Below are 57,671 nucleotides of genomic sequence, written 5' to 3'. Positions count from 1 at the left end.
CGTCACTCGATACCACGGAGCACGCGCGGCCTTCCTCGCGCGCCTCGATGCAGAGCTTTTGTACCACGGTATCGGCCGATACGCCCGTCGGCGAAAACTCGATGCGCACGCCGCGAGCCGGCAAGTTGGGACGCTCGCTAGAGATATTGCCAGCGCCGTCAAACACAATTACGGCCTCGTAGCGGCCCTGGGCAAAGGCGGCGACGTCGTTGATAAGGGCGGTGCGCGCCATATCGTGAACGTCGCTGGAATACGGATCGTCGGAATGGTCGTACACGAGCTTTTCGTAGCGCGGCGTGCAGTGGATCACGTTGTAGCCGTCGACCACCAGCAGCTCGGGCTTATTGGAGTGCACCGTGGAGACCGGGTCGGCGATAGCCTGCGCAAACGCATTGCCGCCCACGCCGTAGGTCGCGGCCGAGACAATCGGCTTGGCCGAGCCTTCGCCAAAGCGCTTGGCCTTAGACTTGGCGCGGTTCTTCTTGGACATGCGCTACTCCTCCCCCATGAGCTCGCCGGCGTTGCGACGTAGCCACTCAAAGCACAGTGCCGTCGTTGCCTGGGCAACGTTGAGGCTCTCGGTCATGCCACGCTGAGGAAGCTTGGTCAAAAAGTCGCATTTCTCGAGCACCAGGCGCGAGATGCCGTCGCCCTCGGAACCCATGACGAGCGCCACGCGGCCCTCGAAGGGAGCATCCCAGCAACTGCCCTCGGCGTGCTCGGAGGCGCCGCCCACCCAAAAGCCAGCGGCCTTAAGATCGTCGAGCGCACGGGCAATGTTAGGGACCTGCGCGATAGGCAAATGCATGACGGCGCCGGCGGAGGTCTTGTAGCTACCAACGGTCACGCCGGCAGCGCGCTTGTTGGCAATAATGACGCCCGCGGCGCCTACAACCTCGGCAGAGCGCACGATAGCGCCAAAGTTACCGTCGTCGGTCACGTGGTCGAGCACCACGACAAGTGCCGGACCCTCGCCCGCACGGTCGAGGATATCGGCGACATCCGCATAAGGGAAGTTACCCACCTCGAGCGCAATACCCTGGTGAGCGCCATGGCTCGACAGCGCATCGAGCTGCGCGCGTGGCACGTACTTAATGCGGACACCCGCGGCGTTGAGGTCATCGACCAGACGAGACAGGGCGGCATCGCGCTCCCCGCCCTCGGCAATGAGCGCGCACTTGATGGGAAAACCGGTGCGCAGCGCCTCGGCGGCAGCGCGACGGCCTTCGATAAACTCGCCCTTGGGAGCCTGGACAGCGTCGCGGCTGCGATCGCGCTGCGGACGCGCAGCTTGGGTGCGATCGCGCTGGCCCTTGGAAGCGGCAGCGCGGTCATTTCGGCGAATCGGACGCGAGCCAGAAGCGGCCTGCTTGCCGCCACGAGGCGCACGCTTGCGATTGTCGGCCATAGGACGGCCTCCTAAATACAACTACCAAACGAAACAAATAGACCGACCGCCCGAGGTGCGGCAGATTGCCTTGAAAGAAGAGGGCATAGACCTTGGGGCCATGCCCGACGATTGAAAGGCAGGTGCCGTGGCTCGGGCGGTCGGGTGCTTGGGAAACCCGCAGGGGTTAGAGGGATTTGATACGGGTGCCGGCAGCGGTATCTTCAATCGTCAGGCCCAAGTCCTTGAGTTGATCGCGGATGGCATCTGCCAAGTCCCAGTTCTTGGCGGCACGGGCCTCGGCGCGAGCCTCGAGAATCTTGGCAGCGGCCTCGTCCACGTCGTCACCAGTGTAGGCAACCAAGCCGGCAGCAACGCCCAAAAGGCCCAGCGGCAGCTCGACCTTGGGCTCGGGAAGCTCAACGCCAAACGTATCGAGCAGCTCGACCAGCGTATCGGCGGCAGCAAGAGCCGCGGCCTTGTCGGCAGCGTCGCCCGCCTGCTCCAGATACTGATTGCACTCGGTGACAAAACCAAAGACGGCGCCCATGGCACCGGCGGTGTTAAAGTCGTCGTCCATGCACTCCTTAAAGGCGGCACGGGTCTCGGCAGCCTTGGCGGCAAACGCCTCAGATGCTGCCTCATCGGCATCGGCCGTCGCATGGTTCGCGGCCCAGCGCAGGTTCTCGACCGTACCGGCGATACGCGTGAGCGAATTCTCGGCACCCTCCAGGCGCTCCCAGGAAAAGTCGAGCGGCGAGCGATAGCTCGTCTGCAGCATCAGCAGGCGCAGGGCGGCAGCGGAGTGCTGCTCGAGCACCTCGGCCAGCGTAAAGAAGTTACCAAGCGACTTGGACATCTTCTCGCCGTCGACCAGCAGCATGCCCGTGTGCATCCAGGTGTTGGAGAAGCCCTGGTGCCAGGCGCAGGCAGCCTGGGCGCACTCGTTCTCGTGATGCGGGAAGGCAAGGTCGGAACCACCGCCGTGAATGTCGATCGGGGTACCCAGGTAGCGGTGCACCATGGCGGCGCACTCGGTGTGCCAACCGGGACGGCCCTCGCCCCAGGGGCTCGGCCAGCTGGGCTCGCCGGGCTTGGCGGCCTTCCACAGCGCAAAGTCGAGCGGGTCGTTCTTGTCCTCGTTCTCCTCGATGCGCGCACCCACCATAAGGTCGTCGATGTTGCGGCCCGAGACCTGACCGTAGTTGGGATCGCTGCGCACGGAAAAGTACACGTCGCCGTTATCGGCGGCGTAAGCGTGGCCCTGCTCGATGAGCGCCTTGATCATGGCAATCATGGGGCCGATCTCCTTGGTGGCGCGGGGGCGCACATCGGGATCGAGCACGTTGGCAGCGCGCATGACGCCAATAAACTTATCCGAGAACTCCGTCGCGACCTCGGCGGCCGTACGGCCCTGCTCGTTGGCACGCTTGATGATCTTGTCGTCGACATCGGTGAGGTTCTGGGCGAACGTGACCTCGTAGCCGCTCGCGATGAGCCAGCGTCGAATCACATCGAAGCTGATGAACGTGCGTGCGTTGCCGATGTGGATGTTGTCGTAAACCGTGGGGCCGCACACGTACATGCGGACCTTGCCGGGCTCGATGGGCTGGAACTCTTCCTTTTTATGGGTAGCGCTGTTGTAGATACGCATTCGTTACTCCTTAACGGTTTTCTGTAGCAGGCAGACGGCCCAGGCGCCAATTCCCTCGCCTTGACCTTCCCAACCGAGCTTTTCGGTCGTGGTGGCGGCGACGCCCACGTTTTCGACGTCAACGCCCAGGGCATGGGCCAAGTTGGCACGCATGGCATCGCGGTGCGGGGTGATCTTAGGCTGCTGACAGGCAATGGTGCAGTCGGCATCGACAAACTCAAAGCCCAGCTCGCGCGCATAGTCCATTACGCGGGCAAGCAACACCATCGAGTCGGCACCCTCGTAGGCGGAGTCGGTGTCGGGGAACAGCTTGCCAATGTCTCCCCCGCGGCAGGCGCCCAGAATAGCGTCGGCCAGCGCGTGCGCGAGCACATCGGCATCCGAGTGGCCCAGCAGGCCGCGCTCGTAGGGAATGTCGACCCCGCCGATGATACATCGACGCCCCTCCACCAAACGGTGGACGTCGTAGCCGTGGCCAATGCGCAGGTTACTGAACATGGGGAAGGTCCTCTCTCTCGGCCATCCGCCCGAGCAAAATCGCGGTTACGGGACGCAAGTCCTCGGGCACCGTCACCTTAAGGTTGTCGCGCGGGCTCTGGACGCAGCGGACGCGCCCACCCATGCGCTCGACCAGTGACGAATCGTCCGTACCGATAAAGCCCTCGGCAATCGCCGCGGCATGGGCGCGTTTCATGGCGTCGACACTAAAAATCTGCGGCGTCTGCGCGGCCCAATAGAGTTCGCGTGGCGGCGTCTCGACGATGTTGTCCCCATCGACGATCTTGAGCGTGTCGATCGCGGGCTGGCCACACACGACACCGTCGAGCGAGCGGTCACTCACGAGCACGTCGATAGCGTGATCGATGGCCTCGGTAGTAATGAGCGGACGAGCGCCGTCGTGAATGGCGACGTATTCAAAGCCTGCCGGCACCGCATGCACGCCGGCACGAGTGGAGTCCTGGCGAGTATCGCCGGCATCGGCGAAGCTGATGGGCGTGTTATACGAATACGGGCTGATGGCCAGGCGGCGCATCTCGGCACGACGCTCGGCAGGGCAAACCACGACGATATGGCCGACCTTATCGCTACGGTCAAACGCGCGGATGGACCAGCTCATAAGCGGACGGCCCGCTACATTGACGAGCTGCTTGCCACCGGGATTACCAAAGCGCTGGCCGCTGCCACCGGCAACGACCACGGCGCATACGGGCGCCATTATGCGTTCCCCTGTTTGGTGCCCTTCATGCGGTACAGGGAGTCCGCAAGAATGGCAGGGTTGTTAACGCCAAAGTCGCCCAGGCGCTCCGGATCCTTGCTGATGTCGTCCATGAGCTCCTGCAGCGAGCCATACTCGTCGACGATCTTCTCGGCCACGCCGTCGCGCACAACGGACACGCGCGAAAGCGTGCGCAGGCCCAGCGGCGTCATGACGGAGTCCTCGTCCAGGTCGTCGTAACCCAGAACCGCCGCCACATGCTGCGGGTCGGACAAGTCCTTGGGCGTCATACGGCTAAGCTCGGCACGGATCTTCTCGGCGTTTGCCTCGGAGGAATCGCTTGCGTAGTCGCGAATCATCAAGTCGTATTCGGTATCCATGCTGGAGCCGGCGAGCTGCTCGAGCTGCATCTGCACGAGCTTGCCCTGGTTGCCCAGCTTGACAATGCAATCCTTAAGCTCGGTCTTTGCCTGCTGCATAATCTCGAAACTCGAGAAAATGCCGGTGATGTCGGCGAGCGTGACGTAGTCGTCCAGCTCGAGGGCCGTCAGACGCAGCAGGGAGCGGTCGAGCGACTGACGGGTGGTCTGAAGCGTAGCGACGAGCTGGTTGACCGAGCTCATGATGGTGGTGACGGGCTGAATCTCATAGCTCTTGCCGTGCACATACACGTTGACGACGGCACGACGGGCCGAGACCGAGATCACGATGGCGTCGGTGAGCACCGACATGCGAGCGGCAGTACGGTGACGCATGCCCGTCTCGCTCGTGGCGAGCGAGGGGTCGGGATTGAGGTGGAAATTGGCGCGCAGGATCTGGGTAAGGTCGCCGTCGATGACGATAGCGCCGTCCATCTTGGAAAGCTCGAACAGGCGGTTCGAGGTAAACGAGATGTTGAGCGGGAAGCCGTCGTTACCGGCAGCGAGCACGTTTTCGGTGTCGCCGACGCAGATAAGGGCACCCAGGTGACCGGCGATGATCATGTCAAGGGCGGTGCGGATCGGCTGACCAGGTGCCGTCAGGCGGATGGCCTGTTCCATACGCTTTTGCAGCTCGTTCTTATCCAAGGCATCGCTCCCATCGTATACGCTCCATAAACGTCAATAAGTTTCTCACGGTTTGCCCCTGTGACGCCCGCAAATTCCGATGCTTACAGAATGAGCGAACACCGCTTAGGTAGCTCATTTGGGACGGGGCTCTTTTGGCTGCTCATGTGGTAGCATCGGGTCTCATATAAATGAGGGAGTGGTCGTGTAATCGGGTTCGCCCGCAGAGAGGGGGCCAGACTATGGGACTCGCAGAGCTCGTGTTGCTCGCCGTTGGCCTTTCGATGGACGCCTTTGCCGTTTCTATCTGCAAGGGTCTCGGCATGAAAAAGATCAACCTTAAAGTCGCCGTTGTGCTCGGCCTGTTCTTTGGCGGCTTTCAGGCCGGCATGCCCGTAATCGGTTGGGCACTCGGCAGCCAGTTCATGGGCATCATCGGTCCCATAGACCATTGGATCGCCTTTATCCTTTTGGCCTTTATCGGCGGCAAGATGCTGTGGGAAGCCTTTACCGAAGACGAGGATGAGGACGAAGGCGACGGCAAGGATGCCGAAAAGATCGACCTGGGCGAGTACCTAATCCTTGCCATCGCCACCTCGATTGACGCGCTCGCCGTGGGCATCTCGTTTGCCGCGCTCTCAGTCGATATCGTGCCCTCTGTATCGCTTATCGGCGTCACAACGTTTATCTTCTCCGTCGCCGGCGTAGCGATCGGCCACACCTTTGGCGCGCGCTACGAAAAACCCGCCACCATCGTGGGTGGCGTCGTACTCGTCCTCATCGGGCTTAAGATCCTGCTTGAGCACCTTGGGATCCTCGCACTGTAACGAATAACGGCCGCCCGGCATTACGCCAGGCGGCCGTTTTCATAGCCAGCCGTTTTAGAGCGGCTTAACCAAGGCGACCTTTACGCGGCAAGGCGCTTGAGGACGTCGATGAGCAGCTCGTAGAAGCGCTCGGCAGAAGCGAGCTCCATGCTCTCGTCCGGGGTGTGGACATCGGAGAGCGTCGGGCCCACGGCGATGGCGTCCAGGCCGTGCAGGGCCTCGGCAAACAGGCCGCACTCAAGGCCGGCGTGAATGGACTCGATGCGCAGCTCGGAGCCAAAGAGCTCGCGATAGCTCTCGACAAAGACGTCGCGGACCGGCGAATGCTCGGCATAGCTCCAGCCGGGATACTCGAACTCAAACTTGGCGTCGAAGCCCAGGACATCGGCCAGCGTCTGCAGGCGGTCCTTGAACTCGTTCTGCAGCGAGGTGATCGAGGAGCGCGGGGACAGCATGATCTTGACCTCGTCGTCAGAAGTGGCAACCACACCGATGTTGGAGGAAACCTCGACGGAGCCGTCGGTAGCAACGTTGCGGCGGATCACGCCGTTGGGGGCAAGACGCAGGGCGCGGATGAGGGCAAGCGCGGACTTCTCGTCCATGGCCTCGACCTCGGCGTCGTCGGCAATCTCGACAGTGCAGGTAAAGCCGGGGTCGAAGACCTCGAGCTCGGCAGTGACGTCGGCGATAATGCCCTTTGCGATCTGGGCCGCGGCCTCGGCGGCAGCGTGGTCGGCGTAGACCAGAACAGCCTTGCACTCACGGTTGATGGCGTTGTCCTTGGTGCCGCCGTTAAAGCTAACGATGGCGGGCTCGCCGGCAACCATCAGGCGGTCGATGATGCGGGCCATGATGAGGTTGCCGTTGCCGCGCTCCAGGTGGATATCGCTGCCGGAGTGACCGCCCAGCAGGCCGGAGATGTCGAACGTGAGGGTACTACCGGTCTTGTGCTCGCGCGCGATCGGGCAGGTGTAGGTAACGACGACGCCGCCGGCGCAGCTGACGGTGGCAACGCCCTCTTCCTCGGAGTCAAGGTTGATCATGGTGCGGGCGCTAATCTGAGACTTATCGAGCGTCTCGGCGCCGACCAGGCCAGTCTCCTCGTCGGTGGTGAATACGCACTCGAGGGCGGGGTGAACGATCGAATCGTCATCGAGAACAGTGAGCATCAGAGCGACGGCGATACCGTTGTCGGCGCCCAGCGTGGTGCCGTTAGCGGTGAGAACGCCGTCCTTGACGAGCAGGTCGATACCATCGGTCGTAAAGTCGTGCTCAACGGAGCCCAATTTGTCGCACACCATATCGATGTGGCCCTGCAGCATCACGGTCGGGGCATTCTCGGCACCGGCAGATGCGGGCTTGCGAATGATGACGTTGTAGACCTCGTCCTGATACACATCGAGGCCGCGCTCCTTGGCAAACGCAACCAGGAAATCGCTGATGCCCTTCTCGTTGCCAGACCCACGGGGGATCGCGCTGACCTCCTCAAAGAAATGGAACAGCTGGGCGGGCTCATAGCCGGTGATCTTGTAGTCCATGGTGCCTCCTTGGCGCAACTGGTTAGACAATAAGACATGCGCCTTGTATATTCCCAGACTTCGTTTGCATAAACCAGTCGAAAACGCCGAGCGCTCTCGCATCATCGGCTAACGGCGGAGAAACGCCACTTTATTAAGATAAAGCAGGTAGACGGACCGCGTCGAAGGGACGTTGGACCCTTCAACCAACCTCAACGCTTGATCAACGCTTATGCATACGCCGTTGGTATGTTTAATGAGATTTACTTTGAACGAGGGGCCTTTCCAACAGAAAAAAGGGCGCTCCTTTGGAACGCCCTCGTGGACACAAGGTTTTGTTACGCCCTACAGCGCGCCGGAACCGGCTTGCATCATGCCGCCGGGGCCCGAGCTTACGCCACTGCTCACAGGCGCGGCGTTTCCGGTGTGCGGCGCTTCCGGAGCGGTATCGCCCCCAAGCGCACCTGCCGGACGCGGCGCTGGGATCTCGCCCGTACCGTGGCTAAAGACGAACTTGCCGTCGGCCACGTCGCACATGACGGTATCGCCGCTGCCCCACTCGCCGGCCAGCAGCTCCTCGGATAGCGGATCCTCGATGAGCTTTTGGATGGCGCGGCGCAGCGGACGTGCGCCGTTGGTGAGGTCGGTACCCTCGGCTACGATCTTGTCGTAGGCCGCATCGGTGAGTTTGATGTTCATGCCGTTGGCAATCAGGCGCTGGCGCAGGTCGTCCACCAGCAGGTGAGCGATCTTGGTCAGGTTCTCGCCCGAAAGCTTCTGAAACACCACGATGTCATCGATACGGTTGAGCAGCTCGGGGCGGAACAGGCGCTTGAGTTCGCCCATCGCACGGCCCTTAATCTCGCTCGAGGTAAGACCCTGCTCACCGGTGGTGCCAAAGCCAACGCTCGCATCCTGCGCAATCTCGCGGGCGCCCACGTTGGACGTCATGATGATCACGGTGTTGCGGAAATCGACCGTCTTGCCCTGGCTATCGGTCAGGCGACCCTCCTCAAGCACCTGCAGCAAGATGTTGAAGATATCGGGGTGCGCCTTCTCGATCTCGTCGAACAGCACGACCGAGTACGGGTGACGGCGAACGGCCTTGGTGAGCTGACCGCCCTCGTCGTGGCCCACGTAGCCCGGGGGGCTACCGATAAGCTTGGAGACCTCGAACTCGCTGCCAAACTCCGACATGTCGAAGCTGATGAGCGCGTCCTTGCTGCCAAAGAGGTACTCGGCGAGCGTCTTGGCGAGCTCGGTCTTGCCTGTGCCGGTAGGACCCAAGAAGATGAAGCTGCCGCCGGGACGACGCGGGTCCTTGAGCGGCGAGCGGCTGCGGCGCACTGCCTTGGCCACGGCCTCGACAGCTTCATCCTGGCCGATAATGCGGGTCTTGAGCACGCTTTCGGTCTGCAACAGACGACGGCTTTCGCTCTCGGTGAGCGAAGACACCGGCACGCCCGAGGTCACGGACACGATGTCGGCAACCTGGGCGACATCGATGGTGAGCGGGCTGGCGTCGAGCTCGGCCGTCCAAGCTGCCTTGGCCTCGGCGAGCTCAATCTCGGCAGCCTTCTGCTGCTCGGTAATCTCGGCGGCCTTGTTCATGTCGTCGCCCTCGGTGGCCTCCTGCGCGGCAGCCTTGAGCTCCTCCACGCGATGCTCGGCCTCGCGCACCGGCTCAGGCGCACGGTTGGCGGCAATGCGGGCGCGGGCGCCGGCCTCGTCGATGAGGTCGATGGCCTTATCGGGCAGGAAGCGATCCTGGATGTAGCGGTTGGAGAGGTTCGCGGCGGCCTCGATGGCACCCTGCGTATAGCGCACGTGGTGGTGCTCCTCGTAGCGCGGCTTGAGCGCGGTCAGGATCTTGACCGTGTCCTCGACGCTTGGCTCCTCAACATCGATGGTCTGGAAGCGGCGCTCGAAGGCCGGGTCCTTGGTGAGGTACTTGCGGAACTCCTCGGCCGTGGTGGCACCGATGATCTGGAAAGCGCCGCGCGCGAGCACGGGCTTGAGCATGGAGCTTGCATCGATGGATCCCTCGGCAGAACCGGCACCGATGATGGTGTGCATCTCGTCGATAAACAGGATGACGTCGTCGGCTTCGGTTGCCTCCTGGATTACGTTCTTGAGGCGCTCCTCAAACTCACCGCGATACTTGGCGCCCGCGACAAGACCCGGCAGGTCGAGCGTCCAGATGTTCTGGTTCATAAGGTTCTCGGGCACGTTGCCGGCAGCGATCTGCTGCGCCAGACCCTCGACGATGGCCGTCTTGCCCACGCCGGGGTCACCCAAGATAAGCGGGTTGTTCTTGGTGCGGCGCGAAAGGATCTCCATCATGCGCTGGACTTCCTTTTCGCGACCGATCACCGGGTCGAGCTTGCCGTCACGCGCCTTCTGCGTAAGGTTGGTGGCGAACTGCTTGAGCGTGTCGGTGCCGCTCCCCTTTTGCTGTGAGGCGTCCGAGCCGCTAAAGAACGGCAGGCCTGTACCGGGACGCCCGGCACCGGCACCGGCGAGCGGGCGCTTCTTGTCTTGATCTTTGGCGGTAAGCTTCTCGATGGCTTTTTTAATGGAAGCGGACGAAACACCCAGGCGCATGAGAATGTCCATGGCCATGCCGTTGCCCTCTTCGACGATACCGATGAGCAGGTGCTCGGTCGACACATAGGTCTGGTTGTTCTCGCGCGCCACGCGGAAGGAACGCTCCATCACGCTGATGACGAGCGGCGTAAAAGCGAGCTTAGCGGCCTCGGTCTCCTCGCTGGGCTCGGGAACGGTGGTCTGGACCTCCTTGAGCGTGTCCATGATGTCATCGTAGGAGATATCGAGTGCGCGCAGTGCCTCGGCGGCAATGCCCTCGTCCTCCTTGGCGAGCGCGAGCAGCAGATGCTCGGTGCCCACCTTATTTGAGTGAAGATCGAGCGCCTCCTGCTTGGCCATGGACATGACCTTGCGCGCGCGATCGGTAAAACGGTCCAACATGCTAGTTCCTCTTAGACGAGCTAGTTTTTCAAACGCAAAGCGCCACTCGTGGCGGCGCTTTGGTCTCTTTACCCATATGGAGTATATGTTAACCGCTGTGGCCTTTTCCGCGTGCAGCCATACGACAACGTCTACAAAAAAGGAATCGCCGGGTGCGGCGGGCGCTCTAGGTTAGAGGCTCTTGCCTAGCAGGCGGGCTCGGCGTCCATACTCTCGGCAACGTCATCGACGACATCGGCAACGGGAGCGCCCGGCATACGTACGAGCTCCATATGCTGCTCTTCGAAGACGGTTCCCATGGGGAAGGCATGGCGGAAGATATAGCGAGCAACCGGACCAGCCACCAGCAGGTTCCAGGGCAGGGCCATGATAAAGTTGCGCGGAATGTTGACGAGCCACATCATCGGCAGCACCTGCAGATTGGCAAGCGGGCCGCCGGGCATATGGAGCAGGCCTTCGCACGCGCCGTAGAGCGACATGATGATAACCATGGGAACGACCATGCAGGAGCTGACGGCGAGCGTCATGGCAAGCGGCGAGCTCTTACCCGGCGTGACCAGGAATTTAAAAGCGAAACCCTTGGCAAGAGGGCTGGCAACAAACCAGTCGCAGCACATGGCAAAAATGTAGGCAACGGGGAAGCCGAGCCACGCGGCGGCAATGACCTCGCCGTTGATGGCCCCATGCTGCAGGGCAACGTTGTAGATGCTCATCCAGAGCACCATGCAAAAGCACATGATAAAGGTAAACAGCAGGCTCTCTCGTTTATTGATAGGCATAAAGGGCAAAATCCTTTCTGTGTTACGCCGCGGTGCACAACAAAAACGGGCGGGCGAGATGGAGCTACTGGGACTTCATCTCGCCCGCCCGTGGTACGTGCGTCTGCGACTACTTATGTGGTGGAACTACCCTAACACGAACGGCGCGCGCTTCGTAAGCGTTGAGTTTATGAAGATGCAGGGCACCGATAATCCCCCGACCCCATAAGTTGCAGTGGAATACGAAGTGCCAACCAGAGCAACGCCGCAGGTAGAGGACGGACAGCGACAGCTAAAGGAAACATAAAAGAGACAACTGTCATGCGAGACATGTGCACAATAGCCGTTGGGTAGTCGTTTAAGAACGTCCCCAACGACTACTCCGGCAACGCCGATGTTTTGGCAACGACAGCGAGCGACGTCCAGGGCGAACAAGTTGGCATGAAAAAGGCAAGGCATAGACCTTCTGGTCATGCCTTGCCTTTTGAATGACAAATTGTCGCCCTGGGCGGCGCGCAGCGTCGGCTGATCCGCCGTTCGGTAGAACGGCGGAACCAATTAGTACATCTTTGCGCCGGCGGGAATGGAGGCGTCGAGCTGGATCAGGTTGAGGCGCTCCTCGCCCTCCTCCTCGTGGATGGCACTGATGAGCATGCCGCAGCTGGGGATGCCCATCATCTTGCGCGGAGGCAGGTTGGTGATGGCAAGCAGGGTCTTGCCGACCAGGTCCTCGGGCTCATAGTATTCGTGGATGCCGGAGAGGATGGTGCGGTCGGCACCGGTACCGTCGTCGAGCGTAAAGTTCAGCAGCTTCTTGGACTTCTTGACGGCCTCGCATGCCTTGACCTTCACAGCGCGGAAATCGCTCTTGGAGAAGGTATCGAAATCGACGAACTCCTCAAACAGCGGCTCAACGGCGATCTTGGAGTAATCGAGCGTGGGCTTGAGCGACTTAACGAACGGGCTCGCGGCGTTGCCGGCCTCTGCAGCCTTGGCGGCAGCGGCACCGGACTGGAAACCCTTCTCGGGCTTCATGTGCGGGAACAGCAGGACATCGCGGATGGAAGCCTGGTTGGTGAGCAGCATGACCACGCGGTCGATACCGATGCCAATGCCGCCCGCGGGAGGCATACCGTACTCGAGGGCGCGCACGTAGTCCTCGTCATACTCCATGGCCTCATCGTCGCCGCCGGCCTTCTCGGCCATCTGGGCGGCAAAGCGCTCAGCCTGGTCGACCGGGTCGTTGAGCTCGGAGAATGCGTTGGCGTACTCGTGGCCGGCGATGACCAGCTCAAAGCGGTGGGTCAGACGCGGATCGTCCTCAAAACGCTTGGCGAGCGGGCTGACCTCGATGGGGTAATCGCACACGAAGGTCGGGTTGACGATGGTGTCCTCGCCCAGCTCATCGTAAATCTCGGCGATGATCTTGCCTGCAGTCCACTCGGGCTTGATCTCCAGGCCCTTCTCGCGCGCGGCGGCAGCAAGCTCCTCGACAGGCGTGTCGATGGTGACCTTCTTGCCGAGCACGTCAGAGACAATATCAGTCATGGGGCGGCTTGCCCACTCACCGGAAAGATCGATGGTCTGGCCCTGGTACTCGATGACCTCGGGGTTGCCGATGGCCTTGTTGGCAGCCTTGATGACGCCCTGGGCGAGCGCCTTCATACCCTCGAGATCGGAGAAGGCACGGTAGGCCTCCATCGTGGTGAACTCGGGGTTGTGGGTGAGGTCCATGCCCTCGTTACGGAAGATACGACCGATCTCGAAGACGCGCTCAAAGCCACCGACGATGCAGCGCTTGAGGTGCAGCTCGGTAGCAATGCGCAGGTAGCACTCCTGATCGAGAGCGTTAAAGTGCGTGATGAACGGCTTAGCCGTAGCGCCACCCTGAATGGTCTGCAGAATGGGAGTCTCGACCTCCATGTAGCCGTCGGACTCCATAAAGCGACGGAAGGTGGAGAGGATCTGCGAGCGCTTGCGGAAGGTCTCGCGGACATCGTCGTTGGCGATCAGGTCGACATAGCGCTGACGATAGCGGGTCTCCTTGTCGGAGAGACCGTGGAACTTCTCGGGCAGCGGGCGAACGGCCTTGGAGAGCAGGGTCGCGCTCTTTGGGGCGACGGAGAGCTGGCCGCGCTGAGTACGCACAACCACACCGGTCACACCCAGGATATCGCCAAGGTCGAGGGCCTTGAGCGTATTCCAGGCTGCCTCATCCATGTCGTTGATGCGGCAGAACAGCTGAATCTCGGCCGTTGCGTCGCGCACGACGATGAACATGATCTTGCCCTGACCACGCTTGGCGACCACGCGGCCGCCGATCTTCACGACGTCCTCGGTGTCCTCGCCATCGGCAAGATCGGCATACTTAGCCTCGATGTCGGCAACGTAGTCCTCGATCTCGGAGTGCTCGGGATAGGGGTTCTGGCCCGCCTCGAACAGGGCGGCGCGCTTGGCCAGGCGCGTGGCGCGCTCGTCGTTGAGCGTCGATGCCTGCTCGGCGGCGTTCTGGTTCTCTGCCATAAGTTAGCTCCTCAAACTAAAACGCTCCCCAGGATTCGGTCCCAGGGAGCGAAAACAAACCTTTACGCGGGACCGTGGTCTAGCGTGCGATCTTGGCGATGGTGTAGACGCGAGTCTTGCCGGAAGGCGTAACGACCTCGACGGAGTCGCCCTCGCCGTGGCCGATGATGGCGTGGCCGACCGGGGACTCGTTGGAGATCTTGTGCTCGAGCGAGTTGGTCTCGGTGGTACCGACGAGCGTGACTTCCATGACCTCACCGTTGGGATCAATCAGCGAAACGGTGGAACCGATGGAGACGGTCAGATCGCCCGTGGTGGCAGCAACCTGAGCGTTGGCGAGAATAGCCTGAATCTCGGCAATGCGAGCAGCATTCTGAGCCTGCTTGTCCTTGGCGGCATCGTACTCGGAGTTCTCCGAAAGGTCGCCAAACGCGCGGGCTTCCTTGATGTCCTCGACGATCTCCTTGGCGTAATCGCCCTCACGCCAAGCGAGCTCCTCGACGAGCTTCTGGCGGCCCTCAGCGGTCAGTACGATCTGGCTTGCGTCCATACGGATATCTCCCCAACTATGATGTAACAATCAACTGTCAACATAACGAAAAAGACCGGCTAGCCTGCGGGCAAGCCGGTCAGGTGCTCACCCCAAAGGGATGGGACTACTCTGCGTCCGCGTCGCCGTCCTCTGCCTTCTTTTTCTTGGCGGCGGCGAGCTGGGCCTCGAGCTCTGCGATCTTCTTGTCCTCCTCGGACTCCTCGACCACAACGTCCTCGGCCTGCTTGGTCTCGTCCTTATCGTCGCCCTCCATACCCTCGCGGATATTCTTGACGGTAGAGCCGAGGGACTTGCCGAGCTTCGGCAGGTTCTTGGGCCCGAAGATAATCAGGACAACGACGAGAATGATGATGAGCTCAGGAGCCCTCAGTCCAAACATGTAGACCTCCACAAAACAGCGAGACAAGCTCGAATGAGTATACCGCGGGTATCGCGGTATCACAACAATAGCTAAAAAAAGGGACCGCAAGAAGCGGTCCCTTCTCATGCTCTGGTCGGGTTGACTGGATTTGAACCAGCGACCCCTGCGTCCCGAACGCAGTGCTCTACCAAACTGAGCCACAACCCGTTAGCTCGACTATAGTAACAAAGTTTTTCGCCGCGTGCTAGAGAAATTTTTATTTCTTTGGCGCGTCGATTTGAACCGTGTTGGGAATAAGCTCAGTCGCGCAGGACCACCAGCCATTTTGCTGGGCAGCCCCGGCAAGCCTTTCGGCCGTGGCGGCGGTGTCGCAAATGGCAAACGAGCAGGCACCCGACCCGCACACGTCCACGGCAACGGTTCCCTCCTGTGCGCGCAGCCAGTCGAGAACCGCCTGGATCTGCGGCTCCATCAAAGCAGAAATGACGCCCAAGTTGTTATGGATGAGCGAATACGCCATCTTCGCATCACTCACGCGAAGAGCCGATGCAATGGCGCCGGGCGCAGTCGCGGACACCGGGGCCTCGTCAAAACGTCGATAGGCCTCAATTGTCGAAACGCTCGCCTCCCGCGGCTTGACCAGCACAACGGGCGTCACAGGAAGCGCGGGGTACTCAGTTGCCAGAACGTCTCCCCCACCCACGTAGAATGCGGGGCTCGTATGCAAAAAGAACGGCACGTCGGCGCCGATGCCACGCGCAATCTCATCCAGCGCAGGATCAGTGCGGTCGATGCCCCACAGCTCAGCCAGGGCAACGATAACCGCCGCGGCATCCGTCGAGGGGCCGCCCAGGCCGGCGCACAGCGGGATGCGCTTCTCAATCGTCACGCACACGTTTGCCTCGCGCCCGAAATGATCGGCCATGGCGACGGCGGCGCGGTAGGCAGTATTCTTTTGCATGGGAAAATCTGATGCCGGAACCGTCTGGACGGTCAACGCCTGCGCCGGCGTGACCGTCACGGTATCGGCTAGGCCGACAGCTGCCATCAGGGAATCGACGTTGTGGTAGCCGCGGGTATCGCGCTCGGTATGAACCCCCAGGTAGAGGTTAATCTTTGCCGGCGCAGTAAGGATGAGGGACCGATCGGTCACCGTTAATGCTCCTCGAGCTGGTTGCCGAGCGGAGTAAAGATGTGCTCGCCGCTCTCGGGGTCGAACAGTTCAACCTGACCGGTAAGGACGTCGATGTACTGGTAGGACTGACGCGACTTGCGGCCGCGGCGCTCGTCAACCTCGACGATAAAGACAGCCGGGTGGACGCTCTTGATGGTACCCATGCGCTCGACAACGCGGGTACGGCCCATGTTGGCCTTCACCTTGACGCGATCGCCCACCATATCGGTCAGCTTCTCGTGGATGTCGTCGACGTAATTGACTTCCATCTCTTCCATGAACAGGGCCTCCAGAGGGTGCAATTCAAAAAGGGGATAATACCCCTAAGATAGACAAAACTCTAATACTATAGCACCCTGTTACAACCCCACGCAAGTAGCTAATTAGGCTACTTACAGATTGTCGGTATCGAGGACAATGGTGAACGGGCCGTCGTTGACCAGGTCGACTTTCATGTCGGCGCCAAAGATGCCGTGCGCCACGTGGTCGACGTCCTGGGCGACGAGCGTCAGAAAGTACTCATAAAGCTCGTTGGCGACATCGGGCGCGCCAGCATCCGTAAACGACGGACGACGGCCGTGGCGGCAATCGGCAAACAGCGTAAACTGCGACACCACGAGCACCTCGCCGTCGACATCGGCAAGCGCCAAGTTAGTCTTGCCGTTCTCGTCCTCGTTGATACGCAGCCCGCGGAGCTTGCCCCATAGTTTATCGGCCTCGGCACGCGTATCGCCATGGCCCACACCCAGCAATACCAGATAGCCGCGCCCAATGCGGCCCACGCACTCGCCGTCGACCGTCACACCGGCGTTGAGCACGCGCTGCACCACCGCACGCACGGCCTACTCCTCGCCCGTGAGTTTGGCGGACAGGTGCTCGAGTGCATGGAAACGATGGCTGATGGCGTTCTTCTCATCCGCTGTGAGCTCGGCCATAGTTTTGCCCGGCGTATCGACCGGCAGGAACAGCGGGTCGTAGCCAAAGCCGTGGTCGCCGCGGCCCTCGTGTGCGATAACGCCCTCGCAGGCGCCCTCGCCATAGGTGACCAGGCCGTTTTGGTCGATGAGCGCAACGACGCTCATAAAGCGTGCGGTGCGATCCTCGTCTGCCACGCCTTCCAGATTAACGAGAAGTTTGGCATTGTTGGCGGCATCATCGCCGTGTACGCCCGCATAACGCGCGCTATACACACCCGGCTCGCCGTCCAGCGCGTCGACAACCAAGCCGGAATCGTCGGCGATGGCCATAAGGCCCGTCTCCTCGACCGCAGCCTGCGCCTTGATGATGGCGTTCTCCAAAAACGTCGTGCCGTTTTCCTCGGGGTCCTCAAAATCGCCCAGCTGGCCGAGCGCCACAAAGCGCACCTCGGGCATGACCTTGCCCAAAATGGCCTCGATCTCGGTGAGCTTATGGGCGTTACCCGTGGCCACAACAATGGTCGCCGCCGGGTCGAGGGTGTCGATATCAATCTTCTCAAGTGCCATAGCTGGCCTCCTTGTCTCTTATAGCAATGCCGTGTAGAGGACGACGAGGGCCTCGGCCTCTCCCCTCTCAATCAACGGCAATCTTATACTTCGGCGTTTTCGCAGATTAAACCTGCCAAAATCAACATCCCCTTTTGGCAGGTTAGGCGAGGGCTTGACGCTGAAGCTCGATGAGCTCGGCGATGCCCTTGTCGCCCAGATCGAGCAGGGCGTTGAGACGCTTGCGGTCGAAGGGTGCCTGCTCGCCGGTACCCTGGAGCTCGATCATCTCGCCGGAGTCGGTGGCGACGAGGTTCATGTCGACCTCGGCGTGGCTGTCCTCGGAATAATCCAAGTCGAGCAGGGTGTTGCCGTCGACGACGCCCATGGAAATAGCGGCAACCTGACCGGTAAGCGGAATGCGCTCGAGCTTGCCCGCCTCGACCCACATGGCAAGGGCGTCGTGCAGCGCCACCCAGGCGCCGGTGATGCTCGCCGTACGCGTGCCGCCATCGGCCTGGATCACATCGCAGTCAACGGTAACGGTGTACTCGCCGAGCGCCTTCATATTGACGACGGTGCGCAGGCTGCGGCCGATCAAGCGCTCGATCTCCATGGAACGGCCCTTGCGGTTGGCATGTTCGCGCTTGCAGCGCTTGCCGGTCGACGCCGGCAGCATCGCATATTCCGCCGTTACCCAACCGGCCTTGGCGCCCTTGCGCCAGCCCGGAACGCCCTCCTCGATGGTGGCGGCGCACAGCACGCGCGTGTCGCCAAACTCTGCCAGGCACGAGCCGTGGGCGTGCTTCATGACGCCGCGGGTGAGCTTAACGGGACGCAGCTCGTTTGCGGCGCGGCCGTTGGCGCGGTTGACCTGCATATATTCCATGGAACTATCCTTTCGGCAAAAGAGTGGCGAAGACTCCGGCGACATTGCGTGCCTAACCGAGTTCGTCGATATCGACATGCTCGATGCTTTTGAGCGGCTGGCCAAAGATAAAGCTGCCCGCCACCGCAAACTCGGCAATGTTGTCGGACGTGGTGGCAAAGCGATGCTGCGGCTCGGCGGTGTTGCCCGCCAGCTGCTCACGGCGCGTGAGGATATCGGTCAGCTCGCGAGTGGTCTCCTCGGCGGAGCTCACCACGCGCACCCCGGGCCCCAACGCATGACGGATGGGGCCCACCAGCAGCGGAAAGTGCGTACAGCCGAGCACCACGGTATCGATGCCACGATCGTGCAGTGGCTCGACTGTGGCGTTGACCAGCGCGCGAACGGCTGGCGTATCAAAAATATCCTCGTTCTCGAGCCACTGCTCCTGCAGATGCGCGCCCGAGGCGAGCTCGTGCTCGACAACCTCGACAAAGCTCGAGGCAGGGCAGCCATACACGTCCACGCCGGCATCCAAGTCCTGGATGGCGCGCGTGTAGGCGCCCGAGCGGATGGTGAGGTTGGTGGCGAGCACGCCCACACGGCGCGTGCGGGTGCTGTTGATGGCGGCACGCGCGCCCGGCGCGATTACGCCAATCACGGGGACATCGAGCACCTGCTGAGCCAGGCGAAGCGCCGCTGCCGTCGCCGTATTGCAGGCGATGACCATGATCTTGACGTCGTGTCTCGAAAGCCAGCGCCCCGCCTGTAGCGCAAACGAGCGCACCTCGTCCTCGGTGCGGGTGCCGTAAGGGCAGCGCTTGGTATCGCCAAAGTAGTAGACGGACTCGTGCGGAAGCGCCGTCGCAATCGCGCGCGCAACCGTCAAGCCGCCCAGGCCCGAGTCGAACACGCCGATGGGGCGCGTATCACCGGCCAGATTCTCGATATCGGACATTACCTCACCAGATTCTCTCTCGAAAAGATATGGCCAAGCGTAACGGCACTGCGCTATGAACGGGCCGCGACGAGCAGCTCCGCCGTCGCCGCCCAGCCGTCAACGATCCTGCCGCGCGTGACAAAGGCGTTATCGCAGGACGCAAGAAACTCGGGCGCGCCGACGCTGGTCAGACCGTTCTCGACCAGGCAGAACGTGCCCACGTGGTCGGCCATGTAGAAATCAGACTCGGAATCGCCGAGTGCCAGCGTCTCGTCGCGCTCGATGCCCAGATGCTCGCAGAAACGCGCGACCGCCACGCCCTTGTCGAGACCCGACGGATTGATGTTAAAGGCACGACCGTCCTCGACGCGATCGAGCTCGAGGGTCGTCGGCTTGGACAGATGAGTCAAGTGGCCGTTGCAGGCCCAGACCAGACCGCAGCCGGCCTCGTCGAGGATGGCCTGCGCCTCGTCATCGGGAATATCGCCGCGCATGCCGACGGTGACCTCGCGGTACTTATAGCCAGTCGACATGTCGTTGTGGTACTCGATCTTGTGCGGCCAGCGAGCGAGAATCTTCTCGCACACGCCGGTCTGCTCAATCACCTGGTGCGGCGTAAGGCCGCAGGCGGGGTCGTAAGGCATGTCGCCGGTCAGATACTCCCAGTCGTTGGCCTTGAGGTCGTACATGACCAGGCCACCCATCTCGCCAATGTAGGAGTTGAGGCCGAGCACGCGGGCATCTTCGTGGATCATGGTGCGGTTGCGACCCGAGGTGGGAATTACCTGGATGCCAGCGCGGGCAAGCGCCACGACGGCCTCGACGAGCTTGGTCGAGGGATTGCCGTCGTTGTCGCGCAGCACGCACGAGCCGGGCGCGAGCATCGTGGCGTCCAGATCGGTAAAGACGTACTTGACCTTGGCAAGGCGCTCGCGCATCTCGCCCGAAAGCTCGGCAACGGTCGGCAGGGTGTTGTGGGACATGGTCACTCCATTTATTACGTAGAAAAGGCTTAATCTTGGTACCGCGTTTTCCCTAAGGTGAACACGCTTGAGAGACACTGCATCATCGGGCGTCGAGAATCCGCAAACGCCATCCTAAAGGCAGCGGCGCTTAGGCGCCGTACGCCGCAAGGATACGTTTGAGAACCGAGCCATCACGCTCGCAGGGCTCGGGTCCGTTCTTACGCAGCATGCACTCCTCCTCGCCCTTGCCGGTCACGATAACCACAGCGGGGCGGTCGGTCTCGCGCACCGCCGTCTCGATAGCGGCGGCGCGGTCGCACACGATCTGCCAGCTATCGTTTCCCTGCGCCTGGACATTGCGCGCGATCTCGGCGCAGATGTCCTCGACGTCCTCGGGGCCCGGGTCATCCTCGGTAATCACGATGCGATCGGCGTATTTGCCGGCAGCGATACCCATCGTAGTACGGCGATCGACACCCTTGCCTCCCGTTGCACCAAAGACAACCGCCAGCTCGCGCTCGGGATAGTTCTCGCGCAGGTCGCGCAAAAGCGTCTCGAGGCTCATGCCGTTGTGCGCATAGTCAACGACGCCCAAAATCTTGCCCGATGCAGACGGATAGAGCTCCATGCGACCGGGAACAAAGACGCCCTCAAAGCCATGGACGATGCCCTCTTCGGAAATGCCGAGGGCCTCGGCGCAGGCAATCGCGGCAAGCGCATTGGACACGTTGAACTTGACGGGCGTGGGGATCACGATGTCACGCGTAAAGCGCGGCGTGCGGACCGTGGCGATCACGCCGCAATCGCCGTTGCGAATGGCCAACGCACGCACGTCGGCGCGTCCATCGGTCAGCGAGAACGTCACCGTGCGCTCGCAGCGGGACGCCGCCTCGAGCACGCGGTCGACGTGGTCCATATCGAGGTTGACCACGGCAAAGCGGCTCTGCGAAAAAATCTTGAGCTTGCTGGCAAAGTAATCCTCGAGCGTGGGGTGCTCGATCGGCGAGATATGGTCCTCACCGATATTGGTAAAGGCGCCCACTTCAAAGTCAATCTTGCCCGTACGCTCGTATTTGAGGCCCTGGCTCGACGCCTCCATGACCAGCCACGGAGCGCCCGCCTCGGCGGCATGTGCGATACGCGACTGCAAAAGGAAGGACTCGGGGGTCGTTAGCTTAGAAGGACCGACCTCGATACCGTCATCGAACTCGATACCCGTGTTGAGGGCTGGTCGATGACGGCCCGTGAGCTTAGCCTCGTTGGCAAGAATGCCACGCAGATAAAAGCTGCAGGTCGACTTGCCCTTGGTGCCCGTAAAAGCGCAGACCTTCACCTTGCCCGAGGGATGACCGTAATAGGCGTCCGCCACCACAGCGAGCGTGCGGCGGATATCGTTGACGATCACAGCGGGAATATCGACGTCGTAATCGACCTCGGACACGTACGCCACGGCGCCTTCGGCAATCGCCGAGACAAGATACTCGGGCTTGAACGCACGGCCCTTGCAGACAAACAATGTACCCGGGCGCACCTGGCGCGAGTCGTCGGTCGCAAACTCGATGCGCTGGTCGCAAAGAGTATCCGGCTTGGAAACAACAAGGGCCTCGGCCTCGAGCAGCTCCACATAGCGCATCAAAGCCAGCTTCTCCTTCGTCGTACCCGACATATAACGACCTTTCTCGCTAAACCTAACCTTAAAAGAGCAAAAACCGTCCCAGATGAATCCGGTCGCGCCCCTGTATTATCAACCATCCTAATATGCCACCTGACCTTGCGAGTGTCTCAGCACCCTAAAAACTTGCAAGGACCAGCGCACGGTTAATTCGAAATAACAAAACCCCCGCCCTACAAATGCGCGCGATGCGGGGATGACCAGTGAGTTTGTCATGCTCTACAAGGACACGTCGCTGCTTTCGAGCGTCGGCGTCATGGAACTCATGCTGTTCTCCAAAAAACCTCACGGCCACCACGGGCAACATCACACCCTACATTTGCGCCGCACTCTACTATCTGGTTGTGACGATTCCGCTCATCCACGTCGTCACCAAGGTAGGGCACCGCCTTGCCGAGCGCGGCAAGCGCTAGCCCCTCTCGCGCTCTCGCACACAGTAATCATCGTAGTCGCGGCCCGCCGCTTCACCCAACGTGCGGGCCGTGGTTTTTCGGTCCCCTCGGCGCTTATGCCCCATCACGAAGCAAAAGATTGGCATGATAGTAAGGATTGATTGATATCGACTGCTGCAAACCTTGCGGCAGCGGACCTAAGCCGTCAGCAGAAAGGATCTTGCATGTGCGGTTTTGTCGGTTTTACCGGTACAGATGAACAGAGTGAGCTGGTTCTCACGGCCATGATGAATCGCATCATCCATCGCGGGCCGGATATGGGTGGCCAGCACATCGTCGATAACGTCGCCCTCGGCTTCCGCCGTCTTTCGATTCTCGACCTTTCCGAGGCTGGCGCTCAGCCCATGTCGAGCGATGACGGCAAGGTCACCATCGTCTTCAACGGCGAGATCTACAACTTCCAGGAGCTTCGCGCCGAGCTCGAGGCTGCCGGCTACGTCTTCCACTGCAACGCCGACACCGAGGTCCTGGTGCACGGCTACGAGGAGTGGGGCGAGGACCTGGTCAACCGCCTGCGCGGCATGTATGCGTTCGTGATTCACGACCAGAACAGGAACAAGCTCTTCGGCGCCCGTGACATCTTTGGCATCAAGCCGTTCTATTACTACCGGGCCTCCGACGGCTCGCTGCTGTTTGGCTCCGAGATCAAGAGCTTCCTGGACCACCCCAAGTTTGAGAAGGCCGTCAACCGCGACGCGCTGCGTCCCTACCTCACGCTGCAGTTCCCTGCCACGGAGGAGACGTTCTTTAAGGGCGTGTTCAAGCTTGCCCCCGCGCATTGCTTTACGTACGACCTTACGACCAACACTATGGATATCAAGCGCTACTGGAGCTGCGACTTTACCGATGACAACTCCAAGAGCTTCGAGGAGTACGTGGACGAGTGCGACAAGGTCGTGCACGAGAGCGTTGCCGCGCACCGCATCGCCGATGTTAAAGTTGGCTCGTTCCTCTCCGGCGGCGTCGACTCCAGCTACATTGCCGCCTGCCTCATGCCCGACACCACGTATTCCGTCGGCTTTGACTACAAGAACTTCAACGAGACCAACTACGCCGCCGAGCTTTCCGACAAGCTTGGCATTAAGAACGTGCGCAAGATGATCACCGCCGACGAGTTCTTCGACGCGCTACCCGATATCCAGTACCACATGGACGAGCCGCAATCGAACCTCTCCAGCGTACCGCTGTACTATCTGGCACAGATGGCCGCCGAGGAAGTTACCGTCGTCCTTTCGGGCGAGGGCGCCGACGAGCTGTTTGCCGGGTACGAGTGGTACGAGGACACCCCCGAGATGCGATCCTTCAAGAAGCGCGTGCCGCTCGGCGTGCGCCGTGCCCTGGGCTCGCTCGTTCAGCATCTCCCCTACTTTAAGGGTCACAACTTCCTGACCAAGTGCGCCGAGGTCCCCGAGCGCTGGTACGTGGGCCAGGCAAAGGTGTTCGACCCGTCCGAGGTTGACGAGGTTCTCAAGCCAGCTTACGACACCGGCAAGAACGCCTCCGAAATGTGCGCAGAGTACTACAAGCAGGTCCCCGACTGCTGCGAGCTCTCTAAGAAGCAATACCTGGATATGAACATGTGGCTTCCGGGCGACATCCTGCTCAAGGCAGACAAGATGTGCATGGCACACTCCCTGGAGCTCCGCGTTCCGTTCCTGGACAAAAAGGTCATGGAGTTCGCCGAGCATATTCCCGCCAACTACCGTGTCAACGAAGAGGGCTGCAAACTTGTCCTGCGCCACGCCGCCAATCGCACGCTGCCCGATGAGTGGGCAACACGCAAGAAGGTTGGCTTCCCGGTGCCAGTTAAGTTCTGGCTGCGCGAGCAGAAATACTACGACTACGTCAAGGAGTACTTCACCGCACCGTGGGCTGCCGATTTCTTTGACACCGATGCGCTCATGAAGCTGCTCGACGATCACTTTGAGGGCCGCGCGCTCAACCAGCGCAAGATCTACACCACGCTGACGTTCCTCATTTGGTACAAGCGCTTCTTTATCGACGAGAACAAGGGCACCGAAGTCTCCGCTTAGATTTCGTTATGAATTAGCGGTGAACCCCGCAGGGTTTCCGCTATACTCAATTCCCGCGGGCGATTGGCGCAACGGTTAGCGCAGGTGCTTTACACGCACAAGGCTGGGGGTTCGAATCCCTCATCGCCCACCACTGAATTGGAAACGGTCCTCGCAAGGGGACCGTTTTTGTTTGCGCCCAGTGCAGAGGGATTCGAACCCGCAAGGGTGCGGAGCTGAGGAAACGCGAAGCGTTTTCCAGCGCAGCACGCGAGGAGCGGAGCGACGAAGCGGGGCGCGGGCGGCGCCAGCCGCACGCGGACATCCCTCATCGCCCACCACTGAATTGTTAGGCCTCCAGCGATGGGGGCCTTTCTTTTTTGCATACGGCCTATCCCAGCCATGGTAAATCGATAGCAAAACGGGCTCCAGTTCGCCCAATCGTGCGCCAAACGGCACGTGACGGTCTGGAACCCGCTTCAAACTGCTATGCCTGATGGCGCTAAGCTAAAACACCCGCCAGTATCTCGATTAGGCTGTCTACATCGGCTTCCTCGCACACGAGCGGCGGCAAGAAGCGCAGTGTATGTGCACCTGTAGCGTTAATCACGGCACCAGCCACCAATGCGCGAGCCACAACGTCGTGCGCATCACCCGCAGCATCGTCCAAATCGCAGCCGAGCATTAGGCCGCGACCACGCACCTCGGTAACATGCGGCAGCTTGGCGAGCCTTGCCTCCATATAGGTACCCACCTTGGCGGCATGGTCTGCGTAGTCACCGCGCACAAGCGCGGAGAGCGTCGCGGCACACGCCGCGATGGCCAAGCAGCTGCCGCCGAAGGTCGAACCATGGTCGCCGGGCTTAAAGATGTCAGCGATTTCTTTCTTTGCCACCACGGCACCCATGGGCACGCCGTCGGCGATGCCCTTGGCAAGACTCATGATATCGGGCTCCACACCATAAGTCTGGAACGCAAACGGCTTGCCGGAGCGGAAAATACCACACTGGACCTCATCGGCGATAAGCACGGCACCTACCTCGTGTGCCAAGTCGCGCGCCGCCGCCATAAACTCCTCGGTCATGGGATGCACACCGCTTTCGCCCTGGATCGGCTCGAGCATCACAGCGCAAATCTCGCTTCCCAGCTGCTTAAAGATTGTGCGCAGTTCATCTACATCGTTGGGTGTGCATGCCACAAAGCCACCCGGCAGCGGGCGGAAACTGTCCTGCAGCCAATCCTGCATGGTCGCCGCAATGGTCTCGAGCGTACGACCATGAAATCCGCCGCGCATACACACGATGGTGTTGCCACCGTTGCCGGCACGTTTGGCATACAGACGCGCGAGCTTCATAGACCCCTCGTTGGCCTCGGCACCGGAATTGGCAAAGAACGTCTCCCACACCTGCTCGCCCGCAGCCGGAGCGCCAAGCGCCGCCGCCGTGGTCTCGTCGCCAGCGGCAATCGCGTCGGCAAGCACGCGCGCACCGTCCGCATCGTCGTTGGCGAGCTTGGACAGCAACGCCGCGACCTGGCCGCGCTGCTCAATGTAGAAGTAGTTGGAGACATGCAGGAGCTTTTTGGCCTGGGCCTCGAGCGCCGAGAGCACCGCCGGGTTGCCGTGGCCTAGGCTGCATACGCCAATACCTGCAAGAAAATCGAGATATTCGCGACCATCGTCGCCGGTGAGCTTCATGCCGTGGCCCTCGACAAACTCGACCGGCGAGCGGCCAAAGGTTTGCATAACGTAGTGGGATTCGAGCGATTGTTGAGCTGCAAGTGACATGAGATGCCTTTCGTTAAGCGCCAGGCGGCGCGGACTGTGGGTGTAACGGTGTGACGATTTCTAACCAGCTAGACCGTCTGGAGCTTCTCGACCTCGTCGAGGTTCTCGGTCAGGCGCGCCGCAAAGGTCGAAAGCGGGTGCGGGTGCGTATCAAATTCGTAGGCCGTCTCGGTAGAGTGGATCACGGTGCCGACGCCGGCATCGGTCAGCAGCTCCAGGAGCAGCGAATGCGGCGTGGTACCGTTAATGATGTGAGCGCGAAATACGCCGCCGACAAGCGCATCGACGGCCGCGCGCAGTTTGGGAATCATGCCCTTATCGACCTCGCCACCGTAGAGCATCTCATTAACCTCGTCGAGCGTTAGGTTGGAGATGAGCGAGTCTTTATCGCTAAAGTCCTTGTACAGGCCGTCGACGTCGGTCAAAAAGATCGCCTTGTGCGCGTGGAGCGCCGCCGCAACGGCACCGGCGGCGGTGTCGGCGTTGATATTGAAGAAGCCACCGTCCTCCCCCGCCGCAACGGTAGCGATGACGGGAATATACTCGCTATCGAGCAAGTGCTCGATGTAGTCGGTGTTGACATGCGTCACTTTGCCCACGCGTCCGAGCTCGGGGTCGAGCGGCTCGGCGATGAGCGTGCCGGCGTCGCTGCCCGATACGCCCACGGCCAAGTTACCGTGGTGGTTGATTGCCGCCACCAGCTCCTGGTTAACCTTGCCGCCCAGCACCTCGCGCACGATATCCATGGTCGCCGGCGTGGTCACGCGCTGACCGTTCTTAAACTCGACGGGCATATCGTAATGGCTCAGCGCCTCGTTGATGGCTTTACCGCCGCCATGCACGATGACGGGGCACATGCCGATAATCTTGAGCAAAACGATGTCGCTCATCACGTCGCGACGCAGTTGCTCGTCTACCATGGCGGCCCCGCCATACTTGATAACGACCGTCTTGCCGGTCAGGTTTTTAATCCACGGCAGCGCTTCGAACAGCAGCTGCGCAGTTGCTTCGTTGGATTCGCTCGAACGACAATCGCGTGCGAATTTCATAATCTGCCTCGTCTTTCGTATCGTTATCGCGCTGTGCTCCGCTGCCCGCAATCGCGGCGAGATGCGCAGCGTGCCTGGAGTCTAGGAGCGGTAGTCACCATTGATTGAGATGTACTCGTGCGTGAGGTCACAGGTCCACACGGTCGTTGCCGCGTCGCCTGCACCCAGGTCGGCCGAAATCACGATCTCGGGCGCCTCAAAACGTCGCAGGGCCTCGTCCTCGTCAAAAGGAACAGTCAGGCCATCGCGGCAGACGGGCATGCCCATCATGTCGATGGAAACGTCTTCCTGATTAAACTTTACGCCGCACTTGCCGAGCGCCATGGCAACGCGACCCCAATTGCAGTCGTGGCCAGCGATGCAGGTCTTGACGAGCGGCGAGTTGGCGACGGCGCGGGCGGCGATATCGGCTTCCTCGTCGTTGGCGGCGCCGGTGACGTTAACCGTCACGAGCTTTGACGCACCCTCGCCATCGGCCGCGATGTTACGCGCCAGGCTCTCGCACACCTCGTGAACGGCAAAGGCCAATTCGTCAAAGGCGTCAGTGCCCTCGACGATGGCCTCGTCATCCGCGGCGGCAGCGCCAGAAGCCAGCATGATACAGGTGTCGTTGGTCGAGGTATCGGAATCGACCGTCACTTTATTAAAGGTCTGTTTAACGGTCGAGAGCAGTAGGGTGTGGAGCGCCGCCGACTCGACGGGGGCATCGGTAGTAATGACCGCGATCATGGTGGCCATATTGGGCATGATCATGCCCGATCCCTTGCACATGCCGCCCACCGTATAGGTATTGCCTGCGTGCCCCGCGGCCTCGCTGCGGTAACACACGGCATACTCCTTGGAATGCGTATCGGTCGTCATGATGGCACGGGCTGCATCGGCGCCGCCATGGGCAGAGAGTGCCTCGTAGGCGGACGGAATTGCCGTCTCAAACGTGTCGATCGGCAGAATCTGTCCGATCACGCCCGTGGAGGCAACTAAAATCTGTTGGGGTTCACAGCCAATGACCTGCGAGGCGATGTTACACGTCTCACGCGCACAGGCAAGACCGGTCTCGCCCGTGGCGGCGTTCGCGTTGCCGGAGTTGATTGAAACACCGGCGATGATGCCATAGCCCTTGTCCGTACCGCCCAGGTTGGCACGGCTCACCTGCACGGGCGCCGCACAAAAGCGGTTAGTCGTAAACACGCCGGCCCCGGGACAGGGTTTATCGGGCACAACGAGCGCGTAATCCAGGCGCTCGGGATTCTTGCGGAATCCGGCATGGATGCCCGCCGCCTTAAAGCCGGCTGCCGCCGTTACGCCGCCCTCTACGGCACGGATCTTGATATCGAACTGCTCAGCATTCATCGTCTTTACGACTCCTTATGTCAAACAAAAAATGGGCATCGGTTGGTGCGCCATGCCAGCCACAATCATGAGACCAGCTTAAAAGTGGCGCCAAACTCGATACCCGACTACCAAATCGTTAATAATCGAATGTGCTACACCGGGCACGCCACTGTGGGCAAGCCTCGTCGCTCGTCAAAACCAAAGACGATGTTGGCGCACTGGACCGCCTGGCCCGCAGCGCCCTTGCACAAATTGTCGATGGCGCCCGTCGCCACCAGCACGCCCGCACGCTTGTTGAGCGCAAGGCCGATCTGGGCGGCATTGGTACCGACAACCGAAGCCGTCTTGGGCTGCTGGCCGGCATCGAGCACGCGCACAAAGGTACGACCGGCGTAGAACTTCTTGTAATGGTCGACGGCATCCTCAAGAGTCAGCGCTTCGAGAGCCTGCGTTGCGAGCGGCAGCGTCACCGTAGAGAGCAGGCCGCGCTTGAGCGGTGCCAGGTGCGGAGTAAAGACGACGCGATCGGTAAGGCCCAGAATTTGCTCGATTTCTGGCGTATGGCGATGTTTTCCTACGCCATAGGCCTCCAGATTCTCGTCCGCGCTGCAAAAATGGGTGCGGGTGTTGCACGACTTACCGGCACCCGTCACGCCACTGATGGCGTCGACGACTACGGGGCCGCTCTGGGCCACCCAGCCCGCACGCACGGCAGGCGCGGCAGCAAGACTCGTTGCGGTGGGATAGCAACCGGCGCAGGCGACCAGTACGGGCTTGCCAGCGGCATGGCTGGAAGCAGCGGTCTCTAAGTCCTGGTAGAACAACTCGGGCAGACCGAAGGCACGTGTTTTAAGCAACTCGGGGCTCGTGTGCTCGGCGGCATACCATGTCTCAAAGACGGACGCGTCGCTCAGACGGTAATCGGCCGAAAGATCAAAGCAAGAGACACCCGATGCAAGCAGAGCGGGCACCTGTGCCATGGCAGCCGTGTGCGGCACGGCGAGAAAAACCGCATCGCAGCTCTTGAGTTCAGGGGCGTCATGCGTGGTGAAAACCAGATCGCTCACGCCAGCAAAGCTCGGATACACCGCGGACAGCAACTGGCCGGCATCGGCGTTGGACGTAATGGCAACAAGTTCAAACTCGGGATGGCCGAGCACGAGGCGAATAAGCTCAGCACCGGCATATCCAGCCGCGCCGACGATTCCAACCTTTAAAGACATATCGGACTCCTTGTCTGCGGTCTTATGCGTCGTTGCGCATTCCGCAGCTGTCGTTATGAGGTAGGTTGAAACTTTAGCACCCGAGAATGCATATTTACGCAAATAATTTGTGTCTTCATGCATTGAAACATACCCGACACATTCGCTTGAAAGAATTGACAAAAAAATAATCGAGCTCTGCATTAGCCGCAGCGCATCATGCTGCTGGCCAATGCAGAGCCCACCTTATACGGAATACCAAACTTAAGGGTCGCCCAGAGCAGCCTAGAGCTCGACCGGAACCCATTCGTCGTGATTGCAGATAAAAGCCTCGGGGTCCTCGACGCTAAAGAAGACGAGCGTGGGATCGTTAGGCCCCTCATAGTGCTCGCTCAAGCGCTCAAGATGCTTCCACCCGGCCTCGCGCATTTCATCCGAAGCCCGGTCGTCCAGACCCGCACGTCCGCGCAGGATCAACCAACCATGGCCCGGCCACCAACTCGTGGCCTCAAAGCGCTGGTTTTGCAGCAGCTCTTGCCACACATCTTTGGTGCGCGCCGTTACAAACCACAGCTTGCCGTCCTGAATCTGCGCAAACGAGAACGGACGCACATGCGGCTGCCCGTCCACGCTCGTCGCTAGGTACCACGCCGGCACCGACGTCAGATACTCCAGCACCGCATTCAATCCGTCCACGTTTCCTCCTGTCATCTGACCAGTCTTTTTGGAATGGGCAGCTAATTTGGGAAATTAAAGCTCGAGGAGCTCTTCGCTGCCGTCGATATCGCAGAACCGCGCGGCAATGTTGCGGACCGAGAAGAACGCAAGGCGGCCATCGTTGGCACTATCGTGTTGCTCGCCAATGCCCACCATGTGCTTAAAGCCCGTCTGGCGCACCTTGTCACTCACGAATGCATCGTCCTCGAGTGCGGCCTCGCCAGTTAACACGATCCAGCACTCCCCCGGCTTCCAGCCCGATACCTCAAACTTGGGATTCTTGCTCAACTCCGCCCACACGTCCTTGTCGCGCGACGTGCAAAACCACAGCTTGTCGTTATCGACCATGGCAAACGAAAACGGCCTCACGCGGGGCTGATGCCCGTCGTTTGCATCGGTCGTGGCAAGATACCACGCCGGAATGCGTCTGAGATACGAGCAGACGCGCTCGAGCTGAGCCGTGCGATCGATGTCGGTCATAGAGACCCCTTTCTTGCGCTCGAATCGAGCTTAGACGAGTTGAAGATTGATAACGACAACGCATGCCACCAGCAGCGCCATCGCCACCGCGGCCAGTGCATCCCCGCGGCCAAACGTAAGCGCATGCAGACGCGTGCGTCCCCGCTCGCCGTGATAGCAGCGCGCATCCATGGCGGCCGAAAGCGTCTCGGCATGACGGAACACGCCAGTAAACAGCGGAATCGCCACACTGCCGAGCATGCGCACGCCACCGAGCGGACCGCCCGTCACGCGCGCGCCACGGCTTGCCTGTGCATCGGCCGTCTGTTTCATCTCGGTGGCAAATTGTGGCATAAACCGCAGTGCGATACCCATAATCATGCCGAGCTCGTGCGCCGGAAGCCCCACGCGCGCGAATGGTGCGAGCAGGCGCTCAAAACCCGCGGTGAGGTCGAGCGTCGGCGTGGTGAGCGTAATGGCGCTCATGCCGGCCATCATCATCGTCAGGCGACACGCCATAAACGTCGCAGAACGCAGCGAGCCCTCGCTCACCTGCAAAAAGCCAAACTGCCACAAAATGCGGCCACTCTGATCGGAAAACAGGTTGAGCACCGCGACCACCACGACAATCGCCAGCAGTGGTGCCATCGACGATAGGACCCGACGCAACGGAACCCGGGCCGCGACATAGACCAGCACGACAAAAATTGCGATCGGAACCAGCCCGCGGAAGCTGCCGACGGTGAGCGCAGTGATCAGAAATGCGAAACCTAGGAGCAACTTAGTACGCGGATCCAGGCGATGCACTGCGCTTTCCCCCGGATAGTAGCTGCCAAATGAGAATGCCTCCATTAGCAGCCCTCCTCTTGCGTGGCCATCTTGGAACCAGCCTGACGCGACGCCCTCAAAGGTCCGTCCGCACAGCCTAGCAGCATGCCGGCCAACTCGTCGGCCAGCGCCTCAACCGTATAAAGCTTGTCGCAGCGGAGCGGCACACCGGCTTGCACGAGCGACAATGCCATGCGCTGCGCAGCGGGAACGCCCAAACCGATCGATTTGAGCTCGTTCGCGTGCGCAAAAACCTGTGCGGGCGTTCCATCGGCAAACACCGCGCCCTCGTTCATCACAACGATACGGTCACAACAATTTGCCAGGTCATCCATGCTGTGCGAAACCATGACAACAGTCAGGCCCTCACGATGGAGCCGATCGATGAGCTCCAGGAAATCCCTGCGCGCAGCCGGATCGAGCCCCGCCATGGGCTCGTCGAGCACCAGGACCTCGGGCTCCATGGCGAGCACGCCGGCAAACGCCACGCGGCGCTGCTGACCGCCCGAAAGCTCAAAGGGGCTCTTGTCGCCTATCGCAGCAAGGTCGAGGCCCACGCGCGCAAGCGATGTTGCGACACGGCGAACTACCTCGTCTTGCGGCAGGCCAAGGTTGCGCGGGCCAAACGCCACGTCCTGCGCCACGGTCTCGGCAAATAGCTGGCGCTCGGGATACTGAAACACCACGCCGACCTTGGCCTTAACCGCGGAGGCGCCTTTCTTGCTTGATAGGTCGAGTCCCAGTGCGCAAACGCTCCCCTCCTGTGGACGAATCAGCCCGTTGAGATGCTGAACCAGCGTTGATTTACCCGAGCCGGTATGACCCGCCAGGCCCAGAAACTCGCCGCGACGCACCGTCAGCGAAACATCACGTAGCGCCCAGGGGCTGTTTGGATCGTTGCCCCAAAGAGTCTGTTTGCCCGATGCGCCCACAGTGGTCGAGCGCTTGCGCCATCGGCGGCGCTCGCGGGCGCTCAGCGAGTAACTATGCGAGAGGTGCGAAATCTCGATGACGGGTTCCGACGCGACCATCCCGTCGGCTGCAGAGGATGCATGGTCAAGCACACGAGAATCGGATGCGGAGGGCCGCCCAGCGACGTCCGCCCCGCTCCGCTCAGCATAAACCTGTGCAATCTCGGCGACCATATCCGCCTCACGTACCTGCACGCAAACGGGTACGCCCTTCGCGCGGAGTGCCCTACCTAGACAGCACGACGCCGGCATATCCAGGTTGAGCTGGGCAAGTTCGTCCGCCCGCGTCAAGATTTCCTCGGGCGCACCGAGCATGGCGACGCGCCCCGCCCGAAACACCGCGACACGATCGGCCTCGGCGGCCTCTTCCATAACGTGCGTAATCATCACGATGGTCATGCCGCGATCGCGCAACGCGCGGCAAACCTTCATGAGGCCCTTACGTCCACGCGGATCGAGCATCGAGGAAGCCTCGTCCAAAATGAGCACTCGCGGTTCCATGGCGAGCACGCCGGCAAGCGCCACGCGCTGCTTTTGGCCGCCCGAAAGTGCATGGGTCTCGTGGCGCTCAAAGCCCACCAGGCCCACACCCTTCAGCGCCTCGCGTACGCGCTGCGCAATTTGCGCCGATGGCACGCCAAGGTTTTCGGGACCAAACGCAACATCGTCCTCGACAAGCGTCGCCACAATCTGGTCGTCGGGATTCTGGAACACCATGCCCGCAGTCGAGCGGATGTCGTAGACCAGCTCGGGATCGGACGCGTCCATGCCGTTGATACGCACCGTTCCTGCATCGGGCTGCAGCAGCGCATTCAGATGCTTGGCAAACGTCGACTTGCCCGACCCATTGCCGCCGAGGATGCAGAAAAACTCGCCATCCTCGATGTTCAGATCGATACCGTCGAGCGCCGGCGTGACACCGTCATAGCTAAAGGAAACGCCTCGACAATCAATCATGCGCGGCCTTTGACCTGGTTCTTTTTAGGCGTGATGAGGTTGGAGACCGCCTTGTACACTGCAAGCGTGAGCACCGAGTTGAGCACGGTCTTGATAAGGTTGAACGGCAGCACGGCAGGAACCATGAGCGGAGCGATCGCATCGACCGAGCCATACCAGAACCATACGCCAATGGTAAGGTTTGCAACCATAGACAGCGCCGTAGCGGCAATGACGCCGAACACCAGGCCAATCACGGCACCCTTATAGGTATGCATCTTCTGGTAGACGATAGCCGCGGGCAGAATGTAGCCCAGCGTGGCAACCAGGTTCATAAGCGCACCGACCCAGTCACCCGTGGTGAGCGCGTGAATAACGATAGCCATAGCGGCAACAGCAGTACCGGCGCCGGGACCATACGCAAACCCGCACACCATCGCCGGCACCAGCGACGGGTCGTAGGTCAAAAACGGCGCCGAAGGAAGGATGGGCAGCTGCACGTACATAAACAGGGCGCCCAAGGCGCACATCAGCGCCATGGTAACGAGCTGTTTGGTGCTCCACCTATTCGTGTTCTCAAAATGGATATGCTGCGACTGTTCAGACATAAGATCACCTGCCTCTTTCATCCGGACTCTAACCGTTGGTACTGGGATCTCACCAGTTCAGCCGACATGCGAACCAACGCACGCACGGGTCGCGGACTCATCGGCTCGGACGCAGGTACCTCGCCTGCGCCACGGCGCCCCTCTGGCACCGTCCGATTTACCGCCAGTGGGGAATTTCACCCCGCCCTGAAACAGCAATTCCAAGTCTAGCACGGGCAGGCTTTCGCGCAAGTACGCCAAAGGTAATTTATGGTGGGGATCAGTTGCCGCAATAACCACGTTCCCCACCCATCCCACAGTAACGCGCCTTTCGCGCAAAGCGCGAAACAGCGTCCGGGATACGTATCCCCAACAACCACGTCCTTCTCCGCGAGCCGACTTCAAGGCCGTAAACGCAGGGGATCCGGGGGCGTGACGGGGTTTCTCTCCGGAACATTCCGCAGGACGCAAAGAGGCTCCGCAGCGCGAAGCGCGATGCGGAGCCTCTTTGCATGTCCGAGGACGTTCCGGAGAGAAACCCCGTCACGCCCCCGGGATTCCCGGTGGGAGTTCTAGACCTTGTCGGCCTTAGTACATACCGCCGCCCTGCTGACCAGCGGTAGCAGCAGCGATAGCATCCTCAAGCTGAGTGTTCTTGGGCACATCGGAAACCGTGGCCTCGGTGATGAGGATCAGGCTGGCGACAGAAGCAGCGTTCTGCAGGGTGACGCGGCTGACCTTGACGGGGTCGAGGACGCCCATCTCAATCATGTCGCCCCACTCGCCGCTGGCAGAGTTGAGACCCTGGCCAGCGGGCAGCTCGGCGACCTTGTCGACCACGACAGCGCCCTCAAAGCCAGCGTTCTTGGCAATGGTTGCGACCGGAGCGGTCAGAGCCTTCTTGACGATGTCGACGCCGATCTTCTCCTCGGGGTCGTCGATCTCGACTGCATCGAGCGCAGGAACAGCGTCCATGAAGGCGACGCCGCCGCCAGCGACAATGCCCTCCTCGACAGCAGCGCGGGTTGCCTGCAGGGCGTCCTCGACGCGGTGCTTGATCTCCTTGAGCTCGGACTCGGTGGCAGCGCCGACCTTGATGACGGCAACGCCACCGGAGAGCTTGGCCAGGCGCTCCTGGAGCTTCTCGCGGTCGAAGTCAGAGGTGGTGTTCTCCATCTCGCCCTTGATCTGAGCAATACGGGCGTCGATGGCCTCCTTGGAGCCAGCGCCGCCGACGATGACGGTGTTGTCCTTGGAGATGGTGACGGACTTAGCGGTACCGAGCATATCGGCGGTGATGTCAGCGACCTTCACGCCCAGCTCGTCCAGAGCAGCCTGACCACCGGTGAGGACGGCGATGTCCTCGAGAATGCGCTTGCGGCGATCGCCGTAGCCCGGAGCCTTGACGGCGCAGACGTTGAGGGCGCCGCGGATCTTGTTGAGGACGAGGGTGGGCAGAGCCTCGCCGTCGATGTCCTCAGCGATGATGAGCAGGCCACGGCCAGCGCGCTGGACAGCCTCGAGAACAGGCATGATGTCCTGGACGCTGGAGATCTTCTGGTCGGTGATGAGGATGTACGGATCCTTCATCACGGCCTCCATGCGGTCGTTGTCCGTGACGAAGTAAGCGGAGACGTAGCCCTTATCGAACTGCATGCCCTCGACGGTGTCGATGGTGATGTCGAACGTCTGGGAATCCTCGACGGTGATGACGCCGTCCTTGCCCACGACTTCCATGGCCTCGGCGATCTTCTCGCCGACCTCGGGGTCACCGGCGGAGATGGTACCGACGGAAGCAATCTGCTCCTTGGTCTCGACCGGCTTGGCCTGCTTCTTCATCTCGGCGACGGCGGCGTTGACGGCCTTGTCGATGCCGCGACGGATGGCCAGCGGGTTGGCGCCAGCGGCGACGTTGCGCAGGCCGTCGTTAACGATGGCCTGAGCGAGCAGGGTTGCGGTGGTGGTACCGTCACCCACGGTGTCGTTGGTCTTGGTGGCGACCTCCTTCACCAGCTGGGCACCCATGTTCTCGATGTTGTCCTCGAGCTCGATCTCCTTGGCGACGGAAACGCCGTCGTTGGTGATGGTCGGGGCACCGAACGTGCGCTGCAGGGCGACATAGCGGCCCTTGGGGCCCATGGTGACGGTAACGGCATCGGCCAGAGTGTTGACGCCCTTGGCGAGCTTAGCGCGGGCATCGGTATTGAACGTAATGTTCTTTGCCATGGTAGGTAATCCTCCAAAAGAAATGTGACTCACGTCGCCGCTTCCGAGTCCTATGCGGCGACCGCGTTCAAAGACGAATCAGAGAGCCTGATGAGACTAGGCCTCGACGACGGCGTAAATGTCGTCGGCGCGCATCAGCAGATACTTCTCGCCGTCGACCTTGACCTCGTTGCCACCGAACTTGCCGTAGATGACAACGTCGCCCTCCTTGACGTCCATGGGGATGCGCTCACCCTTGTCGTTGACCTTGCCAGCGCCAACGGCAATGACGGTGCCGCGCTGCGGCTTCTCCTGAGCGTTGCTGGCGATATACAGACCAGAAGCGGTCTTCTGCTCGGCCTCGTCGGGCTTGACCAGAACACGATCTGCAAGCGGCTTCAAAGACGACATGCTTGTCTCCTCCTTTTTGGGCCGCGTGGTTATGCCACGCGAATTAACCCTATTTGTTTGCGTACGCGTTGAATGGTACCCACGAATGGCGGGTTATACAACACAGAGTCAAAAAATCTTATTTTTTGGCACTTAGATTTTCTGAATGCCGGGGGGATAACTTGTGCGCAGCTCCCGTGTGGCGCCGGAGGGGCGGGGCATAAGGTTTCCTGCTCGGGCAGTCCTGCTCGCACGAAGGCCACATTACGTGGCCTTCGGCTCGTGCGGAACTCGCGATAAACCTTATATCCCGCCCCTCCGGCGCCACACGGGAGCCAAGTTAACTAGTTCGGGCGCGGCATTCAGAAACGCCAGTGCAGCAAAATGGCGATGCAGATGGGAACATGGGCATGGCTTTCGCTGCACGCACGGGTCCCCTGGGGAGCACCGTGCATTTTTGGGAGTATTCAGCAGACCAGGATGGCTGTATACGCGCCAGACACATCTTATTGGTCCCAAGGACGCCTTCGACCGGCGATTTGGGTCGGCAGGCAGACCCCATCAGGGCATAAAGGCATGCCTCGTGCCTGCCCGGACGCCAAAATGACATCAATCCCCATGACATTACCCGACCGCAACGGCGCCGGCAGAGCTCGCAGTGCTGAATACTCCGTTTTTTGCACGGCCCAGGCGGGGGTACATCAGGGCCAGAAAGAACATCCCAACCTTTTTATGCAATCTGTAATGGGAAGTATGCAAAACACCATGAGGCAGCATTGCAAATGTCCAATTTGAACGCGCGGGGCAGCAGCGCCTCCACCCCACGCACAAATCCGGCAGAGCAGGGACGCTCATAACGAGTCCCCACCGATATGCAGACGTGGCTCGAGCGCCATCCCAAAATAAGTCGCCCGGGCCGCGTTTAACGACACGGCATGAGCATCAGCGCTCGTAGATTACGTTACCCGCCAGGTAGGTGGCCTGAACCTTGGTGGCTTGCAGCTCTTGGGGGTCAACGGTGAGCGGGTTTTGGTCCAAGACTACCAGGTCAGCATACTTGCCGGGCTCCAAGCTGCCGAGGTTTTGCTCGTCGCCTGCCGCATAGGCGCTGCCCAAGGTGTAGTTGCGCAAAGCCGTTGCCGCGTCGATGCGCTCGCTCGGCAACCAGCCGCCCTCGGGCCAGTGGCTTTTGGGGTCCTGGCGCGTGATAGCCGTGTAGAGCACGTCCATGCTGGTAACGGGCGTGATGGGGCTGTCGGTACCGAAGGCTTGGCGAATGCCGCGCTGCTTATAGGTTGCGAACGGCCACATGATGCGGCTGCGCTCCAAGCCCAAATCGCGCTCCGGTCCACCCGGGTCGAGCGTAATGTGGCAGGGCTGGCTCGAGGCGACGACGTTGAGCTTGCGCAGGCGATCGATGTCCTCGGGCAGGAGGTTCTCCAGGTGCTCGAGCGTGTTGTGGCCGTGCTGGGGCAGGCCGTACAGACCGGCGGCTTCCTCGAAGATATCCAGCGCGGCATGAATCGCACCGTCGCCGATAACGTGGATGCGCACGGCGCGGCCGCGCTCCGCAGCCGCCAGAACCAGCTTGCGCATGCGCTCGGCGGAAACCGTCAGACGGCCTTGGTCGCCCGGGAAGCGCGGATTGGTATAGGGCTCGGTGAGATATGCCGTATGTTCGCTCGACACGCCATCAAAGAACTGCTTAAAGCCCGGCGCCGAAAGCAGTGCGTTGTTCGCGTAACGTTCCTGCAGCTCTTCTAGACGCGACTGGTCATCCAGCAGCGTGGGGAACAGATGGGCACGAATGCCCAGCTTGCCGGCTGTCTGCAGTTTGTCGTAGACGTCGTCGCGGATAAAATCGCAGCCCGGCATGGGCATGAGCGACATGTCGCAGATCGAGGTGATGCCCTGCTCGGCCATGCGCCTCATTTGATCGGCGTAAGCGCTTGCGATGCGATCTTCGCCCAGCCACTCAAGGCAGCGCGGCAACAGCTGCATGGCGGCCGCCTCGTGAGCAATGCCCGTGAGCTCACCGTTTGCGTCCTTGTCGTAGCTGCCGCCCGCTGGCGGCTCGCTATCGCGCGTGACGCCGAGCGCCTCGAGAGCGCGACTGTTGAGCCACAGCGTGTGGCCGTCGCCCGAGTACATAACGCAGGGACGATCGGGAAATACCGCATCGAGCGACGCCTTGGTAGGATGCTCGGGCGGGTCCCAACGGTAGTCGCGCCAGCCCTGCGTCACAACCCAAGCGTCGTCGGGCAGATCCTGGGAAAACTCGAGAACGTGCTGCACCAGCGCCACCTCGGACGTGCCCCCATCCATAAGCATATACGGCGATGAACCGACCGAGGTATGAAAGAAGTGCAGATGAGCGTCATGGAAACCGGGGCAGACAAACTGCTCGCCGTAGTCGATAACCGGCGTGGCGGCAGGAGCGGCGGCGATCACGTCATCGGGCTTGCCGACTGCGACGATACGGTCGCCTGCGATGGCAATCGCCAGCTCACGGGCGGTATCGATGCCATCTTGCGAGGTAAAGACGTTCTTAGAGCGGATAATCCGATCGATATGTTGCATGGGCATCCCCATCTCTGGCAGGAAATTCAACACCCCCGAGTGTACTCCACCGCCACAGCTGCAAAACGTCAAGCGGTAAACGGCACCTTTCCCAACCCCAACGGCCCCGTCTGCCCCTTGGGGACGGGGTAGAAATGGTAGATTTCAAGCTTGAAAGCCGCATCCAAGGCTGCGTGCATAAGCAATTTGGACCTGTCAAGGTTACGGAGGTATCCATTTCTACCATTTCTGCCCCGTCCCCAAATGGCAGGTGGCATACTGGAAAGAGCCTGTACGATTTTGCGATAAACCAGCAAGGAGCAAATCGACCATGACGAAGACCAAGGCACAGCAGATTATGGCAGCGACCGAGGCCCGCGCGGCTGATGACGTCACCGCAGCCATCCAAGATATCGCCGCCGAGTTTGAGCCCTACATCATCAAGCAGCGCCGGCACTTCCATAAGCACCCGGAGCTGAGCCTCGCCGAAGAGCGCACGACTTCTGACATCGCCAACCAGCTCGACGCCATGAATATCCCCTACGAGCGCCCGCTTAAGACGGGCCTGGTGGCGACCCTTCGCGGCACCGCACCCGACGCCTACCGCGAGGACGGCACGCCGCGCCGCCGCATCCTGCTGCGCGCGGATATCGACGCCCTACCCGTCACCGAGCAGACCGGCGAGGAGTTCGCCAGCGTCAACGAGGGCTGCATGCACGCCTGCGGCCACGACTGCCACATTGCCATGATGCTCGGCACGCTGCAGATCCTGCGCCATATGACCGACGACATCCACGGCGAGGTCCGCATCGTCTTCCAACCCAGTGAGGAAAACGGCCAAGGCGCCAAACTCATGATCGGCACGGGCGTGCTCGACGGCGTCGATGGCGCCTACGCTGCACACATCTGGAGTGAGGTCGACGCCGGCACCGTAAGCTGCGAGCCCGGTCCGCGCATGGCCAATACCGACTGGTTCCGCATTAATGTCCGCGGGACCTCGTGCCACGGCGCCATGCCCCAGCGCGGCCACGACGCCGTCATGGTGGCGGCCGAGATCGTCAACGCCCTGCAGACCATCGTTTCGCGCGAGATCAGCCCCTACGAGCCGGCCGTCATTACCGTCGGCGAGCTGCACGGCGGCACCGCGCGCAACGTTATCGCCGGTACCGCCTACCTCGCCGGCACGGTGCGCACCTATGGCGATTCGACGCACGAGGAAATGCCCGAGCTCATGCGCCGCATCGTAGAGCACACTGCGGCGGCCCTGGGCGCCGAGGCTGAACTTACCGACTACACCATCGCCAACTACAAGGTCGAAAACGACGTCGCCTCGAGTGAGCGTTGTCGTCAGGCCGTGGTCAAGTGTCTGGGTGCAGCCGGCGAAGGCCATTATCGCGGCACGCTTTCGGGCGAGGATTTTTCGGAGTACCTGCGCCGTGTACCGGGTGTGCTTGCCTTTGTGGGCACGCGCAACCCCAAGATTGGCGCCACGTACGCCCAGCACTCCTGCTTCTATAAGATCGACGAGAGCGTGCTCGCCAAGGGCTCCATGGTAGCCGCTCAGTATGCCATCGACTTTTTGGCCGAGCCCACGCAAGAGGAGCTCGACGGCCCCGCTATCGCCGCGGTTGCCGAGACCAATCCCGATCTGGCAGCCAAGCTACGCTCTGCCAAGGCGATGTCCGCCGAGGCTCGTGACGCCATCCATGATGCCCGCACGGCTCGCCATGCCGCGATCAAGGGCATCCACGAAGCTCGCACCGCCGCTCGTCACGAGGAGAAGCACAACGAGTAGTCGAATCGCGACCATCTCGCAGCCGTAGCCACATCGCGATGTCAAAGCAGGGGCGGACGTTTCGACACGTCCGCCCCCGCTCATTCGTCAAGCACTATTTCTACCATTTCCACCCCGTCCCCAAATGGCAGGTGACAGGGCTACTCGTCTTGCGGGTCCTCGTCGGAGCTTGGCGCGGGCTCCGTCGTGGGCTCGGACTCCGTCGTGGGCTCGGACTCCGGCGCAGATCCCGGGACAGACTCAGGCTCGGGCTCAGGCGCGACATCCGGAGCGCTGTAACCCGAAGGAGCGGACTTCTTCTCGAAGGGCAATACAAAAGTCAGGACGTCGTCCTTGTCCTCGTCGGCCCACTCGCTTGCATAACGTGCGACCCAATAGCCAACGGCACGGTGCTTGAGCATCTTGCCAAAGACCGTTAGAAATACGGTGACGAAAGCGATCAGCACCAGGAACAGCACGAGTGAGATGCCACCGCCGGTAACAATTGCCTCAATACCCGTAGGACGATAGTAGTAGCTATACATACCGACAGAGGCAATAGCGCCAAAGACCGCCGTCAAGATCCATGTGACAACGTTGGCGACCAGGCCCGTCAAAAACTCGGGAAGGAATGAAGCGCAGAACAGCTTGGTCTTATTGTTCTTAAAGGCCGCCCAGACCTTGTCGAGCGAAAACGCGCTCTCGACGCGACCGGTCACCGCAAAGTGCATCACGGCGATATCGGCGAACATCTTAAAGAAGACTCCCAGGACCGCCGTGGCAATCATAGCCAGGACAAGCAGGCCAAGCGAGCCAAACAGCGCAGTCTCGAGCGCAGAAGAGCCGTAATACGAATACGAGCCCGCCGCGCCAATTACCACGCTCTCCACCAGCGAAAGCACTACACCAATAACGGGAATGGCAGCGATAATCTCGAGCACGACCGAAATAACGCTCGAAAAGACCCCGAGGCCAAACGATGTGGAACGCATCAACGGACGATCCATGCCGTCATCGATCTTAAGCGACAGGTCGCGACCCCACTCGATGCCAAAGCCCGAACCGCACACACTCGCCACGCAGGCGGCCAAAAAGCCGATGGCAGCTGCAATACCGCCGATAATGGGAATGAACAGCACGAGCACCGACACGACACAGATAAGCGCCGGCAAAAAAGCAATCTGGCACACGCGCTGCAGCACGCCCGGAGTCTTGGTCATGTCTTGGAACGCCTGAGCCACACAGCCCTTTGGCGCATTCGCCACGGGCGGTTGCGGAACAAACTGCTGGGACTGAGACTGTCCCTGGGGAGCGGGGCCGGCGGCCTTGACCTCGGTATTAGGGGCACCGCACACGCCGCAGAACTTGTCGTTATCGCCCATGGGGGCGCCACACTGCGAACAGAACATCGAAATCATCCCTTCGTATCTGGAGCGAATCACCTGGATCGCAAACGACGTCTTTGGCAACATTATCGCGCAATGTGGGGACAAATACCCCAAGATGACCGATTTGAAACGTAGGCGGCTTTATTCAATGGTTCGAAGGGTATATCCGCGCTAGTTCGTGCCGCGGAAGCCCTTGCCCACGATCTCGGAGCTGTCAACGATCGTGATAAACGCATCCGGATCGATATCGCGGGTATAGCGGCGCAGTTGCACTGCCTCGCGACGGCTCAACACGCTCATGATCACTGTGACGCAATTGCCCGAGAAGGCACCGTAGCCGCGGCTGATCGTTGCCGTGCGGTTGAGATGCTTAACGATAAACTCCTCGACTTTGCGCGGTTCGGAGCAAATAATCGTACAGACCTTGCGCAAGTGAATGCTCTCGATGGCCTTGTCGACCACAAGCGTCTTGGCAAACAGGCCGAGCACGCAGTACAGGCCAACGCGCGGACCGTACAAAAAGGCCGCGATGGTCACGATGCCGATATCGACCAGTAGCAAGGCGCGTCCGATCTCGAGCGTCGTGCGACGCTTGAGGATCATGGCAAGGATATCGGTGCCGCCCGTCGAGGCGCCAATGTCAAAAACAATGGCACTGCCCAGCGCCGGCAAGATAACGGCAAAACACAGGTCGAGCCACATATCGCCCGTCATCGAAACATCCGTCGGAATGAAGAACTCAAACAGCGAGACGTAGGCCGAAAGCGCAAACGAGGCAAAAACGCTCCACAGGATTGCCTTGCGCTCCAAAAAGATAAAGCCCAAGACGACGAGAACCGCATTGATGATCCACATAAAGACGCCGACGGGCAGAGTCGGGAACAGCGTGGAAAGTATGACCGACACGCCCGAGGTTCCGCCAAAAGCAAAATGATTAGGGGTTTTAAACGCAACGATGGCGAACGCCGTGAGGATCAGGCCCAGATTGAGCTCGGCGAAAAAGCGCGGGAAGCCCGGCTCCTGGCTGCGCTTTTGACCGGCACGCTCGCCGCGCTCGATATCGGCGCGATCGACCACGCGCTCCATCGGCACCACGGGAGGACGATGCACCTCCTCGGCGGCACGCGATGCCGCCTCTGCCGCGGCGGCCTCAATCGCCCATGCCTTGCTTTCTGTTTCGTGCTCGTCGGCCATTACGGCAACCCCTCGTTAACAATTTGGAAACAATGCGCCCATTAGGGTAACGCGGAACGCGAAGATTGCAACCCTAAGTTAGACGAGCGGAATGACTACATCGAGGGCATATAGAAAACGGTCGACCGCACTTTTGCTTGCGCGGTCGACCGTTTAGCGTTTTCGCAGGTAAAACCTATCGAAACAAACCTGTCCCTATTTGGTAGGTTACTCGTGCTGGCTGGTGCGGTGCTCGTACTCCTCGGGGGTGATGACATCCTCGATGCGCAGGTTGACGCCTGCCACCTCAAGGCCGGTCATCGCGGCCAGACGCTCGGTCACGCGCGCCTTAACGTCGTCGAAAATCGCGGGTGCGTAAGCGCCGTACTCGATAATGACGGAAATGTTGACGACCACGCGGTTGTCATCGGTGACCTCGACCGTCACGCCCTTGGTCAGGTTCTCGGCACCAAACTGCTCCTGCACAAAGTGCATAAGGTTGCCCTTCATGCCCAGGACGTGCGGCACCTCGCGGGTGGCCATGGCGACGATCTTCTCGATCACACCGTTGGAATAGGTCAGCGAATCCTCGGACTCGTCCGCTTCCTCATCATCCTCGTCCGCATCGTCGGCGGGCTCGGCCTCGACGAGCGCCCCGTCCTCGAGCGTTACGTCCTCAGCCTCGGCGGCAACGGTCTCGTCTGCCTCGAGCTCGGTATCGGCCACATCGACCTTCGTGTTAAAAGCCATGGTTCCTCCTTATGCCCACCGCACACGCGGCGGTCGAATACATACTAGCGGCCGCTAAACAGACGGCCGAAGAAGTTGACGATCCCGTTCTCGCCGTCACGGATCTGGCCAATCACGGCGCCGATCAGCACAAAGAATGCGATGACGAGTGTGTCCCACAGGCCGAGCGTGAGCACCAGCACGGCGAGCACAAAACCAGCGACGGCTCCGAGCGTGGTGTTGGGATGACGGACGGCATAGCTCCAGATGGCCGCCCCCGTACCCTTGATGAGACCCATGGCCTCATCAAAGTCGCTGGCGGCGCTGTCGTGCTGCTCGCCGGCCTCGGGCTTGGTGTCGGCGGACTCGCCTGCCGGCGTAGCGTTCTGGTCGATCGTCAGGCGCGGGGTGCGGACGGTCTTGTCTTGATTGGTATCACTCACCGGAAACCTCCACGGTCTGGACGGTAGTCTTGGACGGCAAAAAACGGACGCGTGCGGTCGTGCCCGGCGTGCCGAGCATGGTGTCGCAGGCCTCCTCGATACGTTGCTGCATCGCGGTTGCAAGGGAGGCCACGTCCCGGTCATCGAGCGCGATGGCGTCGACCTTAAAACGGACGAGCGATTCGTCGGAACCCTGCACGCGCGCCTCGACATGCTCGACCATCACACGGTCGTCGCGCTCTGCCGCAGCGCGAGCGCACGAGGAAAGCGCTGCGAGGGTGACCTCGATGTTGCGCTCCCCCGCCGGATGCACGCAAGACGGCTCGCGACGCGCGAACATCAGGCGGAAAAACCCGATGAGCACGCCAAGTGCCACGATGGCGGCGCACACCGTAACGACGACGCGAGGCATGGTGTCACGCAACAGCAGCATAAAGCGATACGTATACGGTCCCCAGAACTGGCAGACAAGCGTGCCCAGCGCCACGATGGCGGCGGCAAGGTACACGATTGCTAGGGCTCGTTTGAGTACGCGCACGCGCGCTCCCTTCAGGTTTCGGTCCACAGAATGCAAAACGATTCGCATCATTATAAAAGAGCCGGGTCCGGTGCCATACGCACGCGGATCCGGCTCATCTATTCCACGAGGCTTGTATGCTCGCTTCATTATGCCCAGATATGCACGGCTTAACCCGTGCAGGCGCTACTCCTCCTCGAGGGCGGCGATAACCTCGTCGGTCATGTCCATGGTGCTGTAAACATCCTGAACGTCGTCGAGCTCCTCGAGACGGTCGATGAGGCGCTGGACCTTCTTGGCGTCGGCACCGGAGACCTCGGTCGGGGTGGTCGGAACCATAGTGGTCTCGGAGCCCTTGACTTGGATGCCCTGCTCCTCGAGCGCCTTGGAAACAGCCATGACGTCGTTGGCGGCGGTCCAAACGATCCACTCCTCGCCGGCGTCCTCGTAGTCGTCGCCACCGGCCTCGGCGATAGCCATCATGAACTCTTCCTCGTCACCGGCAGCACCGTTGGCGATCATGGTCTCCTTCTTGGCGTTCTCGTCCAGGATCTCCTTGGCGACGACGATCTGGCCCTTGCGCTCAAACTGGAAGGCGACGGAACCGGAGGTGCCCAGGTTGCCGCCAGCGTGGGAGAAGGCGGAACGGACATCGGCGGCGGTACGGTTGCGGTTATCGGTCAGGCAGTCGACGTAGACGGCAACGCCGGCGGGACCATAGCCCTCGTACACGATGTTCTCGTAGACGGCGGCATCGGCACCCGAACCGAAGGCCTTGTCAATAGCGGACTTGATCTTGTCCTTGGGCATGGACTGAGCCTTGGCCTTGGCAACGGCAGCGGCGAGGCTGGCGTTGTTCTCGGGCAGCGGGTCGCCGCCGAGACGGGCGGCAACGGTGATGTTGCGGCTCAGCTTGGAGAAGAGGGCGGAACGCTTGGCGTCCTGCGCGCCCTTACGATGCTTGGTTGTGGCCCACTTAGAGTGTCCGGACATACGTGTCTCCTATCGGTTTCGACCTAAAGCCCAGCGCAGATGCTCGGGCAATATAAACAAACGTCGTTATGATATACCTAGTGGCCTGCGAGATAAACCCCAAAATGAAGGCGTCGTGATGATGCAGCCCCTTGGTGCAAAGTAACCTGTCCCCTTTGCACCAAGTTAGAACCAGAGAAGGTCGCTGCGGGTGATGGTGGCGCCGATGGCGAAGGGCATGCAGGCGATGACTGGATACAGGTAGCGCATGTAGGTCGAGCCGTTGCAGGGACCGATCAGGCACACGGCGAGCACGCCCAGCAGCGGCACCCAAATGGCCAGCCCGCGCCACGAATGACGACGTAGCAGATAGACCACCACAGCGATCATGATCCACACATAGGTGGCCGAGCTCATGGTGAGCGAGATAAACGGGATGCGTTGTACTGCCACGCGATACAGGTTGATCAGGTGGTCGCACCAGCGCACAACCTTGCTATCGACCGGATGGAAGTCGAAGTACTTGAGGTTATCGGGCTTCGCCATGATCTCGGCACTGCGCGCCGTGCTGTAGACCCACGCATCGCGGGCACTCGGATAAAAGTAGCCGTAGTAGTTATTGATGAGCGCCGAGATATAGCACTCGGGATCCTTTTTGAACATCTGGGCCCACACCTCAAAATAGGCCTTGATGTCCTCCTGCGAGGCGTACTCGTTAAAACAGTTTTTTACGGCATCCGACTTATCCGGGTTGTAGCGGCGGCCCAGATTCTCGTACTTGAGCACCCGATCGATCGCGGCGCGTTCCTTATCGGTCACCAGACCGTCGCAGGGAGCTTCCTCAATCGTGCCGTCGTCTTTGACCTTGGGGTTAACGCCCGAATTAAGGCCGTCGTGCTTTTGGACGAAGCGCGCCGTCTGTTGAAACGGAATCGAGAGGATCTCGCGCTTGGAACCCGGCGTGATATCGTGCGCGGGCATAAAGACCTTGGTAAAGTACATGTTGGAGGCAAGGCAGAGCACGAGCACCGCGAGAACGCCGGGCCAGCGGAAGCGCGGCGTGGCGCATGAGGGTGCGACGCCAGATTGTTTGACCACGCGACGGGCCACATGCGCGTCCCAGGCGCAAAACGCCGCCGCAATCACGCAGGCCGCCAACGGAAAGACCAGGCCGCCATTGCGCAAAAACGTGGAACCCATGGCGCCCAGCACGAGCAACAGCCAGTCGTGGCGCGCAAAGAGCACAGGCGTGCGCTCGCCCGCGCGCTCGGCATTGACATCGCGACGGGGCAGGCCACATGCCACGAGCTTGACGGTCTGAACGAGCAGTACCAGAAACGCATCGGCAAACAGTACGTCTTTGGTCAGCAGCGCCGCGTAGTTGGAGAACATCGGCATAAACGCAAAGAACAGCAAGATGACGCCGCGTACCGGCAGGCTCACGCCCAGCTTGCGCAGCGAAGATATGGAATAGGCCACGCAGGCGGCCGTGATGACAAATTGGGCGCAGGTGTAGATGGCAAGACCCGCATTGGCGCTGTTGAATAGCGAAAGCCCCAGCTGCACACACGAGCCGATGATGGCCGTGTGCACCACCGGATGATGGCCGTTGAGCAGCACGTTGGGGTTAAGCAGGCGCAGGTAGTCGCTCGTGCCGTTGGGGTAGTTGAACCATTGGCGGATCTGCGCGCCCGTATCTCCCATAAAGAGGCCGGGCAGCGAGGCGGTAAGCGTGGGCGCCCAGACAATCATGAGTACAAGAAACGGCCCAACAAAAGGATGGACCGAGAGCACGGCGTGGGCAACACGCCACACGCGGCCAAAATGCGCCTCCGAAAACGGAATGCGGCGAGAACTCAACCAATCCAAAAACTCAAAAGCCAGATAGAAGGACACAATCGCCAGAAGCATCCAGCCCGCGCCGCCAATCCAGGCGCAGATAACGCGCGCCTTGTCGCCCAGCACAATCTCGGCCGAATCGGTGAGGTCGTAACTGCGGCCGAACACCATGCAGACGGCAAAGAATAGCGATGGCAGCACGACCGAGGGGCGCCAAGCGTCACCGCGGCCAAAGAACACATAGCGAAACGGCAGCGTGAGCAGGCAGGCTAGCGCGAGCAGCATCACAGCGTCGGTATGGCCGGCAAATGAGAGGAGTACCTCGTAGCACACGTAAAGCATGCCCGAGGCCTTTGGATCGATCGCCAAGACCGCGTTGCTCGACACCGGGGCGGGATCGATGGAAAACGCCGTGGTCGCCAGCAGGGCGAGCAAAAATGCGACGAGCGTCTGCTTGGCGGGATAGCGCTTAAACCAAACGATGCGGGCGGCGTCGCGCGCAGCCGTTGTGGAGAGATCGGAATCCTTCACAGTCCGAAAAGCCTTTCTAGAAACCTGCCAAAAAGGGACAGGTTTATTTTGGCAGGTTTTATCTGGGGAAACGTTACGGTTCTGTCATCGTTGCCTGGCAAAACCGCCACAAAGGTGCCTGTCCCCTTTGTGGTGTATGTGGTGGTTAGGCGTCGAGATAGATGCGCTGGGGACGGTTGCGACGGAGGGCAAAAATGATGAGCGCCAGGCCCGCAATCACGAGCGGCAAACTCAGCAGCTGGCCCATGGTGATGACGCCGCCCAGCAGATAACCCAGCTGGGCATCGGGCACGCGCACGAACTCAACGAGAAAGCGGACGATGCCGTACCCCATCACAAACACACCCATAAACGTACCCTGGGGCAGCAGCGGTTTTTTGCGGCTGAGCACCTGCAGAATGCAAAAGAGCACAATGCCCTCGAGAAATGCCTCGTAGAGCTGGGATGGATGGCGCGGCATATCGCCCGCGGTGCCGCCAAAGATCACGCCCCAGGGCAGATCGGTCGGCTTGCCCCACAGCTCGCCGTTGACAAAGTTGGCGCAGCGCCCCAGGCACAGGGCCAGCGGAGCACCGATAACGGCAAGGTCGGCGATGGTCCAGGCGTCGAGCTTGTACATGCGGCACACGAGCACGCCTCCGATGATGCCGCCCACCAGGCCGCCATGGAAACTCATGCCGCCTTCGTTGGTGGCAAAGATCTCGAGCGGATGCGCCCAGTAGTAGCCGTCACCGTAAAAGATGACGTAGAACAGACGGGCGCCAATGATGAGGCCAAAGACCACACCAACCACGACACTCATCAGGTCGTCGACCGTAATGTCAAAACCCCAACGACGCTGCGTGCGGTACATGACGACCGCCGTGAGCAGAGCTCCGACCACATAGGCCAAGCCGTACCAGTAGATGGTGATGGGCCCCGCCGAAATGGCGACAGGATCAAGCATATGGTAGAGGTCGTTGAGCATATCGGTCCCCCTGCTCCCTACATACAAATGCGGCCGCGGGCCTTTCGCTCGCAGCCGCACATTTGGGCATGACGTCTATGCGGAGCACATCGCCCGCAGCTTTCGCTTCTCAGAACGGCGCATACTCGTCGTACAGATCCTCGGCCTCGCCGGAGGCATTGACCTGCTCGACACGCGTAACGCCGGGCACGTGCTCCTTGAGGATACGCTCGACGCCCATGGAAAGCGTCAGAGCGCTCATGGGGCAACCGGCGCAGGCGCCCTGGAGCTCCAGCTTGACGACGCCCTCGTCATCAACGCCCATATACTCCATGTCGCCGCCGTCGGCCTGCAGGTTGGGGCGAATCTCTTCAAGAACCTTCTTAAGCAGCTCTTCGTTAACAGCCACAGGGGCTCCTTTCTCACAATAACGCGGGCGCGCCCGCGGACAGAGCTATGTTACTACAGCCATGTACCCGCTCGCGAGCCGTCCATGCGCGCGGACACGACTTTCACGAGCAGTTAATTTGACAGTCAATTTGGAACGGGGCTTAATTAGCCGCTTTTGCCAACGCCCGGCGCTCGTACACGCTGCCGCTACTGCTGCGTTTGTTCCCCGGTACCAATGTGGACATCGACGATAACCTGGCGGAAGCTAATGCCGCAGGAGTCGAGAATGCGGCGACTGATGCGGCCGTCGTCGGTGTCGGCGTACTTATTGTCCAGATAGACAACCTCGCCCACACCTACCTGCGCCAGGATTTTGGCACAGTCGTGGCACGGGAACAGCGTGACGTAGACCGTGGAACCCTCAAGGTCCTTGAGCGAGCCGCGGTAGTTGAGCACGGCATTGGCCTCGGCATGAACTACGTAGTTATGCTTGTCCTGCAGCGGGTCATCGCTCGTGCCCCACGGGAAAAAGTCGTCGTTGAGCGCCGAGGGCGTACCGTTGTAGCCCACCGAAAGAATGCGGTGGTTGGTGCTGGCGATGCACGCGCCCACCTGCGTATTGGGATCCTTGCTGCGGCGCTGCGCGGCGATGGCCACGCTCATAAAGAACTCGTCCCAGCTAATAACGTCGCGGCGCTTGCCCGACGCGGTTTGATGAAGATCGTCCGACATGGCAGACACCTCCGAAATCGAAATAGTTTGGCCCATTGTAGCAGGTGAAAGGTGGGGCTGTTTCCTCCCGGCGCCGACGTCCTTGGCTTTATGCGCGGCGAGGCTTTTGGTTGATGCGGTACAGCTCGGCGAGACCCCGCAGCGTCAGCGCGTCGTCTACCGTCAGGCTGTGGCCGACCAACGCCGCGAGCGCCTCGGCATCGTCGCCGGTGATGACAATGGGCACGCTGCCCTCGCCTGCCGCCTTGGTCGAGCGCATCTCGGCAAGCACCATGTCGAGCATGCCGTCGATACGGGCAACCTCGCCCAAGACCACGCCCGAGCGCATGGCCTCGCGCGTGTTGCGACCGATCACATGCGTGGGTGCCGAGGGCTCGACTTGCGGCAGGCGCGCCGCAGCGGCCGAGAGCGAGCGAGCGCCGAGCGCCAGCCCCGGCGCGATAACACCGCCGACAAAGGTTCCGCGTGCATCGATGACCTCGATATTGGTCGTAGTGCCCAGGTCGATCACGATGCACGGAGAGCCGTAGACGGCACGGGCCGCCACGGCGTCGGCGATGCGATCGGGACCGATCTCGGCCGGGTCGTCGTAGTGCACGGGCATGCCGGTCTTAAGTCCCGGCCCCACGGTGAGCACGCGCCCCGTGCAGGTACGGGAAAGTGCCGCCTTCCACGGGCGCTCGAGCGCCGGCACCACGCAGCTCAGCACTGCTGCCGCGGGAACGAGCACACCAGGCATGCCCGCATCGGCTGCCAGTGCGCCCATGACCCGCGCGAGCCTCATGCGCGCCTCATCGGCCGTAATGCTCGGCGGCGTCGTGATCTCGCACGTCGCAAGCGGGCATTCCTGCGCCGCGGCCGAATCCTCGGCAAACAGACCAAAGCGAATGAACGTGTTGCCCACGTCGACCGTCAATATATATGCGCACCCATTAAGCATCGTCGGCGCTCCTTTCGTCTGCCCAGCAGTATATCGCCTACCCGAACCAGCCATCCCAGGTAGTCATTTTGGGACGGGGCTATTTTAGCTACCCCAATATGTCGGTTGATATTTGCCCCAATCCCAGATAATTCGTCGACTGTCAAAGGGTAGCTAAAATAGCCCCGTCCCAAAATGACTACCTTGCCGCTATACTGATGCGCGGTCGTGCGCGAGCTCACGCGGCGGCCCTTGGTAACCCGACTTCCCGCGCCGTATCCGTAGCGGCGCTTTCGGGGGAAGCGGATATACGCAAAGGAGTTCTATATGGGCAATCCCTCGAACCGCACTTCTATGCGCGGTCAACTCACGCTGCGCGGCGTCGTCATCGGCGTCCTTGGCTGCGTGATTATCACGGCAAGCTCGGCCTACACGGCCCTCAAGATGGGCGCCCTCCCCTGGCCGATCATTTTCGCTGCCGTCATCTCGCTGTTCTTCCTTAAGCTCATGGGCAATGCCAGCCTCAACGAGGCCAACGTTACCCACACCATCATGTCCGCGGGTGCCATGGTCGCCGGCGGCCTGGCGTTTACCATCCCGGGCGCCTGGATGCTGGGCTATGCCGACCAGATCAGCTGGCTCGACATGTTTATCGTGGCGCTCGCCGGCACCATTTTGGGCCTTCTGGCAACGGCGCTCATCCACCGTCACTTTATCGTGGACGCCGCACTGGAGTTTCCCACCGGCAACGCCGCAGCCCAGACCCTGCGTGCTACCGAGGCCGGCGGCAAGACCGGCAAGCAGCTCTTTGGCTCCATGGCCATCGCAGGCATCTATAGCGTGCTGCGCGACGCCCTGGGCGTGGTGCCCAGCATGCTGTGCACGCTCAATATCCCCGGCGTGACCTTTGCCATCTACAACTCGCCCATGTTGCTGTCCATCGGCTTTTTGGTGGGCTTTGCCCCCGTCGCCTTCTGGTTTGCCGGCGCGCTGCTGGGCAACTTTGGCATTATCGTCGGCGGCACCGCTGCCGGCCTGTTCGATATTGTGACCGCGCAGGGTATCGTCAAGTCCTTAGGTATGGGCCTTATGATGGGCTTTGGCGTCGCCGTCGTCCTTAAAGACATCCTGCCGCAGGTCGCCGGTATCGTCCGCGGTCTTGCCGCCGACAGCTCCACCGACACCGACGAGCAGTCGCTCATCTCGGGCTCGCTTAAGCTCGACGCCGGCATCATCGGCCTGGGCACCGCCGCCATCGCCGTGATCATCGCCATCGCGCTCGACCTGGGTGCCGTCCCAGGCGTCATCGTCACGCTGTTCACCTTTGTCACCACCATCATGAGTGCGCAGAGCTGCGGTCAGACGGGTATCGACCCCATGGAGATCTTTGGCCTCATCGTCATGCTCATCGTAGCGGCCTTCGCGCAGCTTGCGCAGGTCAAGCTGTTCTTTATCGCCGGCATCGTGGCCGTGGCGTGCGGCCTTGCGGGCGACGTCATGAACGACTTTAAGGCCGGCGCCGTGCTGGGCACCAACCCGCGCGCACAGTGGATCGGCCAGGCCATCGGCGGCATCGTGGGCGCACTGGTCGCTGCCGCCGTCATGGTCGCGCTCGTCACCGCCTATGGTCCGGACGCCTTTGGTCCCGACAAGAGCTTTGTGGCCGCGCAGGCAAGCGTAGTCGCCACCATGGTCTCGGGCATCCCGAGCGTGCCGTGGTTCGCAGGCGGTTTTATCGCCGGCATCGTCATGTATTGGCTCGGCATTCCGGCCATGATGATCGGTCTGGGCGTGTACCTGCCGTTCTACATGTCGCTCACGGCCTTCTTGGGCTCCTGCGTCAAGCTCGCCTACGACAAGTGGGCAGCCCACCGCGACGCCGGTGCCGGTCTTTCGAGCAAAGAGAAGGCTTCCAAGGATGCTGCCTTCCAGGAGCAGGGCCTGGTCGTCGCCAGCGGCCTGTTGGGAGGCGAGTCCGTCGTTGGCGTTATCCTGGCGTTTGTCTCCGTCGGCCTAAGTCTGCTGGGCTAAACCCAACAACAATGTACCCGTACAGAGCGCGGGGCCGGATACCATCCGGCCCCGCGCTCTGTATCTGTCGAAACACTCGGCCGCAACCGCATTTGACGTCCCCCTTACCTGCTCGTCTAAGTTTCACGTCAAGATGACCACCCCGCCCGCCACGGTGTAGAGTACATGCTGCGAGCGCACCCGCGTTCCTGCGGCAATACGAGGTGGACATGGAACTCGACAAACAACAGATCAAGCGACTACGCAAACGCCATCACCGGCGCCACGGCATTCGACCTGCCCATAGTGAGGCCCTGGAGAACACCGGCCGCTTCCTAAAGCGCGCATTCAACATTCGCGAGGGTCGCGCACCCTATCACGTGATTCGCAAGCGCTTTGTAAACGGGGCGCGGCTGACCGGCTCGCACTTATGCATCCTCATCATCGCCATGTTCATCGCGAGCATCGGCCTCGATATCGACTCGGACATTGCCATCGTGGGCGCCATGCTCATCTGCCCACTCATGGGGTCGGTCCTTGCCATGGCATATGGCATCGCCACGCTCGACCGCGAGATTGCCGTCGAGGCCGTCGCCGGCCTCGCGCTACAGATGGCCTTTTGTCTGATCACGTCCACGCTGTATTTTAAGCTCTCGCCCCTTGGCACCACCACGGCCGCCATCATCGACAACTCGACGCCCACTGTGTGGGACCTTGCCGTCGCGCTCGCGGGCGGCTTTGCGGGCGGGCTGGGCAACTCGCGTGACCAGGAACCTGCCACGCTTATCGCCGGCGTGGCCGTGGCGACCGCGCTCATGCCGCCCCTGTGCGCGGCGGGCTATGGCATCGCCATTGCAAGCGGGTCACTGTTTCTCTCGGCGCTTTATGAGTTTGGCGTCAACGTGGTCTTTATCGCACTGGCTGCCGAAGCCGTGCTGCTTCTTTTGCGCGTGCCGCTCAAACGCGACCTGAACGGCGACGGTATTGTGACTGCTGAAGAAAACGCCGAGGTCAACGAGCTATCGCGCAAGGTGCGCCGCCGCATCATCGTGGGCACGGTGATCTTTGCCATCCCCTGCATTATTATGACGGCGGGGTCTATTGGCTCGGCGCAGGCCGGCGTGCGAGACGGCTACGGCGTCACTGAAACCACGCGCGAACTTGCGGCGGTGCTGCCGGGCTTTAAGGATTACACCGTCGCCGTCGAGACCTCGGCTACCGAGGGCGACAAGGAGGGCGTTGTCGAGCGCCAGACTGTCGCTCGCGTAACGACAAGCGAGACGCTCGGGGCGCACGACCGCCGTGTTGCCCGCAAGCTCATCGACCTCAACGTACCCGAACTCGATCGCGTGGAGTTTGACGTGAAGTGATGCGGAACGTGAGGTAGGCCCGGTACGAGCGCGCGCAGCCGCGGGGCACAGGCACAGCCAAGCGCAGCGCTACAGCTCGTACTTGTACACGCGGTAGATGTACTTCTCGGCTTCCATCTCGTACGTGGCAATGGGCAGTCCATAGCGATCGTACTCGGCAAAGGTCTTGGCTATGCCCGATGCCACGAGCATGCTATTCGAATCGCCGACGCGCTGCGCACTACTTACGTAACCTGAGAACGGCACTGCGATCTGGTCCACAAGCTCGTAGGTGCGCGCGGTCTCGTCCACCGTAAAAATGCGCCCAAACGAATGCGTTCCCTTGCTGTAGTCGGTCACTACCGCAGCGCCCAGCTGGCCCCAGTCGAACTTGGGATAGCTCTCGGCAGCACCAAAGTTGTTGTCGTATAGCAGCACCTGGTAGCGACCAGTCGCGGTCGTCTCGTCGTTTGGCAGATAGGTCACACTATGCTGGCCTGCGTTGAGCGAAAAATCGCCTTGAGCCTGCAGCAACTTGTCCTCAAAGCCCGAGCCGGCCCAAAACTCTGGCGAGCCCATAAGCCAATCGACCGTAGGCGTACCGTAGATATCCGTGAGCTTGATGACCGTTGAGGTCTCGCGCGAGCTGAGCAAAACGGTGCCGCCGCCGAGCCACTGGATCGTGTTGATGTGAATCCAATCCAGGTCGCCGTCCGAGGCAACCTTGGCGCTTGCCTTGAGGTCGGGGAACATATCGCCCAGGTCCACGACGAGAGAGACGTCACCTGTTGTTATGTCGACCTTAATGATGAGGTCCTCTACATTAACGCGATCGTCCTTATCTTTTTTGGCAGCCGCGCGATCGACGTCCAAATCGGCTTCGGAGCCAGCGTGACTCGCCAGCACCAACAGGTTGCCATCGTCATCGAAAGCGTAGTCGTGGTGTAGCTCGTAGTCGCCCGTGCTCCAGACGTTTACCACCTGGCCGATGGCGTTGATCTGGGCCATCTTGGTAGTCGAGACGCTCATGATCATGCTGCCATCGCCCGGGAACAGCAGGCGGTGGCTGCGGTAGCCGACAATCGGCACCTCGCCGCGAATCTGGCCGTCGTTGTCGTAGAGGTACATAAAGTCGAGCTTGGACGAGTCGTTGCCCAAGATGGTAAAGAGACCATCGGCAAGCGGCGTATTGGACTCCCCCGACGTGACGGCGAGCTGCTCTTCTTCCTCGCCTTTAAGAGCCGGCGTCTTGACCGTGAACGTCGAGGTGCGGCTGATACCGTCTTGTGCCGTGCAAGTGATGGTTACCGTGTTTTTGTGGTTGGGAATGAGGCCGATGACCTTGAACTCGTGTTCCGTGGCCGGCGCGTCGCCGCCGTGGGGCGTATGGGAAAACGCGGCGACCTTGGGCGTGTCACCAGTCTTTTTGCGACCGGCGACCTTGTAGGAGACGGTTACGGAATCCGTTGTCGCAAAGCGAACGTAGCAGCTCAGGGTATCGGTGCCAAAGGGATCCTGCGCGATAAACGGAGTGGTCTCGTTGTAGCCGCCGTCAGCGTACTCGGCATCGAGCCGCTCCTTGATGGCCGCCTGCTTCTCGACGTCGTAGGTCGCGACAATCTGCTTGTGGAGTTTCTTTTGCTCGTCAGTGAGCTCGTTGCTCGCAGTAGATGCGGCGCCCGTGCCGGCTCCGCCGACCGAGCAGCCCATGAGCCCTGTCCCGGCAAGCGCCAGCGTGCCCGCCGCACCCGCAAGAGCCGCTCGACGCGAAAACAGTCTGTTGTCCTTGTCACTCAATTCCATATCGTTACCGTCTTTGAATACCATTGTTGTTCCCTCATATACCACGGCGTTTGCCCAGCCCTGTCTAATTATGACTCGCAGTTTAACAAACGCCCCTTAATGCAAGTTTAAGCTTGTAGCGATACGGAAACGCGGGGCGCGAAGGGAATCCGCAACCCCTCCGCTCCCAAGTGATCAATCGGGGCGGCCGCGATGGTGCTCGATCCAGTCCACGGCAAAGTCGACAAGTTCGCGTTGGTGCATAAAGCGGATTGTCCCGTTGCCGAGCGGCGCTGCGGCGCACTGACACTGCAAATGACACGTTTCTCAATGTTGCCGAGGGATCTTTTTAGTACTTGAAGAAACCCTCGCCCGAGCTTTCGCCCAGCTTGCCTTCGTCGAGCATCTGCTTGAGGACGGATGCCATGGCCTTAAAGTTGTAGGGCATCATCATCTTTTTGAGCAGCGGGCTCACCAAGCCCGGCACCTTCTGATACTGCATGACGATGTTATAGGCCGTCTGGATGCCCACGGTGTCGAACACGCGGAACGGGCCCTTGGGCGCGCCAGTGCCGCGCGTCCATGCGAGGTCGATGCTCTTGGGGTCGCTGACGCCCGAGACGTACAGATCAAGGCCCGAAAGCAGCCACGGCACCAGCATGGAATTGAGCAGATAGCCGTTCTTTTCCTTGTTGACGGGCAGGGCAAGCATACGGATGTCGCTAGCAAAGTCGACGAGCTCATCGAAATAGCGCTTGTCGGTCTGGTCCTGAGCCATGA

At 60.9% G+C, this 57,671-nt stretch carries 50 protein-coding genes, 2 tRNA genes and 1 riboswitch (2 of these 53 running past the window's edge); of the genes, 6 read left to right on the top strand and 46 right to left on the bottom strand.

Translation table 11 applies throughout. The annotated features are described in order from the left end of the window. The 6 genes from FYJ40_RS01240 to disA form a co-directional block, all read right to left on the bottom strand. Window positions 1-490 carry the 5' portion of an NYN domain-containing protein gene (locus FYJ40_RS01240; protein ID WP_154514764.1) on the bottom strand. Its footprint begins 188 nt before the window's first position, so only the first 490 of its 678 coding nucleotides appear in the window; its start codon is at window positions 488-490; the stop codon falls past the left edge of the window. 3 nt (window positions 491-493) lie between these two features. After that, window positions 494-1,408 carry a 23S rRNA (guanosine(2251)-2'-O)-methyltransferase RlmB gene (gene rlmB, locus FYJ40_RS01235; protein WP_154514766.1) on the bottom strand — a complete coding sequence of 305 codons (915 nt, stop codon included), beginning with the start codon at window positions 1,406-1,408 and terminating at the stop codon, window positions 494-496. A gap of 166 nt (window positions 1,409-1,574) precedes the next feature. Continuing rightward, window positions 1,575-3,041: a cysteine--tRNA ligase gene (gene cysS, locus FYJ40_RS01230; protein WP_154514768.1), complete on the bottom strand. Its 1,467-nt coding sequence runs from the start codon at window positions 3,039-3,041 to the stop codon at window positions 1,575-1,577. Between the two features lie 3 nt (window positions 3,042-3,044). Continuing rightward, a complete protein-coding gene (ispF, locus tag FYJ40_RS01225; protein ID WP_117716889.1) occupies window positions 3,045-3,539 on the bottom strand; it encodes a 2-C-methyl-D-erythritol 2,4-cyclodiphosphate synthase in 495 nt (164 codons plus the stop codon). Further along, entirely contained in the window at window positions 3,529-4,257 is a 729-nt protein-coding gene (gene ispD, locus FYJ40_RS01220; RefSeq protein WP_154514770.1) for a 2-C-methyl-D-erythritol 4-phosphate cytidylyltransferase, read from the bottom strand. Before ispD ends, ispF begins: the two co-directional genes overlap by 11 nt. Beyond that, entirely contained in the window at window positions 4,257-5,297 is a 1,041-nt protein-coding gene (gene disA, locus FYJ40_RS01215) for a DNA integrity scanning diadenylate cyclase DisA (protein WP_370450554.1), read from the bottom strand. The genes ispD and disA overlap by 1 nt, the downstream gene beginning before the upstream one ends. A 248-nt stretch (window positions 5,298-5,545) precedes the next feature. On the opposite strand from disA, the gene FYJ40_RS01210 reads away from it, so the two are divergent. Beyond that, on the top strand, window positions 5,546-6,130 hold the full coding sequence (locus FYJ40_RS01210) for a manganese efflux pump MntP family protein (protein ID WP_154514774.1): 585 nt from the start codon (window positions 5,546-5,548) through the stop codon (window positions 6,128-6,130). 80 nt (window positions 6,131-6,210) lie between these two features. On the opposite strand, the gene FYJ40_RS01205 is transcribed toward FYJ40_RS01210, so the two are convergent. From FYJ40_RS01205 to FYJ40_RS01130, 15 genes are all read right to left on the bottom strand, one after another. Continuing rightward, window positions 6,211-7,668 carry an aminoacyl-histidine dipeptidase gene (locus FYJ40_RS01205; protein ID WP_154514776.1) on the bottom strand — a complete coding sequence of 486 codons (1,458 nt, stop codon included), beginning with the start codon at window positions 7,666-7,668 and terminating at the stop codon, window positions 6,211-6,213. A 324-nt stretch (window positions 7,669-7,992) separates the two neighbouring features. After that, window positions 7,993-10,635: an ATP-dependent Clp protease ATP-binding subunit gene (locus tag FYJ40_RS01200; RefSeq protein WP_154514778.1), complete on the bottom strand. Its 2,643-nt coding sequence runs from the start codon at window positions 10,633-10,635 to the stop codon at window positions 7,993-7,995. Between the two features lie 185 nt (window positions 10,636-10,820). Next, the gene (locus FYJ40_RS01195) at window positions 10,821-11,414 is read right to left on the bottom strand and encodes a DUF2798 domain-containing protein (RefSeq protein WP_154514780.1); all 594 of its coding nucleotides are present in this window, start codon (window positions 11,412-11,414) and stop codon (window positions 10,821-10,823) included. A 537-nt stretch (window positions 11,415-11,951) separates the two neighbouring features. After that, window positions 11,952-13,916, bottom strand: a complete 1,965-nt coding sequence (gene lysS, locus FYJ40_RS01190) for a lysine--tRNA ligase (RefSeq protein WP_154514782.1) — start codon at window positions 13,914-13,916, stop codon at window positions 11,952-11,954. A gap of 79 nt (window positions 13,917-13,995) precedes the next feature. Further along, window positions 13,996-14,466 (bottom strand): transcription elongation factor GreA, encoded by a 471-nt coding sequence (gene greA / locus FYJ40_RS01185; protein ID WP_006234960.1) that lies wholly within the window; start codon window positions 14,464-14,466, stop codon window positions 13,996-13,998. A gap of 106 nt (window positions 14,467-14,572) precedes the next feature. Further along, window positions 14,573-14,848 (bottom strand): twin-arginine translocase TatA/TatE family subunit, encoded by a 276-nt coding sequence (gene tatA / locus FYJ40_RS01175; RefSeq protein ID WP_195838497.1) that lies wholly within the window; start codon window positions 14,846-14,848, stop codon window positions 14,573-14,575. A gap of 112 nt (window positions 14,849-14,960) precedes the next feature. Further along, window positions 14,961-15,037 (bottom strand) — tRNA-Pro (locus FYJ40_RS01170). Between the two features lie 49 nt (window positions 15,038-15,086). Continuing rightward, window positions 15,087-15,983 (bottom strand): 4-(cytidine 5'-diphospho)-2-C-methyl-D-erythritol kinase, encoded by an 897-nt coding sequence (ispE, locus tag FYJ40_RS01165; RefSeq protein WP_370450535.1) that lies wholly within the window; start codon window positions 15,981-15,983, stop codon window positions 15,087-15,089. A 2-nt stretch (window positions 15,984-15,985) separates the two neighbouring features. Beyond that, on the bottom strand, window positions 15,986-16,282 hold the full coding sequence (locus FYJ40_RS01160) for a Veg family protein (protein WP_118206416.1): 297 nt from the start codon (window positions 16,280-16,282) through the stop codon (window positions 15,986-15,988). Between the two features lie 114 nt (window positions 16,283-16,396). Then, on the bottom strand, window positions 16,397-16,843 hold the full coding sequence (gene dtd / locus FYJ40_RS01155) for a D-aminoacyl-tRNA deacylase (protein ID WP_117797049.1): 447 nt from the start codon (window positions 16,841-16,843) through the stop codon (window positions 16,397-16,399). A 3-nt stretch (window positions 16,844-16,846) separates the two neighbouring features. Further along, entirely contained in the window at window positions 16,847-17,488 is a 642-nt protein-coding gene (gene rdgB / locus FYJ40_RS01150) for an RdgB/HAM1 family non-canonical purine NTP pyrophosphatase (RefSeq protein WP_154514786.1), read from the bottom strand. 142 nt (window positions 17,489-17,630) lie between these two features. Then, complete coding sequence (gene rph, locus FYJ40_RS01145) at window positions 17,631-18,356, bottom strand: ribonuclease PH (RefSeq protein WP_117799672.1); 726 nt, start codon at window positions 18,354-18,356, stop codon at window positions 17,631-17,633. 52 nt (window positions 18,357-18,408) lie between these two features. Beyond that, complete coding sequence (gene murI / locus FYJ40_RS01140; protein WP_117769301.1) at window positions 18,409-19,293, bottom strand: glutamate racemase; 885 nt, start codon at window positions 19,291-19,293, stop codon at window positions 18,409-18,411. 53 nt (window positions 19,294-19,346) lie between these two features. Beyond that, complete coding sequence (locus FYJ40_RS01135) at window positions 19,347-20,258, bottom strand: HAD family hydrolase (protein ID WP_154514788.1); 912 nt, start codon at window positions 20,256-20,258, stop codon at window positions 19,347-19,349. Window positions 20,259-20,388: 130 nt separating this feature from the next. Next, complete coding sequence (locus FYJ40_RS01130; protein ID WP_154514790.1) at window positions 20,389-21,906, bottom strand: Mur ligase family protein; 1,518 nt, start codon at window positions 21,904-21,906, stop codon at window positions 20,389-20,391. Between the two features lie 622 nt (window positions 21,907-22,528). Here FYJ40_RS01130 and asnB point away from each other — a divergent pair. Further along, a complete protein-coding gene (gene asnB, locus FYJ40_RS01125) occupies window positions 22,529-24,397 on the top strand; it encodes an asparagine synthase (glutamine-hydrolyzing) (RefSeq protein WP_154514792.1) in 1,869 nt (622 codons plus the stop codon). 57 nt (window positions 24,398-24,454) lie between these two features. After that, window positions 24,455-24,530, top strand: a tRNA-Val gene (locus tag FYJ40_RS01120). Between the two features lie 348 nt (window positions 24,531-24,878). Here FYJ40_RS01120 and FYJ40_RS01115 read toward each other — a convergent pair. From FYJ40_RS01115 to FYJ40_RS01060, 12 genes are all read right to left on the bottom strand, one after another. After that, window positions 24,879-26,162: an aminotransferase class III-fold pyridoxal phosphate-dependent enzyme gene (locus tag FYJ40_RS01115; RefSeq protein WP_154514794.1), complete on the bottom strand. Its 1,284-nt coding sequence runs from the start codon at window positions 26,160-26,162 to the stop codon at window positions 24,879-24,881. Between the two features lie 68 nt (window positions 26,163-26,230). Further along, window positions 26,231-27,211, bottom strand: coding sequence for an acetylglutamate kinase (gene argB / locus FYJ40_RS01110; protein ID WP_154514796.1), 981 nt, complete (start codon window positions 27,209-27,211; stop codon window positions 26,231-26,233). 81 nt (window positions 27,212-27,292) lie between these two features. Then, window positions 27,293-28,561: a bifunctional glutamate N-acetyltransferase/amino-acid acetyltransferase ArgJ gene (argJ, locus tag FYJ40_RS01105; protein WP_154514798.1), complete on the bottom strand. Its 1,269-nt coding sequence runs from the start codon at window positions 28,559-28,561 to the stop codon at window positions 27,293-27,295. Window positions 28,562-28,695: 134 nt separating this feature from the next. Beyond that, window positions 28,696-29,766 carry an N-acetyl-gamma-glutamyl-phosphate reductase gene (gene argC / locus FYJ40_RS01100; RefSeq protein ID WP_154514800.1) on the bottom strand — a complete coding sequence of 357 codons (1,071 nt, stop codon included), beginning with the start codon at window positions 29,764-29,766 and terminating at the stop codon, window positions 28,696-28,698. Window positions 29,767-30,030: 264 nt separating this feature from the next. Continuing rightward, window positions 30,031-30,441 carry a pyridoxamine 5'-phosphate oxidase family protein gene (locus tag FYJ40_RS01095; protein WP_370450536.1) on the bottom strand — a complete coding sequence of 137 codons (411 nt, stop codon included), beginning with the start codon at window positions 30,439-30,441 and terminating at the stop codon, window positions 30,031-30,033. A gap of 54 nt (window positions 30,442-30,495) precedes the next feature. Then, window positions 30,496-30,942, bottom strand: coding sequence for a pyridoxamine 5'-phosphate oxidase family protein (locus FYJ40_RS01090; protein ID WP_154514803.1), 447 nt, complete (start codon window positions 30,940-30,942; stop codon window positions 30,496-30,498). A 30-nt stretch (window positions 30,943-30,972) separates the two neighbouring features. Then, on the bottom strand, window positions 30,973-31,773 hold the full coding sequence (locus FYJ40_RS01085; RefSeq protein WP_154514805.1) for an energy-coupling factor transporter transmembrane protein EcfT: 801 nt from the start codon (window positions 31,771-31,773) through the stop codon (window positions 30,973-30,975). Then, window positions 31,773-33,677 carry an energy-coupling factor transporter ATPase gene (locus tag FYJ40_RS01080; protein WP_154514807.1) on the bottom strand — a complete coding sequence of 635 codons (1,905 nt, stop codon included), beginning with the start codon at window positions 33,675-33,677 and terminating at the stop codon, window positions 31,773-31,775. The genes FYJ40_RS01085 and FYJ40_RS01080 overlap by 1 nt, the downstream gene beginning before the upstream one ends. Further along, the gene (locus FYJ40_RS01075; RefSeq protein ID WP_229770605.1) at window positions 33,674-34,264 is read right to left on the bottom strand and encodes an ECF transporter S component; all 591 of its coding nucleotides are present in this window, start codon (window positions 34,262-34,264) and stop codon (window positions 33,674-33,676) included. The genes FYJ40_RS01080 and FYJ40_RS01075 overlap by 4 nt, the downstream gene beginning before the upstream one ends. A gap of 5 nt (window positions 34,265-34,269) precedes the next feature. Continuing rightward, window positions 34,270-34,462, bottom strand: a riboswitch (FMN riboswitch). Between the two features lie 369 nt (window positions 34,463-34,831). Next, a complete protein-coding gene (gene groL / locus FYJ40_RS01070) occupies window positions 34,832-36,469 on the bottom strand; it encodes a chaperonin GroEL (protein ID WP_154514811.1) in 1,638 nt (545 codons plus the stop codon). Between the two features lie 96 nt (window positions 36,470-36,565). Further along, on the bottom strand, window positions 36,566-36,859 hold the full coding sequence (gene groES / locus FYJ40_RS01065) for a co-chaperone GroES (RefSeq protein WP_154514813.1): 294 nt from the start codon (window positions 36,857-36,859) through the stop codon (window positions 36,566-36,568). A gap of 921 nt (window positions 36,860-37,780) precedes the next feature. Further along, a complete protein-coding gene (locus tag FYJ40_RS01060; protein ID WP_229770604.1) occupies window positions 37,781-39,424 on the bottom strand; it encodes an amidohydrolase in 1,644 nt (547 codons plus the stop codon). Window positions 39,425-39,728: 304 nt separating this feature from the next. Between FYJ40_RS01060 and FYJ40_RS01055 the strand changes: the two genes are divergently transcribed. Then, window positions 39,729-41,192: a M20 family metallopeptidase gene (locus FYJ40_RS01055; RefSeq protein ID WP_154514815.1), complete on the top strand. Its 1,464-nt coding sequence runs from the start codon at window positions 39,729-39,731 to the stop codon at window positions 41,190-41,192. 140 nt (window positions 41,193-41,332) lie between these two features. Here FYJ40_RS01055 and FYJ40_RS01050 read toward each other — a convergent pair whose 3' ends face one another. The 11 genes from FYJ40_RS01050 to FYJ40_RS01005 all read right to left on the bottom strand — a co-directional run bounded on the left by FYJ40_RS01050 (window position 41,333) and on the right by FYJ40_RS01005 (window position 51,771). Continuing rightward, window positions 41,333-42,580 carry a zinc-ribbon domain-containing protein gene (locus tag FYJ40_RS01050; protein WP_195838498.1) on the bottom strand — a complete coding sequence of 416 codons (1,248 nt, stop codon included), beginning with the start codon at window positions 42,578-42,580 and terminating at the stop codon, window positions 41,333-41,335. 150 nt (window positions 42,581-42,730) lie between these two features. After that, window positions 42,731-43,753 (bottom strand): YitT family protein, encoded by a 1,023-nt coding sequence (locus tag FYJ40_RS01045; protein WP_154514819.1) that lies wholly within the window; start codon window positions 43,751-43,753, stop codon window positions 42,731-42,733. Between the two features lie 207 nt (window positions 43,754-43,960). Continuing rightward, the gene (locus tag FYJ40_RS01040; protein ID WP_154514821.1) at window positions 43,961-44,482 is read right to left on the bottom strand and encodes an Asp23/Gls24 family envelope stress response protein; all 522 of its coding nucleotides are present in this window, start codon (window positions 44,480-44,482) and stop codon (window positions 43,961-43,963) included. Window positions 44,483-44,526: 44 nt separating this feature from the next. Next, window positions 44,527-44,904 carry a DUF2273 domain-containing protein gene (locus FYJ40_RS08920; protein ID WP_370450537.1) on the bottom strand — a complete coding sequence of 126 codons (378 nt, stop codon included), beginning with the start codon at window positions 44,902-44,904 and terminating at the stop codon, window positions 44,527-44,529. Further along, window positions 44,897-45,442 (bottom strand): hypothetical protein, encoded by a 546-nt coding sequence (locus FYJ40_RS08915; RefSeq protein ID WP_195838499.1) that lies wholly within the window; start codon window positions 45,440-45,442, stop codon window positions 44,897-44,899. The genes FYJ40_RS08920 and FYJ40_RS08915 overlap by 8 nt, the downstream gene beginning before the upstream one ends. A gap of 165 nt (window positions 45,443-45,607) precedes the next feature. Continuing rightward, the gene (locus tag FYJ40_RS01030) at window positions 45,608-46,414 is read right to left on the bottom strand and encodes a YebC/PmpR family DNA-binding transcriptional regulator (RefSeq protein ID WP_154514825.1); all 807 of its coding nucleotides are present in this window, start codon (window positions 46,412-46,414) and stop codon (window positions 45,608-45,610) included. Window positions 46,415-46,579: 165 nt separating this feature from the next. Next, the gene (locus FYJ40_RS01025) at window positions 46,580-48,763 is read right to left on the bottom strand and encodes a DUF6020 family protein (protein WP_370450538.1); all 2,184 of its coding nucleotides are present in this window, start codon (window positions 48,761-48,763) and stop codon (window positions 46,580-46,582) included. Between the two features lie 145 nt (window positions 48,764-48,908). Next, window positions 48,909-49,730, bottom strand: coding sequence for a prolipoprotein diacylglyceryl transferase (gene lgt / locus FYJ40_RS01020; protein WP_154514827.1), 822 nt, complete (start codon window positions 49,728-49,730; stop codon window positions 48,909-48,911). A 109-nt stretch (window positions 49,731-49,839) separates the two neighbouring features. Next, window positions 49,840-50,118 (bottom strand): NifU family protein, encoded by a 279-nt coding sequence (locus FYJ40_RS01015; protein ID WP_370450539.1) that lies wholly within the window; start codon window positions 50,116-50,118, stop codon window positions 49,840-49,842. Between the two features lie 188 nt (window positions 50,119-50,306). Then, on the bottom strand, window positions 50,307-50,831 hold the full coding sequence (locus FYJ40_RS01010) for a dCMP deaminase family protein (RefSeq protein ID WP_154514829.1): 525 nt from the start codon (window positions 50,829-50,831) through the stop codon (window positions 50,307-50,309). Window positions 50,832-50,919: 88 nt separating this feature from the next. Further along, the gene (locus FYJ40_RS01005) at window positions 50,920-51,771 is read right to left on the bottom strand and encodes a type III pantothenate kinase (RefSeq protein ID WP_154514831.1); all 852 of its coding nucleotides are present in this window, start codon (window positions 51,769-51,771) and stop codon (window positions 50,920-50,922) included. 306 nt (window positions 51,772-52,077) lie between these two features. On the opposite strand from FYJ40_RS01005, the gene FYJ40_RS01000 reads away from it, so the two are divergent. Both FYJ40_RS01000 and FYJ40_RS00995 read left to right on the top strand, forming a co-directional pair. Further along, a complete protein-coding gene (locus FYJ40_RS01000) occupies window positions 52,078-53,781 on the top strand; it encodes an OPT/YSL family transporter (RefSeq protein WP_154514833.1) in 1,704 nt (567 codons plus the stop codon). Window positions 53,782-53,990: 209 nt separating this feature from the next. Next, the gene (locus FYJ40_RS00995; RefSeq protein WP_154514835.1) at window positions 53,991-55,130 is read left to right on the top strand and encodes a DUF389 domain-containing protein; all 1,140 of its coding nucleotides are present in this window, start codon (window positions 53,991-53,993) and stop codon (window positions 55,128-55,130) included. Between the two features lie 69 nt (window positions 55,131-55,199). On the opposite strand, the gene FYJ40_RS00990 is transcribed toward FYJ40_RS00995, so the two are convergent. Beyond that, window positions 55,200-56,936 (bottom strand): aryl-sulfate sulfotransferase, encoded by a 1,737-nt coding sequence (locus tag FYJ40_RS00990; protein WP_154514837.1) that lies wholly within the window; start codon window positions 56,934-56,936, stop codon window positions 55,200-55,202. A 304-nt stretch (window positions 56,937-57,240) separates the two neighbouring features. Continuing rightward, window positions 57,241-57,671, bottom strand: the final stretch of a protein-coding gene (locus FYJ40_RS00985; RefSeq protein ID WP_154514839.1) for a 3-hydroxyacyl-CoA dehydrogenase. 529 nt of this gene lie beyond the right edge of the window; only the last 431 of its 960 coding nucleotides appear in the window; its start codon lies off the right edge, out of view — the gene reads right to left on this strand; the stop codon is at window positions 57,241-57,243.

The sequence above is a fragment of the Collinsella sp. WCA1-178-WT-3 (M1) genome, assembly GCF_009696325.1.
In the GTDB taxonomy this organism is placed as follows: domain Bacteria; phylum Actinomycetota; class Coriobacteriia; order Coriobacteriales; family Coriobacteriaceae; genus Collinsella.
This window is presented reverse-complemented; position numbering and strand designations above follow the sequence as displayed.

Coding starts and splice junctions, on each gene's coding strand:
- rlmB (WP_154514766.1), bottom strand. CDS start 1,408: ATGGCCGACAATCGCAAGCGTGCGCCTCGTGGCGGCAAGCAGGCCGCT.
- cysS (WP_154514768.1), bottom strand. CDS start 3,041: ATGCGTATCTACAACAGCGCTACCCATAAAAAGGAAGAGTTCCAGCCC.
- ispF (WP_117716889.1), bottom strand. CDS start 3,539: ATGTTCAGTAACCTGCGCATTGGCCACGGCTACGACGTCCACCGTTTG.
- ispD (WP_154514770.1), bottom strand. CDS start 4,257: ATGGCGCCCGTATGCGCCGTGGTCGTTGCCGGTGGCAGCGGCCAGCGC.
- disA (WP_370450554.1), bottom strand. CDS start 5,297: ATGGAACAGGCCATCCGCCTGACGGCACCTGGTCAGCCGATCCGCACC.
- FYJ40_RS01210 (WP_154514774.1), top strand. CDS start 5,546: ATGGGACTCGCAGAGCTCGTGTTGCTCGCCGTTGGCCTTTCGATGGAC.
- FYJ40_RS01205 (WP_154514776.1), bottom strand. CDS start 7,668: ATGGACTACAAGATCACCGGCTATGAGCCCGCCCAGCTGTTCCATTTC.
- FYJ40_RS01200 (WP_154514778.1), bottom strand. CDS start 10,635: ATGTTGGACCGTTTTACCGATCGCGCGCGCAAGGTCATGTCCATGGCC.
- FYJ40_RS01195 (WP_154514780.1), bottom strand. CDS start 11,414: ATGCCTATCAATAAACGAGAGAGCCTGCTGTTTACCTTTATCATGTGC.
- lysS (WP_154514782.1), bottom strand. CDS start 13,916: ATGGCAGAGAACCAGAACGCCGCCGAGCAGGCATCGACGCTCAACGAC.
- greA (WP_006234960.1), bottom strand. CDS start 14,466: ATGGACGCAAGCCAGATCGTACTGACCGCTGAGGGCCGCCAGAAGCTC.
- tatA (WP_195838497.1), bottom strand. CDS start 14,848: ATGTTTGGACTGAGGGCTCCTGAGCTCATCATCATTCTCGTCGTTGTC.
- FYJ40_RS01160 (WP_118206416.1), bottom strand. CDS start 16,282: ATGGAAGAGATGGAAGTCAATTACGTCGACGACATCCACGAGAAGCTG.
- rdgB (WP_154514786.1), bottom strand. CDS start 17,488: ATGGCACTTGAGAAGATTGATATCGACACCCTCGACCCGGCGGCGACC.
- rph (WP_117799672.1), bottom strand. CDS start 18,356: ATGGAATATATGCAGGTCAACCGCGCCAACGGCCGCGCCGCAAACGAG.
- murI (WP_117769301.1), bottom strand. CDS start 19,293: ATGTCCGATATCGAGAATCTGGCCGGTGATACGCGCCCCATCGGCGTG.
- FYJ40_RS01135 (WP_154514788.1), bottom strand. CDS start 20,258: ATGTCCCACAACACCCTGCCGACCGTTGCCGAGCTTTCGGGCGAGATG.
- FYJ40_RS01130 (WP_154514790.1), bottom strand. CDS start 21,906: ATGTCGGGTACGACGAAGGAGAAGCTGGCTTTGATGCGCTATGTGGAG.
- asnB (WP_154514792.1), top strand. CDS start 22,529: ATGTGCGGTTTTGTCGGTTTTACCGGTACAGATGAACAGAGTGAGCTG.
- FYJ40_RS01115 (WP_154514794.1), bottom strand. CDS start 26,162: ATGTCACTTGCAGCTCAACAATCGCTCGAATCCCACTACGTTATGCAA.
- argB (WP_154514796.1), bottom strand. CDS start 27,211: ATGAAATTCGCACGCGATTGTCGTTCGAGCGAATCCAACGAAGCAACT.
- argJ (WP_154514798.1), bottom strand. CDS start 28,561: ATGAATGCTGAGCAGTTCGATATCAAGATCCGTGCCGTAGAGGGCGGC.
- argC (WP_154514800.1), bottom strand. CDS start 29,766: ATGTCTTTAAAGGTTGGAATCGTCGGCGCGGCTGGATATGCCGGTGCT.
- FYJ40_RS01090 (WP_154514803.1), bottom strand. CDS start 30,942: ATGACCGACATCGATCGCACGGCTCAGCTCGAGCGCGTCTGCTCGTAT.
- FYJ40_RS01085 (WP_154514805.1), bottom strand. CDS start 31,773: ATGGAGGCATTCTCATTTGGCAGCTACTATCCGGGGGAAAGCGCAGTG.
- FYJ40_RS01080 (WP_154514807.1), bottom strand. CDS start 33,677: ATGATTGATTGTCGAGGCGTTTCCTTTAGCTATGACGGTGTCACGCCG.
- FYJ40_RS01075 (WP_229770605.1), bottom strand. CDS start 34,264: ATGTCTGAACAGTCGCAGCATATCCATTTTGAGAACACGAATAGGTGG.
- groL (WP_154514811.1), bottom strand. CDS start 36,469: ATGGCAAAGAACATTACGTTCAATACCGATGCCCGCGCTAAGCTCGCC.
- groES (WP_154514813.1), bottom strand. CDS start 36,859: ATGTCGTCTTTGAAGCCGCTTGCAGATCGTGTTCTGGTCAAGCCCGAC.
- FYJ40_RS01060 (WP_229770604.1), bottom strand. CDS start 39,424: ATGCCCATGCAACATATCGATCGGATTATCCGCTCTAAGAACGTCTTT.
- FYJ40_RS01055 (WP_154514815.1), top strand. CDS start 39,729: ATGACGAAGACCAAGGCACAGCAGATTATGGCAGCGACCGAGGCCCGC.
- FYJ40_RS01050 (WP_195838498.1), bottom strand. CDS start 42,580: ATGTTCTGTTCGCAGTGTGGCGCCCCCATGGGCGATAACGACAAGTTC.
- FYJ40_RS01045 (WP_154514819.1), bottom strand. CDS start 43,753: ATGGCCGACGAGCACGAAACAGAAAGCAAGGCATGGGCGATTGAGGCC.
- FYJ40_RS01040 (WP_154514821.1), bottom strand. CDS start 44,482: ATGGCTTTTAACACGAAGGTCGATGTGGCCGATACCGAGCTCGAGGCA.
- FYJ40_RS01030 (WP_154514825.1), bottom strand. CDS start 46,414: ATGTCCGGACACTCTAAGTGGGCCACAACCAAGCATCGTAAGGGCGCG.
- lgt (WP_154514827.1), bottom strand. CDS start 49,730: ATGCTCAACGACCTCTACCATATGCTTGATCCTGTCGCCATTTCGGCG.
- FYJ40_RS01010 (WP_154514829.1), bottom strand. CDS start 50,831: ATGTCGGACGATCTTCATCAAACCGCGTCGGGCAAGCGCCGCGACGTT.
- FYJ40_RS01005 (WP_154514831.1), bottom strand. CDS start 51,771: ATGCTTAATGGGTGCGCATATATATTGACGGTCGACGTGGGCAACACG.
- FYJ40_RS01000 (WP_154514833.1), top strand. CDS start 52,078: ATGGGCAATCCCTCGAACCGCACTTCTATGCGCGGTCAACTCACGCTG.
- FYJ40_RS00995 (WP_154514835.1), top strand. CDS start 53,991: ATGGAACTCGACAAACAACAGATCAAGCGACTACGCAAACGCCATCAC.
- FYJ40_RS00990 (WP_154514837.1), bottom strand. CDS start 56,936: ATGGTATTCAAAGACGGTAACGATATGGAATTGAGTGACAAGGACAAC.